This window comes from Amycolatopsis pittospori, assembly GCF_013870525.1.
In the GTDB taxonomy this organism is placed as follows: domain Bacteria; phylum Actinomycetota; class Actinomycetes; order Mycobacteriales; family Pseudonocardiaceae; genus Amycolatopsis; species Amycolatopsis pittospori.
Map to the genome: position 1 here is coordinate 57,384 of NZ_JACBXD010000020.1, position 56,523 is coordinate 113,906.

The window sequence follows — 56,523 nt, forward strand, 5'->3', positions numbered from 1 at the left end:
TCACCGGCTGGGTGCAACTCGGCATCTGGGCCGTCGCCCTGCTCGCCGACTACGTCAACGTCTTCCGGACGCGCTCCTCGGACTGGCGGCTGCACCAGCCCGGCCACTTCGCCGAGCGGTTCGGGCTGATCGTGATCATCGCGCTCGGCGAGTCGATCGTGGCGATCGGCATCGGGATCAGCTCGTACCCGATGTCGTGGCCGATCACGGTGGCCGCCGTCTTCGGGCTCGCGCTGGCTTCGGCGATGTGGTGGATGTACTTCTCCGTCGTCGCGCACGTTTCCGAGCACAACCTGAAGCGCGCGGACGGCGTCGAGCGGGTCCGGATCGGGACCGACACCTACACCTTCCTGCACCTCCCCCTGATCGCCGGGATCGTGCTCGTGGCGCTGGGACTGAAGAAGTCACTGCTGTACGTGTCCGACACCGAGCACCACAGCCTGTCGGACGGGCTGCACGGCACGCCGATCTGGGCGCTCACCGGCGGGCTCGCGCTGTACCTGATCGCGTTGAGCGGGATGCGGCGCCGGAACCTCGGCTCGTGGAACGTGCGGCGGCTGGTCCTCGCGGTGGTCCTGCTGGCGGCGACGCCGCTGCTGGAGCTGGTGCCGGCGGTGGTGCTGGTCGGCGTCGTGGCGGTGGCGGCGGTGGGGTTGGTGACGGTTGAGCGAGTCGTGAGTGATTTGGGTCGTTCTAACGACCCAAATCACTCACGAGCGTGACGTTCGCCTCCCCCCTGGTGGCGCATCTCCTCGAAGGGAGTTAACCTACTCACGAGTAGGTAAGCGAGGCAGGGAGACTCACCGTGGGTGCGCCTAGGAAACGAGACGCGATGGGCTTCGGCCTGTCCGCGCTCACCCGGCTGGCCGGGAGCAAGGTCATCGAACGGGCCGGACTGCGCAAGCCCGTGCAGAACCTGGTCAGCGCCGGGACGCGCAACGGCTTCCGGGTCGCCGGGGCGGCGGGACGGACGTTCAAATCCGCCCAGCGGCTCGGCAAACCCGCGCGGCTCGCGCCGGCCGAGGACACGGGGCTGTTCGACCTCACCCCGAGTGAGGACCAGCAGCTCATCGTCGAGACCGTGACGGAGTTCGCGGCCGAACAGCTGCGGCCCGCGGCGGCCGACGCCGACGCGAAGCTCAGCGCGCCCGAAGGCCTGCTGAGCCGCGCCGCCGAACTCGGCATCTCGCTGGTCGGCATCCCCGAGGAGCTGGGCGGTGTCGGCACCGAACGGTCGGTCGTCACGAACGCGCTGGTCGCCGAGGCCCTCGCGCACGGCGACCTCGGGCTGGCTGTCGCGGTGCTCGCGCCGTCGGCGGTCAGCACGGCGCTGGTGTCCTACGGGGACGAGCAGCAGCAGGCGGACTACCTGCCCGCGTTCGTCGGCGAGAACGTCCCGGCCGCGGCGCTGGCGCTGCAGGAGCGCACGGCGCTGTTCGATCCGTTCAAACCCGCCACCAAGGCCCGCCGCACCCCGAAGGGCTACCAGCTCGACGGCGTGAAGTCGCTGGTCCCCCGTGCCGCGGACGCCGAGCTGTTCATCGTGTCGGCCGACCTCGAAGGACGTGGCCCGGCGCTGTTCCTCGTGGAGTCGTCGAACGCGGGCGTCACCATCGAAACCGAACCGGCGATGGGCCTGCGCGGCGCGGCGACCGGGAAGCTGCACCTGGAGAAGGTCGCCCTGCCCGCCGGAGCACTGCTCGGCGGCGGCAAGGCCGAAGTCTTCACCGAGGTCGTCCGGCTCTCGCGGCTCGGCTGGGCCGCACTGGCCGCCGGTACCGCGAAGGCCGTCCTCGACTACGTGGTTCCTTACGTCAACGAGCGCAAGGCGTTCGGCGAGCCGGTGAGCCACCGGCAGGCCGTCGCGTTCTCGGTGGCCGACATCGCCATCGAGCTGGAAGGGCTGCGGCTGGTCACGCTGCGCGCCGCCGCCCGAGCCGAACAGGGCAAGCCGTACGCCCGAGAGGTCGCGCTGGCCCGGAAACTGGCCGCCGACAAGGGAATGCAGATCGGCAGCGCCGGTGTGCAGCTACTCGGCGGGCACGGGTTCGTCAAGGAACACCCCGTCGAACGCTGGTACCGCGACCTCCGCGCGATCGGCGTGATGGAAGGCGCCGTCCTTCTCTAGGCTTTCGAAAGGCGATCATGATCAACCTTGAGGTTCCGAAGAAGGCCGGCACCCTGATCAACCAGGCGTACCAGGCCGCGGCCGAGGTGTTCCGGCCGATCTCGCGCAAGTACGACCGCGCCGAGCACACCTACCCGGCCGAATTGGACATGTTCGCGGCACTGCTGGACGGACTGAACTCCTCCGGTGAGGGCGGCGCGGGCGCGGCGGGTGTCCGCCGGTCCGAGAAGAACGAGAAACCGGGCAACCGCAACGGTTCCAACCTCAACATCGTGCTCGGCACGATCGAGATGTGCTGGGGCGACGTCGGTCTGCTGCTGTCGATGCCGCGCCAGGGTCTCGGCAACGCCGCCATCGGTTCGGTCGCCACGGACGAACAGCTCAAGAAGTTCTCCGGGCTGTGGGCCGCGATGGCGATCACCGAACCGGACTGCGGCTCGGACTCCGCCGCGATCACCGCCACCGCTCGCCTCGACGGCGACGAGTACGTGATCAACGGCGAGAAGATCTTCGTGACCGCCGGCGAGCGCGCCGACGCCGTCGTCGTCTGGGCCACTCTGGACAAGACGAAGGGCCGCGCGGCGATCAAGTCGTTCGTCGTCGAGAAGGGCACTCCCGGCTTCGAGGTGGTGCGCGTCGAGCACAAACTCGGCATCCGCGCCTCCGACACCGCCGTGCTGCGCTTCGAAAACGTCCGCGTGCCCAAGGAAAACCTCCTCGGCACACCGGAAATCGACACCGCCAAGGGTTTCGCCGGGGTCATGCAGACCTTCGACAACACCCGTCCGCTGGTCGCCGCCATGGCCATCGGCGTCGCCCGCGCGGCACTTGAGGAGACCCGGAAGGTCCTCTCCGAGGCGGGCGTCGAGATCGACTACGACAAGCCGGTGCACAGCCAGCACGCGGCCGCCGCGACGTTCCTGCAGCTGGAGGCCGACTACGAATCGGCGTACCTGCTGACCATGGAATCGGCGTGGATGGCCGACAACCGCAAGCCGAACTCGCTGCAGGCTTCGATGGCCAAGGCGAAGGCGGGCCGCTCGGTCGTCGAGATCACGCTTAAGTGTGTCGAGCTGGCCGGAACCTTGGGCTACACCGAGGAATCGCTCCTGGAGAAGTGGAGCCGGGACGCGAAGATCCTCGACATCTTCGAAGGCACGCAACAGATCCAGCAGCTGATCGTGGCCCGTCGGATTCTGGGCAAGACGTCGGCGGAGCTCAAGTAGGGCGTCGGGCTCGTGAGTGGTAAGGACGGTTAGAACCGTCGTCACCACTCACGAGGCCCGTTTATTTCCACCACTTCGACAACACCTTCGAGGCGGCTCCGAGGTGGCGGCACCGGGGTACTCTCATGGTTTTCCCTGCCAGCCGAGGCCCGGAGTCGCGATGAGGCCCGCCGCTCGAAAGCCGTCCCCCGCGGCACACTGGTGCCTCATCGTCCTCGCCGTCACGGCCTGCTATTTCATCACCGGCCAGATCGGCATCCAATGGGCGATCGTGCGGGAGCAGATCTCGCCACTGTGGCCGGCGGCCGGGGTCGCGTTGGCGGTGCCGATGCTCCTCGGGCCGCGTTACTGGCCGGGGATCGCGCTCGGCGCGCTGCTGACGAACATCGCCCTCGGGCCCTCGCTGCTCGCGGTCCTGGCGATCTCCGCGGGGAACACACTCGGCCCACTGCTGGGCTACTACGTCATGCGACGGCGCGGTTTCCGCACTCGGCTCGACGGGCTCCCGGACGTCGTCCTGCTGGTCGTCGTCGGCGCCATCGGCGGGACGGCTATCAGCGCCGTCGTGGGCACCGGCGCGCTGGTCCTCGAAGGCGCGCTCGTCCCCGGCGAGTTCTGGACGACGGCGCTGGTGTGGTGGACCGGCGACGCGATGGGCGTCCTCACCCTCACACCCTTGTTGCTGCTCGCGCCGAGATTCCGCCTGCCGAACCGGGTTCCGTTCGCTCGCTGGGCCGAAGCGTCCGCGCTCGGCGTCTGCGTGCTCGGCACGTCGCTCCTCGCCAGTACGACGCCGCCCAAACTGTTCATCGTGTTCCCGGTGCTGGTCTGGGCGGCCCTGCGGTTCCGGCAGGCGGGCGCGCTCCTCTGTTCCCTGTGCGTCTGCGCCTTCACGATCTTCGCCGCCGCGCGCGGTCTGGGTCCCTACGGCCCGTACGCCTTGGCCCCCAGGATGCTGCTGGTCCAGGCCTTCGACGCCACCGTCGGGATGACGGCGCTGGTGCTGTCCACGATCGTCCTGCAACGCGACCGCGCCACTGCCGAAATCGCCGACGCCTGGCGTCAGGTCACCGAAATGGTCGACCTGATCGCGCCACGCCAGTCGATGCGCAGCGCGATGACGAACCAGCGCAAAAGCGACGATCGGGCCGGCTGAGGCTCAGGCGACCTGTTCGTCGAGGAACCCGTCGAGGTGACGCCAGGTGGTCCCGCGCGCCTTCCGGCCGGTGAGGACGCCGAGATGCCCGCCGGGCGCGGTCTCGAACCGCACCGACGGCGAGTTGTCCAGCAGGCCGGTGAGCCGTTCGACGGCCGCGCGCGGGGCGATCGTGTCGTTCTGGCCCGCGATGACCAGCGTCGGCACCTTGACCCCGGACAGCGAGATGATCCGGCCGTTGAGGTCGACAGTGCCTTCGGCGAGGTCGTTGGCGCGGAAGAACCGGTGGTAGATCTGGCCGAACGTCCGCCCCGGGTAGGCGATCATGTTGTCCATGAAGTGGTCGACGGCCTCGATCTGCGCGAGATAGTCCCGGTCATCGAGATTCTTCAGGATCGCCAGCGGCTTGGTGATCTCCTTGCTGATCCCGGTCGCGCGGAAGACCCGGCTGACCAAATAGGACGGTGCGCCGCCGAGGACGCGGTAGATCGGGGTCAGCAGGTGCCCGCCGGTGAGGTCCACCAGCGGGCGGAACGGCGCGATCAGCGGGATCGCGGTGAAGTCGAACGGCGACGCGATGGTCGCGACCGATTCGATCGGCAGATCGGGCTGGTCGGCGGCGGTCAGCAGGGAGAAGATCCCGCCGAGGCACCAGGCGATGATGTGCACGCCCTGGCCGCCCGAATCCTCGCTGACCTTGCGGATCGCCCGCGGCAGCACCTCGTCGATCCAATGCTCGATGCCCAGGCGACGGTCGGAGAACGCGACGTTGCCGTAGTCGACCAGGTAGGTGTTGCGGCCGCCGTCGACCAGGTGCTCGGCGAGGCTGCAGCCGCGGCGCAGGTCGAAGCACAGCGCGGGCGCGGCCAGCGGCGGCACCAGCAGCACCGGCGGGCCGTCCACGGGCTTCCCGCTGTTGCGCAGCCGGTACAGCGAACGGTTGGGGCCCTGGTCGATCAGGACGCGCGGGACGGGGCGGAGATCGGCGACACCACCGTGCAGCACCTTCCCGACGACGTTCGACGCGGCGGCGGCGAGCCGTGCCGGGGGTGTTGCCATGAGGTGCCTCCTGGAGGAATGAACGCGGTAATGAGCAATCTTGCCGTTTACCGGCGCACTACTCAACACCGCCACCGGTCCAGGCCGTCCACTTCGGACGGTCATTAGGCCGTCCGAGCTAAGAATCGGCGTCCTTTTCGACCGCCGGGGCACTGCGCGCCGCCCGCGATTCGTACTCCGCGCGAGCACTGGAATGCGTTGCGGAAGAAAGAATCTTGTCGCCGCCGAGGGCGCGAAGCAGCCCTTCGCCGACGCGCCTCGGAAGCAGCCGTGTGATCCTGCCCATGGCGTCCAGCGATGCGGGAACGAAGACGTCGAACTTGGGACGGCGCAACGCATCGGCAATGGCCTGCGCCACATCTTCGGGCCGCACGGACTTGAAGAACTTCGCCTCGCCGAGCCCGCTGGCCAGTTCCGTGCGCACCACGGCGGGCATCACGCAGGAGACCAGGACGCCCGTTCCACGCAATTCCAGATGCACCGATTCCGACAGACCGACGACGGCGTGTTTCGTCGCGCAGTAGGTCGCGGCGCCGGGGAATCCCGCCTTCCCGGCCATCGAGGCGATGTTCACGATGTGTCCGGTGCCACGCGGGCGCATCCGCTTGACCGCCTCACGGGTGCCGTGGATGACCGCGTGCAGGTTGATCTCCAGTAGCCGCCGGGTCGCCGCGTCGTCCTCCTCGTCGAGCGGGGCGAGCGGCATGATCCCGGCGTTGTTGATCAGCACGTCGATCGGGCCGACGCGCCGCTCGACCTCGTCGAGGAACTCCGTGAAGCCCTTCGTGTCGGTGACGTCGAGCGGCAGCGCCTCCGCGCCCAGTTCGGCCGCGGTCTTCTCGGCGAGGACCTGGTCCAGGTCGCCGATGACCACCTTGGCGCCGAGCCGGGACAGCGCCGTCGCGGTGCTCGCCCCGATGCCTTGGGCGGCTCCGGTGATCACGACGACCTTGCCTGCCAGGGAACGTTCACGCTTGGCCATGGGAGCTCCTCTGCGACTTCACTGTCCGGGGCACTGTTGGCAATGTGTCAACTATGGTGCACCCCCAGGCGCCGGATCGCCAGCCCTACGGCCGCTGCTCGAACACCTGCCCGATCCAGCCGTTGACGTCGAACCGCTCGGTCGGCTTGAAGCCTTGGCTCTCGTAGTAGCGCTGCAGGTCGCCGTCGCCGCCGGCCCAGCAGTCGACCCGGACCAGCCCGATCTCGCGTTTCCGGGCCTCGGCCAGCGCGAACTCGACGAGTCGCGAGCCCACCCGGTGCCCGGCGAACCGGCGCGAGGTCAGCAGCAGGCCGAGGTAGATCTCGGGCTCTTCGACCGGCGGGACGTGCGGGAACCGGTCACCGAGGACGATCGCGCCCGCCGCCTCGCCGCCGACCTCGGCGATGTACAGCCCAGGCCCGTCGGCCATCCCCCGGACCCGCTCGATCCGCTTCGGGATCGTGGACCACGGCTCGGTCCCCCACTGACCCTCACTACCGCGCTCGACCAGCCAGGCGACGGCCTCGTCGAACATGTCCAGCAACGCTTGGAAATCCCCAGAACCACCCTCGCGGATGATGAATTCGCTCATCCTTCCGTTCTACAACATCGTGAGGTCGCGCGGGTATTTCGTCGGGTCACCGGGGGTCGTGAGTGGCGATTCGGGTTAGAACCCGAATCGCCACTCACGACCAGCTGTACCGAAGTCTCAGGCGACGCCGAGGTGCCGCGCGATCAGCATCCGCTGCACCTCCGAGGTGCCCTCGCCGATCTCCAGGATCTTCGCGTCGCGGTAGAAGCGGCTCACCGGGAACTCGTTCATGAAGCCGTATCCGCCGAAGATCTGCGTCGCGTCGCGCGAGTTGTCCATGGCGGCGTTCGACGCGACGAGCTTCGCGATCGACGCCTCCTTCTTGAACGGCTCGCCGCGCAGCATCTTCGACGCCGCCGCGTAGTAAGCCAGCCGCGCGGTGTGCGTGCGCACCTCCATGTCGGCGATCTTGAACTGGATCGCCTGGTACTCGCCGATCTTGTGACCGAAGGCCTCGCGTTCCTTCACGTACCGCAGGCATTCGTCGACACAGCCCTGCGCGAGCCCGACGCTCAGCGCGGCGATCGCGACCCGGCCTTCGTCCAAAATGGACAAGAACTGGGCGTAGCCGCGGCCGCGCTCGCCGACCAGGTTCTCCGCCGGGACGCGGACGTCGTCGAACGAAAGCTCGTGCGTGTCCGAGCAGTTCCACCCGACCTTGGAGTACTTCGGCGCGACGGCGAAACCCGGCGTGCCGGACGGGACGATGATCGCCGAGATCTCCTTGCGCCCGTTCTCCTTCACGTCGGTGACGGCGGTGACCGTGACCAGTTTCGTGATGTCGGTGCCGGAGTTGGTGATGAACGACTTGCTGCCGTTGATCACCCAGGTGTCGCCGTCGAGTTTCGCGCGGGTGCGGGTGGCGCCGGCGTCCGAGCCGCCGCCCGGTTCCGTGAGGCCGAAGGCGCCGAGCGCGGTGCCGGCGCACAGCTCCGGGAGCCACTTCTCCTTCTGCTCCTCGGTGCCGAACCGGTAGATCGGCATGGCACCCAGGGACACCCCGGCCTCGACGGTGATCGCGACCGAGGAATCGACGCGCGCCAGCTCCTCCAGAGTCAGGCAGAGCGCGAAGTAGTCGCCGCCCATGCCGCCGTATTCTTCGGGGAACGGCAGACCGAACAGGCCCATCTCGGCCATCTTCGCGACGATCTCGTACGGGAACTCTTCCCGCTCGTACAGGTCGCCGATGACCGGGGCGACCTCGGAGCGCGCGAATTCCTCGACCGTCTTGCGCAGCGCCTCGTACTCGTCATCCAGCCGAAAGTCGATCATTGGCCATCCTTTTGGGGTGTCACAACGGCTACCGTTTCGTCCAGCGCGACCTGTTGGCCCGCCCGGACGGGGAGTTCGCTGACCACGCCGTCGATCGGCGCGGTGATCGTGTGCTCCATCTTCATCGCCTCGACGACCACGAGCGGCGTCCCGGCGCTCACCACGTCGCCCGCGGCGACCTTGACCACCAGCACGGTGCCGGGCATCGGGCTGGTGACCGGTCCGGCCCCGCCCGCGGCGCCGGCGGCCGAGCGCAGCCTTTCCCGCTCGCCGATCGCGAAGCTGTGGCCGTCCCGCGCGAGCCAGACGGTCTTCCCGCGTCCGGCGGCGTGCCGGTAACGGTGGAATCCGCCGGGGTGCCGGACTTCCAGCAGATCGCCCTCGCGCCGCGCGGAAACCCGCACGGGAACACCGCCGTCGACGCTGACGAGAGCGTTCGCCGGGGTTCCCTGCACGCGCACGACGGCTTCGGAACTTCCCGACTTCAAAGCGAAATCGATCCCACCGGACGCGCCGAGCCGCCAGCCGTCGGGAACATCCCACGGGTCGACGACCGATCCCTGCGGCTGCAGGGCGAGCAACCTGTCGAGCGCGGCCGCGACGTAGAACTCCGGCGGCACCTCTTCGGAGACCAAAGTGGACAGTTGCCGGTCGACGAGCCCGGTGTCGAGTTTGCCGTCACGGACGTCGCCGTCGGCCAGGAGGCCGCGCAGGAACGCGATGTTCGTGCCGAGGCCGAGCAACGCGGTGTCGGCGAGCGCCAGATCGAGCCGGTGCAGCGCGGCCGCGCGGTCCGGGCCCCAGGCGATGACCTTGGCCAGCATCGGGTCGTAGTTCGAACCGATGACCGCGCCTTCGCTCATCCACGAGTCGACGCGCACGCCCTCGCCGGACGGCTCGTGGACCGCGAGCACGGTCCCACCCGTCGGGATGAAACCGCGAGCGGGGTCCTCGGCATAGACACGGGCTTCGACGGCGTGGCCGTCCAGCCGGACGTCGTCCTGCGACACGGTCAGCACGTCGCCGGCGGCGATCTTGACCTGCCACTCCACGAGATCGAGTCCGGTCACGAGTTCGGTCACCGGATGTTCGACCTGCAGACGCGTGTTCATCTCCATGAAGAAGAACTCGTCCGGCGCGGTCGCCGAAACGATGAACTCGACCGTTCCCGCACCGACATAGCCGACCGACCGCGCCGCTTCGACGGCGGACGCGCCCATCTTCGCGCGCGTCGCCTCGTCGAGCAGCACCGACGGAGCCTCTTCGATGATCTTCTGGTGCCGCCGCTGCAGACTGCACTCACGCTCACCGAGGTGGATCACGTTGCCGTGCGTGTCGGCGAGCACCTGGATCTCGATATGCCGGGGCGTGGTGACGAACCGCTCCATCAGCAAGGTGTCGTCGCCGAAGGACCCCTTGGCCTCACGGCGGGCGGACTCCACCGCGGCGTCCAGTTCGGACAGTGCGTTCACCAGCCGCATACCCTTGCCGCCGCCACCGGCGGACGGCTTGATCAGCAGCGGGAACCCGACCTTCTCCGCGGCGGCGGCGTAGCCACCCTCGGGAATGTCCACATCGGACGCTCCCGGGACCACCGGGACACCCGCCTTGGACACCGTCGCCTTGGCACGGATCTTGTCGCCCATGGCGTCGATGGCCTCGACCGGCGGGCCGATGAAGATCAGCCCCGCGTCGGCGCAGGCACGCGCGAATTCCGCGTTCTCGGCGAGGAAACCGTAGCCGGGGTGGACGGCCTGCGCGCCCGTGTCCAGCGCCGCCTGGACGATCGCCGGAATGGACAGATAGCTTTTCGCCGCTTCGGCGGGGCCGATGCGGACAGCCGTATGCGCCTCGCGGACGTGCCGGGCGTCGGCGTCCGCGTCGCTGTAGACCGCGACCGATCGGATACCGAGGCCCTGCAGCGAACGGATCACGCGGACGGCGATCTCCCCGCGGTTGGCGACCAGAACCGTGTCGAACATGCTCACATCCGGAAAACGCCGTAGTTGACATCGGACAGGGGCGCGTTGGCCGCCGCGGACAGCGCGAGACCGAGCACCGTGCGGGTGTCCGCCGGGTCGATCACGCCGTCGTCCCAGAGCCGCGCCGTCGAGTAGTACGGGCTTCCCTGCGCCTCGTACTGCTCGCGGATCGGATCCTTGAAGGTCTCTTCGTCCTCTGTGGACCATTCGCCGCCGCGGGCCTCGATGGCGTCACGGCGGACCGTCGAAAGCACCGACGCCGCCTGCTCGCCGCCCATCACCGAGATCCGCGCGTTCGGCCACATCCACAGGAACCGCGGCGAGTACGCACGGCCGCACATCGAATAGTTGCCGGCGCCGAACGAACCGCCGATGACGACGGTCAGCTTCGGGACGCGGGCACAGGCCACCGCGGTGACCATCTTCGCGCCGTGCTTCGCGATACCTCCGGCTTCGTAGGCCTTGCCGACCATGAAGCCGGTGATATTCTGCAAGAACAGCAGGGGGATGGAGCGCTTGTCGCACAGTTCGATGAAGTGCGCGCCCTTCATCGCGGACTCGGCGAACAGGACGCCGTTGTTCGCGACGATGCCGACCGGATGCCCGTGGATCCGGGCGAATCCGGTGACCAGCGTCGAGCCGTACTCCTTCTTGAACTCGCCGAACCGGCTGCCGTCGACGATCCGGGCGATGACCTCGCGGACGTCGTAGGGCACGCGCGGGTCGGTCGGGACGACACCGTACAACTCGTTCGGGTCGGCGACCGGCGCCTCGGTCGGGAGGACGTCCCACGGCCGCGGGGTCCTCGGACCCAAAGTCGACACGATCGAGCGAACTATGCGGAGCGCGTCGGCGTCGTCCTCGGCCAGGTGGTCGGTGACGCCGGACTGGCGCGAGTGCACGTCGCCGCCGCCGAGTTCCTCGGCCGTGACGACCTCGCCGGTCGCGGCCTTCACCAGCGGCGGGCCGCCGAGGAAGATCGTGCCCTGGTTCCGCACGATGACCGCTTCGTCGCTCATCGCCGGGACGTACGCGCCGCCCGCGGTGCAGGAGCCCAGCACCGCCGCGATCTGCGGGATACCGCGCGCGGACATCGTCGCCTGGTTGAAGAAGATCCGGCCGAAGTGCTCACGATCCGGGAAGACCTCGTCCTGCCTCGGCAGGAACGCGCCGCCGGAGTCCACCAGGTAGACGCACGGCAGGTTGTTGTGCAGCGCGACCTCTTGCGCGCGCAGGTGCTTCTTGACGGTCATCGGGTAGTAGGTGCCGCCCTTGACCGTGGCGTCGTTGGCGACGATCACGCATTCGCGGCCCGAGACCCGCCCGATCCCGGTGATGATCCCGGCCGACGGCGCTTCGTCGTCGTACAGTCCGGTGGCGGCCAGCGGGGACAGCTCCAGGAACGGCGAACCCGGGTCGAGGAGGGTGTCGACCCGGTCGCGCGGCAGGAGTTTGCCCCGCTCGACGTGGCGGGTGCGGGATTTCTCCGGGCCCCCGAGCCGGGCCGCGGCGAGGCGCTTGCGCAGGTCCTCGACCAGTTCGGCATGGGAGATGACGCCGCGGGCGTATTCGTCGCTGCCCGGATCGGCCGAAGTGCTCAGTACGGGTGTGTCCATGGCTCCTCGTCGCCAAGTTAGCCGTCGTTAACTCGCCCCCGTAGGTTAACGGCCACTAACCTCGCTTGTCCACCGCACCCCGTAAGTACATGAAGGCCCCCTTCCTTGCGCCCAAGACAAGGAAGGGGGCCTTCATGTACTCGGAGCTAGCCGATGGCCGAGACCAGCGGGTTGTAGTAGCCACCGCGCTGACCGGCGGCCGTCGGGTGGTACGAGTTCACGATCGGCCAGGTGAGGCTGTGCAGGTAGTCGTTGGCCGACGAGCAGATGTTGTGCCCGGTGAAGGCACCGCGCACGTCGACGAACTTGGCGCCGTGCGCGGACGCGCGGGCCGAGAGCACCGAGGCCAGGGCGTCGGAACCCGAGTTGATGGCGGACCGCTTGGTGTCGCTCAGCCCGACCGAGCACGAGCCCGGCACCGTGTAGAAGCGCGGGTAACCGAGGACGACGAGCTTCGCGCCCGGCGCCTTCGACTTGATCGTGCTGTAGACGTTGTTCAGCAGTCCGGGCAGCGTGTTGTTGACGTAGTTCTTGGCGGTGTTGACCCGGTTGATGCAGGTCTGGTCGCTGCCGGTGGTGCAGGTGGTCATGACGTCGGCGAAGCCGGCGTCATTGCCGCCGACCGACACCGTGACCAGCGTGGTGCTGGAGGTGACGTTCGCGGCCTGGCTCAAGACGTCGCCGGTGCGCGCCCCCGAGCACGCGACGAACTTGAACGTGGTCCCGGCGTGGGCGTTGGCCCACAGCTGGGGATAGGCGTTGGTGCTGCGCATGCAGTCGCCCGAGTTCCCGTAGCTGCCGGCACCGACGCCGGAGGAGTACGAGTCGCCGAGGGCGACGTAGTTGGTCGCCGCTTGAGCTGTACCGGCGAGACCGAAGGTGGCAAGGACGGCGACCCCCAGGGCCGCGACTGAACGAGTGAAGGAAAACGCTTTGATCCGAGCAGGGACGGCCATGGGTCACTCCTTCGTGACAAGTTAACGAGACACAGCATTACCAGGTGGTAGCTCCACGCAAAAGGGTCATTTCCCCAGGTAACCCGCTTGGCTCAGGCTGGAAGTACGGCCGCGTGTTAGCGAGCGCTAACCCGCGGCCTTAATATGGCCAGATGCCGGCGAACCCCACCCCACTCGTGAACGGCGAGAAGGCGAACAGGCGCGAACAGATCATGGCCGCCGCCGCCGAACTGTTCGCCCACCACGGGTTCCACGGCGTCGGCATCGACGACATCGGCGCCGCGGTCGGCATCTCCGGCCCGGCGCTGTACCGGCATTTCCGCAGCAAGGACGCCATCCTCGGGGAGATGCTGAACTCGATCAGCCGATACCTCCTCGACGGCGGGACGGCACGGGCGAGCCAGCGGGACGAGCCCGGCGATGTTCTCGAAGCACTGGTGGATTTTCACGTGGACTTCGCGCTCGCGCATCCCGCGTTGATCACCGTCCAGGAGCGCAACCTCGCGAATCTCACGGACAGCGACCGCAAGCAGGTCCGCGCGATGCAACGTCAGTACGTCGAGGTATGGGTGCGTGCGATCAGTGACGCCGTGCCCGGGATCGGCGAGCGGCAGGCCCGGTCGGCCGCGCACGCCGTGTTCGGGTTGATCAACTCGACGCCGTACAACCGCCATCTCGGTGACAGCGAACTGGCCGAAATGCTCTGCCGCCTCGCGCTGGGTGCACTGCACGCCGCCAAGTGACCACGTCCGGGTTTCGGCCTATCGCCACTTTTCCATCCTCTGGTGTTTGATAGGCACGTGGAGCCGGACAGGAGCGAGTACGAGCGGAGGCTCGTCGAGAAGGCGCAGCGCGCGCTCGTGGCGATCAGCCTCGGGGACGACGCTGAGGCCCTCGACGAGCTCACGCCGACGGCTGCCGAGCCCGTGGCCCGCTCCGAGGAGACCAAAGAGCTCGTGATGATGCTCTTCGGTGAATGCAGCGCGATGGTGTCGACTTTGGGCGACGGCGGCAGCGCGCCGGTCAAGGTGCAGGTGTTCGACGAGGACGGCGAAGAGGTGTCCATCGATCAGGCCGACCCACCGGTCCGGACGGCCGTGCGCACGCTGCTGGCCGAAGTGCACGGCAACAGCGAGGCCGCGCAGGAGCAGGTCGAGATCGCCCTCGCCAACGCCGCGCCGGACGAGGTCGACAGCCTGGTCCTGCAGGCGCTGCGCTGGACGATCCGGCTGTCGGCGGAATGCCTCGACCGGGATCTGCCGGTCGCGCCGTGGATTTCGGACGCCGTCGCCGACTAGCCCAGCAGCAGCCGGACCAGTTTCGCGATCTGCTCGGTCTCGATCAGGAACGAGTCGTGTCCGTAGGGCGAGCCGATGACGGCGAATTCCGCGCCCGCGACGGCGTCCGCGATCGCCTGCGATTGGTACAGCGGGTAGAGACGGTCGCTGTCGACCCCGGCGGCGACCGTGCGCGCGGTGATCCGGCCTAGGGCGTTCGCGACACCGCCGCGCCCGCGGCCGACGTCGTGGGTGTTCATCGATTCGGTGAGCACCACGTAGCTGCCGGCGTCGAATCGGCGGGACAGCTTCCCGGCGTGATGGTCCAAATAGGACTCGATGGCGAAACGGCCGCCGCGCAACGGATCCTCGTCATCCTGGTGACGACGGCCGAAGCGTTGCGACAGCTCGGCTTCACTGCGATAGGTGACGTGGGCGATCCGGCGCGCGATGCCGAGACCGGCGTCCGGTCCGCCGCCGGGGACGTCGTGGTAGTCGCCACCGTGCCAGCCCGGATCGGCCCGGATGGCGTGCAGTTGCGGCGCGGCCCAGGCGATCTGGTCGGCCGACGCCTGCGCCGTCGACGCCAGGACGAGCAGCGACGCGACCCGCTCCGGCTCGCTCACCGCCCACTCCAGCGCGCGCATCCCGCCCATGGAGCCGCCGAGCACCGCGGCCCACCGGCCGATGCCGAGCGTGTCGGCGAGGACGACCTCGGCGGCCACCTGATCCCGTACGGTGACGGCGGGAAACCTGCCGCCCCAAGGCCTTCCGTCCGGATGCGAGGACGACGGGCCGGTCGATCCCTGGCAGCCGCCGAGCACATTCGGGACCACGACGAAGAATTCGGTGGTGTCGATCGCCTTGCCCGGGCCGATCAGACCGTCCCACCAGCCGGGGCTGACGTGCCCTTCCTCCGCCGGGCCGACGGCGTGACTGTCGCCTGTCAGCGCGTGCTCGACGAGAATCGCGTTGGAGGCACTGGGATTCAGCGTCCCCCAAGTCTCGTACGCGATGGTGAAAGGCAGTTCCGGCCCGGTTTCGAGCACCTGGGAGCCGGTCACGAACCGGCGCCGCCCAGGCGGATCCCCCTCCCGCCACGCACCGGTGACGGGAGGGGGAACGGGAGCCTGCGTCACAGAGCCGCCTTGGCCGCCCGGAATCCGGCCTCGAGGTCGGCTTTGAGGTCTTCGATGCCTTCCAGCCCGACGGCGAGCCTCACGAGCCCCGGCGTGACACCGCTCGCCAGCTGCTCTTCCGGCGAAAGCTGGCTGTGCGTCGTCGAAGCCGGGTGCACGATCAGGCTGCGGACGTCGCCGATGTTGACCAGCTGGCTGTGCAGTTCCGTACCATCCACAAAGGCCCGTCCGGCGTCGACACCGCCGCGCAGGTCGAAGGAAAGGACCGCGCCCGCCCCCTTCGGCAGGTACTTCTTCGCGGCCGCGTTGTGCGGGCTCGACGGCAGCCCGGCGTAGTACACCTTCTCGACCTCGTCGCGCTGCTCCAGCCATTCGGCCAGCGCCTGCGCGTTGGACACGTGCCGCTCCAGGCGCAACGACAGCGTCTCGATCCCTTGCAAGATCAGGAAACTGTTCAGCGGTGCGATCGCGGCGCCGGTGTCGCGCAGGATCTGCACCCGGGCCTTGGCCGCGTACGCGCCGGGACCGAGCGCTTCCCAGTACTTGAGACCGTGGTAGCTCGGGTCGGCCTCGTTGAAGCCGGGGAAACGCGCGGGGTCCTTGCCGAAGTCGAACGTGCCGCCGTCGACGAGCACGCCGGCGACGGTGGTGCCGTGGCCGCCGAGGTACTTGGTGGCCGAGTGGACGACGACGTCGGCGCCGTGCTCGATCGGGCGTACGAGGTACGGCGTCGGCACGGTGTTGTCCACCACCAGCGGGACACCGGCTTCGTGCGCGGCGTCGGCGACCGCGCGGATGTCGAGCACGTTGCTGCCCGGGTTGGCCAGCGTCTCGGCGAAGAACAGCTTGGTGTTGGGCCGGACCGCGGCCTTCCACTGCTCGATGTCGTCCTGGTCCTCGACGAACGAGACCTCGATGCCGAGCTTCGGCAGCGTGTAGTGGAAGAGGTTGTAGGTACCGCCGTAGAGCGACGGGCTGGAGACGAAGTGGTCACCCGAATTCGCGATGTTGAGGATGGCCGCCGTCGTCGCCGCGGTCCCGGAGGCGAACGCCAGTGCCGCGACACCGCCTTCGAGCGCGGCGAGGCGCTGCTCCAGGACGTCCTGCGTGGGGTTGTTGATCCGGGTGTAGATGTTGCCCGGCTCGGCGAGGCTGAACAGATCGGCGCCGTGCTGGGTGTCGCGGAACACGTACGAAGTGGTCTGGTAGATCGGGGTCGCCCGCGCGCCGGTGGCGGTGTCGGGCGCCGCACCCGCGTGGATCTGCTTGGTCTCGAACGACCATCCGTCCGCGCTCATCGCGATTCTCCTAGCGGTTCAAGGGGTTCGGCTGTTGCCACGAAGCTAGCTCCGCCGAACGGAGCACCCAACCGCTCTCAGGAGGTGGGAAGTGCGTCACCCGTTCGAGCGTTCTTGTAACGCGAATCGGTTGCCCTCGGAGTCGACGAACATCGCCCACCATCCCCACGGCTGCTTCTCCGGACGGGCCGGGAACTCGACACCCTCCGCCGAAAGCTCCTCGTAGGTCCTCTCGATGTCGTCGGCGTAAAAGAAGAAGTCGGCCGTCGGCAGTTCGTCGCGCACCTCGAAACGCTTGAGGTCCTCCGGCGCGGTGCTCAGCACGAGCGCCGTCGCGCCGTCGGCGGAGGTGACCTCGACCCACCGGTTCCCCTTGTCGTCGTAGGGCACGTCCGTGGTGATCGAAAATCCGACGACGTCGGACCAGAACCGCTTCGCCCGCTCCTGGTCGTGCACCCCGAGGACGATCTTGTTGACCCCTTGAATCGCCACTTCCGGCTCCTTTGTATCCATAGTGGATATAACGAGATCGGAGTGTATGCTCCCCGCATGGCCGACGGCAACCCGCAACTCACCCCCGCGGCGTTCCAGACTTTGCTGGCGCTCGCGAAAGGTCGTGCGCACGGCTACGCGATCATGGGTTTCGTCGACGAGGTCAGCGGCGGCACCGCCCAGCTCGGGCCGGGAACGCTGTACCGGACGTTGGCCCGGCTCGCCGCCGACGGCCTGGTCGAGGAGGCGCCCGACGCGAGCGAGGACCAGCCGCACGAGTCGCGCCGCCGCTACTACCGGCTGACCCGGGCCGGCCGCGAGGTCGCCGCCCGCGAGGCGGAATTCCTGAGCAGGCTCGTCGCCGTAGCCGGTCAGGCAGGCTTGCTGAAGCGCGCGGAGTCGGCGTGAACCGGGCGCTCGGCCTGGTGCCGCATCTGTTCGTCAAGGACGTCGACGCGTCACTTTTCTTTTACGGCAAGGCGTTCGGCGCGGTGGAGCTGTTCCGCAACGTGCTGCCGAACGGTGTCGTGCTCTTCGTGGAACTCGCCGTCGGCGACGCGCGGCTGCTGGTGAGCGAAGAGATCCCGCAGCTGGACGCACTGGCTCCCGTCACGCTCGGCGGTACGCCGATGCTGCTGACGCTGGAGACCGAAGACCCGGACGATCTCGTGCGGCGCGCGGTCTTCGCGGGTGCGCGGGTGGAGGCGCCGGTCGAGGAGATGTTCTTCGGGGAGCGGTACGGCCGGATCGTCGATCCCGACGGGCACCGGTGGGCGCTGACCACCAAACGCGAGCAGTTCACCCCCGAGGACATCGATGCCAGGACGCCACCCGAGGTCTGACGTGTGCGCGGCTCCCACCTGCTGGACAATCGCAGGATGGTGTCGGTGCGCAGTGTCGTAGACCGGGTGGGTCCGACGCTGTTGCACGCCCTCCAGGTCCCCGAGGAGTCCCCGGCGGTCGGCGACGTCGTCATCGCCGAACCCGGCACCACCCTCGCGGCGGGCGACCTCGTGCTGGGTGTCGCGATCACCGAGACGTCGGACGCGGCGGAACTCGTCAAGCTCAGCGCGTCGAAAGGCGCCGCCGCCGTCCTGCTGAAACCCCCGCTCGCGGCGAAACCGTCGGTGAAGCGGGCGGCGAAATCGGCGGACATCGCGTTGATCGAAGTGCGCTCGGCGACGTCGTGGGCCCAGCTCGTCTGGCTGCTCCGGACCGTCCTCGACGCCCTCGCCGACGAGTCCGACGCACTGGAAGACGGCGGCGGACCCGGCTCCGGCGACCTGTTCCGCCTCGCGGACGCGGTCGCTTCGGTCGTCGACGCGCCGGTGACCATCGAGGACACGAACTCGCGCGTGCTCGCCTACTCGGCCCGGCAGGACCTGACCGACTCCGCGCGCGTGTCCACGATCATGGGGCGTCGCATCCCCGACGACGTCCTCGCGCGGTTCCGGTCGCGAGGCGTGTTCCGCGAGCTTTCCCGTGGGCGGCAAACGATCTTCGTACCCGCACAGCGCGACGGGACGCTGCCGCGGCTCATCGTGCCGATCCGGATGGGCGGCGAACTGCTCGGTTCGATGTGGGCCGTCGTCGCCGGCCCGGTCTCCGACGAACGCGCGGCCGCGTTCGCCGACGCGGCGCCCGTCGTCGCGCTGCACCTGCTGCGCCGTCGCGCGCACACCGACTCCCAGCGCCGGGTCTCGGCCGAGCTCCTGCGCGCCGTCCTCGAAGGGAAGGCGAGTCCCCGCAAGGCGATCGCGGAACTCGACCTGTCCGAAGAGCCGCACCGCGTCGTCGTCATCGAGGTCTCCGGCGGCGACGGTCGCGACGACGAAGGGCTACGGCTCGCTCTTCTCGAGCGGATTTCGCAAGGTGTCGGACAGCGTCCCGTGGCGACCGAACTCGGCGGCGTGCTCTACGCCGTCGTCCCGGACGGCGACGGCTGGAGCGAACTCCGCGCCGCGCTCGAGGCGCTGCCGGCGTCGCGTCGCGGCGGGACACCGCGCGCGGCGGCGGGGTCAGCCTGCGAAATCGGCGAACTCGCGACGTCGCGCGCGCAGGCCGACGAGGCACTGAGCCTGCTTCGCGCGAAGCTCGTCCCCGGCCGCGTGGTGGTCTTCGACGAAGCGTGGACGGCCCTCTCGCTCCATCGCGGGGCGACGGCGGCGAGTACCGCGAAGGTCGCGGAGCTCGGTCCGCTCGGGTTGCTGCGGACACACGACGAGACCCACGAGACCGGCTACGTCGACACTCTCTACCAGTGGCTCCGGCATCCCGGAGACCCGCGCGCGGCCGCGAAAGAACTCAGAATTCATCCGAACACCCTGCGATACCGGATGCGGCGGCTGCTCGATCTGGTGCCCCTGGATCTGGACGATCCCGACGTCCGGCTCGCGTTGATCACGCAACTCGTTTCGGTCCGGTGGAGCTGACCGGTATTCCACTTCATTCTGTTCGATAACGAACACTTTGTCGTGCGACAGAACCGTGCGCAGACGTCAGGAAAGGGTCTTTCATGACACGCTTTGAAACAGCGTCGCAGTCGTGAAAGACCCTTTCCTGACATCCGGCGGCTAGTGCGCGCTGGCGCGATATCCGTCCTCGATGGTCTGCCGTACCGCGGCGAGCAGATCGGCGCCGGGGTAAAGCGGCAGAAGGACACTGGGGCCACCGTCGACCCGCAGCGCGGCTTCGTAACCATTTCCCGGAGTTTCGACCAGGCCCACGACGACATCGGCCGGATTGCCTTCGGTGTCGACGGTGCGGACGCGCCGCTCCCGACGCCAGTCCTGATTTGTCATGCGCAACAGAATGGCAGCTTACCGGCCAGTAAGATCAACATCTTGACTCGATCGTGCTGCATTTCCCGTTTCGCAGGTTGCAGGCCGCGACCACCCCCAGCGGTCGCGGCCCGCCGGACGACCTCTTTCACCTCGGGATCATCGTGCGGGTAAGAACGAAAACGCGCATCCCCTTTGATCTCGTCGGCGCCGTCCACGTGGGACTTCGACCATCAGACCTCGAGCAGCGTCTTGCCGACCGCGCCCCGTGACTGCATCACCGCATGCGCCTCCGCCGCCCGGTCCAAGGGAAAACGTTGTCCGATCACGGGTTCCAGCCGCCCGGCGGCGGCCTCGGCGAGCGCGGACTCGGTGAAGGCCCGCATCTGGACCGGACCGCCGATCTCCCGGATCACCGTGACCCCGCGGGCGGAGGCGTCCTCTTCGGACACCTCTGTCCACGAGCCACTCGACAGTCCGTAGATCAGCATCCGGCCACCGGGCTTCAGCAACCCGAACGCCGTCGTCCCGATCTCACCGCCGACGCCGTCGAACACGACGTCCACATCGCCGGCCTTGGCCGCCCAGTCCCTCTCTCTGTAGTCGACGGCCAGATCGGCGCCCCGCTCCAGGACGTGCTCGACCTTCGCCGGACCACCGGCCGCGCCGACGACCTCCGCGCCCGCCGCCTTGGCGAGCTGGACGATCAGGCCGCCGACACCCCCGGCGGCCGCCTCGACCAGCACGCGCTCCCCCGGCTGGATCCCCGCGGCCGTCACCAGCGCGGTCGCCGTGCGGCCGTCGGCGAGGATCGCGACAGCCGCGTCGAGCGCCAGACCGTCCGGCACCTCGAAGACGGCATCGGCCGCGACGGCGACGCGCTGCGCGTACGCCCCGGAGCCGCCGGTAGACGTCACGACGCGCTTCCCGATCAGGCCGAGATCGGCCCCGTCGCCGACGGCGCTGATCACGCCGCCGACGCCGTTACCCGGGATCATCGGCAGCTCCGCGCGGAACGGTCCGCCGCCACCCGCCCGGAACTGCGTCTCGACGAACGTGATGTTGGCGAAGGCGACCTCGATCAGCGCCTGGCCAGCGGCGGGGATCGGATCGGGTGCGTCCCCGGCGACGAGCACTTCGGGCCCGCCGAACTCTTTCAACCACACGGCTCTCATGTGACCCAAGGTGCAAGCTCCAGCTGACTGGAGGTCAAGCGATTGTACGGCGAGGACCACGATCGCCCGCCAAGACTGTCGCGGCAGCACGATGACACCGCCGTCCGGGTGCATCACCGTGAGTGGCAGCACCTTGTGCACGCCCGTACATCCGTAGACCGCCGCAGGAGGCACGCAGTGCGTATCGCCGTCCCCCGTGAAATCAAGAAGCACGAATACCGGGTGGCGCTCACCCCGGCGGGCGTGCACGAACTGACCGTGCGCGGCCACGACGTCTTCGTCGAAACCGGCGCGGGCCTCGGCTCGTCCATCACCGACGAGGAGTACGTCGCCGCGGGCGCCAAGGTCCTCGCGACGGCCGACGAGACCTGGTCCGAGGGCGAGCTCGTGCTCAAGGTCAAGGAGCCGATCGCCGAGGAGTACCCGCGGTTGCGCGGCGACCAGGTGCTGTTCACCTACCTGCACATCGCCGCGGACCGGCCGCTGACCGACGCGCTGCTGGCCGCGGGCACCACCGCGATCGCGTACGAGACGGTGCAGACCCCGAACCGCGCACTGCCGCTGCTCGCGCCGATGTCCGAGGTCGCAGGCCGGCTGGCTCCGCAGGTGGGCGCGTACTCCCTGATGAAGCCGAGCGGTGGCCGCGGCGTGCTGCCGGGCGGCATCCCCGGCGTGCACCCGGCGCGGGTGGTCGTCATCGGCGGCGGCGTCGCCGGCATCAACGCGGCCCGCGTCGCGCTCGGCCTCGGCTCGGACGTCGAGATCCTCGACACCAACGTCGACCGCCTCCGTCAGATCGACAACGACTTCGGCGGCCGCATCCGCACGGTGACCTCGAACGCCCTTTCGGTCGAGCAGTCGGTGCTGGAAGCCGACATGGTCATCGGCGCGGTGCTCGTCCCCGGCGCGAAGGCCCCGAAGCTGGTCTCGAACGACCTCGTCTCGCGGATGCGTCCCGGCAGCGTGCTGGTGGACATCGCGATCGACCAGGGCGGCTGCTTCGCCGACTCGCGTCCGACCACGCACGACGAGCCGACCTACCGGGTCCACGAGTCGGTGTTCTACTGCGTCGCGAACATGCCGGGCGCCGTCCCGCGTACGTCGACCTACGGCCTCACCAACGTGACGCTGCCGTACGCCGTCCAGCTGGCGGAGCACGGCTGGCACAAGGCGCTGCAGGCGGACGCTTCGCTGGCGAAGGGCCTCAACACGCACGCGGGTGCCCTGACCAACGCCCCGGTCGCCGCCGCGCACGGGCTGCCCGCCACGGAGCTGGCCGCCGTCCTGGCCTGATCCCCAAGCCACACTCCCACGCGAGGGGCCTTTGCGACCCCCAGTGCAAAGGTCCCTCGCTCCTAAAACACCGAAGGCCCCCTCGACCACGAGGGGGCCTCACCCTTTTTTGGAACCTTCATCGTCTTCGGAACCGAGTCAACCTCGCCACCGCCGCGTACCGCACCGTGGGGTCTGGGGCTCGGGCCCCAGAAGATAACGGCGGCCCGCTCAACCAACCTGGGGGTCATTGGGAGCGGGCCGCCTCCTACATCGTAGGTAATAAGTCGCCGGAGCGCTGCATGGGGTTGCCATGTCTTCGGAAATATTTCTTCACGGACTACCCCCGCAGTCGGTGAACTTCCGCGTTCGAAGGCGCATAACCGGTGTTCAGCGGCCGTTCGGCCCAGTGGCGGCCGCGCTGAGGGACGGAGTCGTCACCGCACCGAACGTGATGAAGGTCGCTTTCGGCGGATTGACCCCTTCCGCAGGTGCGGACTCACCGCGTACGGCAGGATGTCGCGTGATCGGCCTTCGTCAACAAAAGGGGACGGTATGCACGACGGAAGTGGCCGCATCGCGGTGCAGAACCTGAGCAAGCAGTTCGGTGCGGTCAACGCGGTCCAGAACCTGAGCTTCACGGTGGAGCCCGGTTCGGTGACCGGCTTCCTGGGCCCGAACGGGGCCGGGAAGACGACCACGCTGCGGATGCTGCTCGGTCTGGTGACGCCTACGACCGGCACGGCGACCATCAACGGGCGCCCGCACGATCAGCTGGGGAATCCGGCGAGGATCGTCGGTTCGGTGCTGGAGAACGAGGGCTTCCACCCGGCACGCACGGCGCGGAATCACCTGCGCGTGTACTCGGCCGCGATCGGGATGCCGGATCAGCGGGTGGACGAGGTGCTCGGCCTGGTCGGCCTGTCGTCCGCGGCGGACCGGAAGGCGGGCGGTTTCTCGCTCGGTATGCGGCAGCGGCTGGCGCTGGCGACGGCGTTGCTGGGCAACCCGCAGGTCCTGGTGCTGGACGAGCCGACGAACGGTCTCGACCCCGAAGGCATCCTGTGGCTGCGTAACTTCCTCCGCGCCTACGCGCGAGAAGGACGCACGGTCCTGGTTTCGAGCCACCTCCTGAACGAGGTGGAGCAGACGATCGACCAGGTCGTCATCATCAGCCAGGGCATGACGCGGTACAACGGCTCGCTCGACCAGTTGCGCAAGAGCAACCAGTCGCGGGTACTGGTGCAGTCCGCGGACGCGAACGGTCTCGTCTCGGCGCTGCAGGAGGCGGGCATCACGCAGGTCTCGCCGATGCCGGACGGCCGGGTCGCGGTCTCCGGGGCCACGGTCCAGCAGATCGGTGACATCTCCGCGAAGGCGAGCATCGCCGTCTACGGCATGCAGGAGGAGACCGCGGATCTGGAGCGGATGTTCTTCCAGCTGACGCAGGGCCAGTACGCCGCGCCGCAGCCCGGGTTCCAGCAGGGACCGCCGCCGGGCTACCAGGGTCCGCCCCCGGGGTATCAGGGCCCGCCGCCCGGTTATCAGGGGCCGCCTCCGGGCTACGCCCCGCAGAACACGCCGCCGCCCGGGTTCGCTCCGCCGAACACGCCGGCTCCCGGTTTCGCTCCGCCGAACACGCCGGCTCCCGGTTTCGCTCCGCCGCAGCAGCAGTTCCAGCAGGGCCAGCAGCCGCCGCAGCAACAGCAGTACCAGCAGACGCCGCCTCAGCAGCCGGCGCAGCAGCAGGGCCAGAACGAGGGCTGGGGAGGCCAGGGCTGATGGGCAACCTGATCAAGGCGGAGTTCCGCAAGACGCTCACGCTCAAGGCGTGGTGGGCGCTGATGATCCCCGCGGTGGTCTTCGCGTTCGCGTTCGCCCTGTTCTGGGGCATGGTCACCAACGACTTCAGCGACTTCCTCGGGCGCTCGGACACCCGCGAGCTGACCGAGGCGCTGGGGATCTCGACCGGTGAGCTGCCGGTCGGCCTGCTCGCGCTCGGGCACGGCATCAACATCGGCACGATGATCCCGATCATCTTCGGTGTCTTCGCGCTCGCGGGCGAGTACACGAAGAAGACGATCACGACGACGTTCCTCACCGCCCCGAACCGGGTTTCGGCGCTGAGCGCGAAGATGATCACCTACGTCGCCTGGGGCGCCATCTACGGCGTGATCATCGTGGGCGCGGCGAGCCTCGGCACCGTGATCACGGTCGACAGCTCGCGCCTGCCGACGGCGGGTCAGTGGCTGGGTGTGCTCGGCGCGGGCGTGCTCGCGACGATCCTGGCGACCCTGTTCGGCATCGGGGTCGGCGCTGTCTGGCGCAGCGTGATCGGCAGCATCATCACGCTGACGATCTGGATGCTCGTGGTCGAGAACGTCCTGGTCTTCGTCTCGTTCGGCGCCTGGGACATCACCTGGCTCGGCGGGGTCCTGCCGAACGGCACGGTCAACGGCATCGTGGGCGCCATCGGCGCGGAGGCGTTCGGCGCCGCCGGCGTGAAGGTGCCCGGCCTGCAGGACGAGACGGCGTGGGCACTGCAGTACGCGGCCGGTGCCCCCGGCGCCTTCTCGTGGTGGGCGTCCGCGCTCATCTTCTTCGGCTGGACGATGATCTTCTTCCTGGGCGGCTGGGCCGTGAACCAGAAGAAGGACATCACGTAGTCCTTCTCCACGTGTGACATGAAAGGCCCGTTACTTGCAAATTTTGCAAGTAACGGGCCTTTCATGTCACACGGCCGCCCCCAACCGGGCCGGGCTTGTCGGTGTGGCCGCCTAGGCTGGCGGGGTGACTACTGCTCCACCGCGTCCGCGTCAAGCCAGTCCGGCTCGTGAGACGACCCCAGCACCCTCCAGCGGCTGGATCCGCCGCCTGGCCGCTTCGTGCTGGAAACATCCCTGGCTGGTCGTCCTGTCGCTGGGCGCGGCGATCATCGGTGTCGGGCTGCAGGCCGCCGGTCCGCTGCTGATCCGCGAGGCGCTCGACGGCGCCGTCGCCGGCGACACCTCCCGTCTCGGCCTGCTCGCCGCCGTGATGGCGGTGGTGCAGGTGCTGACCTTCGGCAACGCGTTCGCCCGACGGTACGTCGGTGGACGGCTGGCGCTCGACGTCCAGCACGATCTGCGCCGCCAGGTGTTCAACGCGGTCTCCCGGCTCGACGGCGGCAAGCAGGACGCGTTGCGCACCGGCCAGGTCGCCTCGCGCGCGATCTCGGATCTGCAGCTGGTCACGTCGGTCCTGATGCAGGTGCCGCTCTCGGCGGGTTCGGTGATCTTCGCGCTGCTTTCCCTCGGCGCGATGCTCTGGATGTCGCCGACGCTGACCCTGATCGCGATGGTGGTCGCCCCGGCGATCGCGATCATCATGGCCGTGAGCCGCAAACGGCTCTTCCCCGCGACGTGGGCGGCGCAGCAGCGTGCGGCCGATGTGGCGCAGCAGGTCGAGGAGACCGTCACCGGCGTACGCGTCGTGAAGGGCTTCGGCCAGGAAGCGCGCGAAGTCGCGAAGCTTGAGAAGACGGCGAGGAAGCTCTTCGCCGAACGCATGCGCGCGGCACGGCTGTCCTCGTTGCCCACGGCCACGACGGCGGCGCTGCCCGCGGCCGGTCAGGTCGCGGTGCTGGCCGTCGGCGGCGTGCTCGCGCTGAAGGGCGAAGTCAGCCTCGGCACCTTCCTGGCGTTCGCGACCTACCTCTCCATCCTGATCGGCCCGGCCAGGATGATCTCCAGCCTGGTCGTGCAGGCCCAGCTCACCCGCGCGGGCGCGGAACGGGTCAACGAACTGATCGACGCGCAACCGGACGTGGTGGACGGCCCGGACGCGCGGCCGCTGCCCGAAGGCCCGCTCGGCGTCCGTCTGGAGGACGTCTCCTTCGGCTACACGCGATCGGATCCGGTGCTCGACGGCCTCACCCTGGAAGCCCGGCCGGGCGAAACACTCGCCCTGGTCGGTACCGCCGGTTCGGGCAAGTCGACGATCTCCCTGCTGCTGCCCCGGTTCTACGACGTGCACAGTGGTTCGGTGCGGGTCGGCGACCTCGACGTGCGCGATGTCCGTCAACACGACCTGCGCAGCGTGATCGGCGTGGTCTTCGAGGAGGCGTTCCTGTTCTCCTCGTCGGTACGCGACAACATCGCCTACGGCAGGCCGGACGCGAGCGACGAGGAGATCCGCGCGGCCGCGCGCGCGGCGGAAGCGGACGAGTTCATCCAGCGCCTCCCCGACGGTTACGACACGCTCGTCGGCGAACGCGGACTCACGCTCTCGGGCGGGCAGCGGCAACGGCTCGGCCTGGCCAGGGCGCTGATGACCGATCCGCGCGTGCTCGTCCTCGACGACGCGACGTCCGCCATCGACACCGTCACCGAAGCCGCGATCCACGACACCCTGCGCTCGGTCACCGCGAGCCGGACGACGCTGCTGATCGCGCACCGCCGCTCCACACTCGCCCTCGCCGACAGGATCGCCGTCCTGGACAAGGGCCGCGTCGTCGACGTCGGCACGGAGGACGAACTGCTGGCGCGCTGCCCGCTGTTCCGTGAACTCGTCGCGGGACCGGGTGACGACGTCGAAGAGCCGCACCGCTGCGAGGGCCTCGACTGCGATCCCACGGGAATCACCCCCGCGCTGTGGCCGGAGCAGGACAAGGCCGACGAACTGGCGGGCGAGCGGAAAGGTTCCGGCGGCGAATGGGACGTCGACCTTCCGCCGACCGGCGAACTCCTCGAAGGCGTCCGGAAGCTCCCGCCGGCCACGGATACACCGAAGCTCCCCGGCACCGACGTCACCGCGCCCGAACCGAAGTTCCGCCTCGGCCGCCTGCTGAAGCCGGTGCGCGGTCCGCTCGCCGTGGTGATCGGGCTGGTCGCGGCCGACGCGCTGGCGACCATCGCGATGCCGGCGCTGTACCAGTACGGCATCGACAACGGCGTGCGCACCGGGCTGGAAGCGGTGATCTGGCTGGCCGCCGGGATCGGCGCGCTGGTGATCGTCGCGGACTGGCTGGCGATCTACTTCCAGACCAAGATGACCGCGCGGGTCGGCGAAACGGTGCTGTATTCCCTGCGGGTACGCAGTTACGCGCATCTGCAACGGCTCGGGCTCGACTTCTACGAGCGCGAGCTGTCCGGGAAGATCATGACCCGGATGACGACCGACGTCGACGCGCTTTCGACGTTCCTGCAGACCGGCGTCGCGCAGGCCGTGGTGAGCGCGCTGACCCTGGTCGGGATCGCGGCGGCGCTGATGATCACCGACATCGGGCTGGCGGCATACGCGCTGGCGGTCCTGCCGATCCTCATCGTGGCGACGGTGATCTTCCGTCGCGCGTCCTCGAAGGCGTACACCGAGGCACGGGAACGCGTCAGCGTCGTCAACGCGGACATGCAGGAGAACGTGAACGGGCTGCGGGTCGCGCAGGCGTACACGCGCGAAGAGCGCACGGCGGAGAAGTTCGCTTCCCGCAGTGACGAGTACCGGCGTTCACGGTTGCGGGCACAACGTCTCGTCGCGACGTACTTCCCTTTCGCCGCGATGCTTTCCGGACTGGCCGAGGTCGTGGTGCTGATCGTGGGCGCGAACCGCGTCGCGGCGGGAACGCTGTCGGCGGGTGTGCTGGTGGCGTTCCTTCTGTACCTGGGCCAGTTCTTCTCGCCGATCCAGCAACTGTCCTCGGTGTTCGACGGTTACCAGCAGGCGCGGGTCGGCCTGTCGCGCATCGGAGATCTGCTGCGCACGCCGACTTCCGTTCCGGAGGCGGAGAAACCGGTCGCGGTGCCGGAACGACTGCGGGGCGAAGTCTCGTTCAAGGACGTCGATTTCGCTTACACCGCAACGGACGAACCCGCGCTGACCCAGCTCTCACTGGAGGTTCCGGCCGGAGAGACCGTCGCCTTGGTCGGCGCGACCGGCGCCGGGAAGTCGACGGCGGTGAAGCTCGTCGCACGGTTCTACGACGCTACAGGTGGCGTGGTCCGCATCGACGGTGTCGACATCCGCGAGTACGACCTCGCCGCGCTACGCACCCGAATGGGCGTGGTGCCACAGGAAGCGCATCTGTTCTCGGGAACCGTCGCGGACAACGTGCGCTACGGCAGGCCTTCCGCGACGGACGCGGAAGTCGAGGCGGCCGTGCGGTCCGTCGGCGCGCTCGACGGCGTCGCCGCGCTCCCGGCCGGTTTCCACCAGCCCGTCGGCGAACGCGGCCGGTCCCTCTCGGCCGGACAGCGGCAACTCGTCGCGCTCGCCCGAGCCGAACTCGTCGACCCGGACGTCCTCCTGCTCGACGAGGCGACCGCCGCCCTCGACCCGTCCACGGAAGCCGCCGTCCTGCGCGCCACGGAACAACTCGCCCGGCGCCGCACGACCTTCGTCGTCGCGCACCGCCTCGCGACCGCCGCCAAGGCCGACCGGATCGTGGTCCTGGACCACGGCCGGATCATCGAACAGGGCACCCATACGGAACTGCTGGCGGTGGGCGGGCACTACGCGCGGCTGTGGTCCTTGGGCTGAGTCGGTCGTGAGTGTTTTGGGTCGTTCTAACGACACTTTCCACTCACGACCACCGGCACCGACGCTCACCAGCACACAGCTCCCGGGAGCGTTGCGAAAGCCACTTTCGCAACGTTGAAGGTTGCGAAAGTGGCTTTCGCAACGCCGTCCGGGCCTCCGCCGCCGAGCACCGCCCTGGCGGGCAAGGAAATTACGGTCGCGCGCCGACACCCGGACCTGTCACGCTGTACCGCAAATGAAAGAAGAGACACCGGCGTGGCAGATCCGCGCCGTCCACACCGAAACCACGATCCGCGTCTATCAGGCGTATTCGCCGTCCATCGCCGACGCCGCGCTGAAGGCTGGCACGTTCGTGCCGCCGTTCAAACGCGAACGCATGACCTGGATCAAGCCGTCCTTCCTCTGGATGGCGTACCGCTGCGGCTGGGCCGCGAAACCCGGTCAAGAGCGGGTGCTCGCCCTCGACATCACTCGCGAAGGTTTCGCCTGGGCGCTCGAGCACGCTGCGCTCAGCCACTACGACGCGGGCGTCCACGCCGACCAGAAGGCGTGGCGGATAGAGGTCAAGACCAGTCCGGTTCGCATCCAGTGGGATCCGGAACGCAGCATCCGGCTCGGTGCGCTGAAGCACCGTTCGCTCCAGATGGGGCTCAGCGGCGAAGCCGTCGATCGCTATGTCGACAAATGGATCACGGCGGTCACCGACGTCACCCCGGTCATGCGCGAGATCGGCGCCCTGGTCGCGGCGAACCGCATCGAAGACGCCGAAGCGCTGCTACCCGCGGAGCGCCCGTACCCCGGCTAAGGCCGCCACTTGAGGCCGCTCATCCCGGCGACCTCGAGATCCCGCTCCGAGGCCCACCGGAAGGTCCCGGGCCGGACGTGCACCCCGGCCGTCACCGCCCAGTCCGGCTCGTCGGGCTCGACGTGCTCCATCTCCTCGAAGTCGGAGAGCGTCGGCCAGACCGCCTCGCACGAGTCGCACCTCAGCACGACCTTGCCGGACTCGGTGACCAAGGGGCGCACGCGGCCCTCGTCCCAGAACGACGGACATTCATCCAGCCACATCGTCTGCCCCCTCGCGGGTGACCGGCGGCCGGCACGACACCGGCCGCATCCTTCACCCAGCGAAGCCCCCCGACGTGAACTCCAGGCTGTCCGGGCACGACCACCCAGCCAACCTTTACCGACGATTCAGTGACCTGACCTGCACAGACGGTGAAGCGACAGCAAAGGTCCCTTGCTCCCCCGGACGGCCGAGGCAGGGCCCGGCGAGCGGTACGGTTTCGATCTCTTGATCGAGACAGTGACCCATCACCTAGTGCGCCACGCCTCACACAGGCCAGTTCCATCACACGGCCGCCACCGAGGGGGTTAGCCTGGTAGGCGCATCAGCGGTGTTCAAGATCTCGAGACGGATAGAGGCGAGTCCAAGCCGTGTCCAGCAGCAGCCCTGCGTCACAATTCGGCCCCAACGAGTGGGTTGTCGAGGAAATGTACGACCAGTTCCTCGCCGACCCCACCTCAGTCGATGCCGCCTGGCACGACTTCTTCGCGGACTTCAAGCCAACGCAGGCCGCGCAGGACAAGGCTGACGACGCGCGTCAGACCTCCGGGGACCCCGGCAAGGAGGGCCCTGGTTCCAACGGCCAGACCGCCACCGCGCCGTCCGCGCAGACGGTCCGCAACGCCGAGTCCACCGCGAAGCAGACCTCCCCGAAGACCGAGGCGAAGGCCGCAGCACCTGCGAAGCCGGCCCCGAAGACCGAAGCGAAGGCGGCCGCACCCAAGGCTGCCCCCGCGAAGGCTCCCGCCAAGGCCGTCGAGAAGGACGCCGAGCCGGAGTCCAAGCAGCTCCGTGGCGCGGCCGCGGCGATCGCGAAGAACATGGACGCGTCGCTGTCGGTGCCGACGGCCACGAGTGTGCGCGCGGTGCCGGCGAAGCTGATGGCCGACAACCGCATCGTCATCAACAACCACCTCAAGCGCACGCGCGGTGGGAAGATCTCGTTCACGCACCTCATCGGGTACGCGATGGTGCGGGCGCTGAAGAACTTCCCGAACATGAACCGGCACTACCAGCTGATCGACGGGAAGCCGTTCGCGATCACGCCGGAGCACGTGAACTTCGGTCTCGCGATCGACATGAAGGGCAAGGAAGGCTCCCGCACGCTCGTCGTGGCCTCCATCAAGGCCACCGAGAACATGACCTTCATGCAGTTCTGGCAGGCGTACGAGGAGATCGTCAAGAAGGCCCGCAACGGCAAGCTGACGGCCGACGACTTCGCCGGCACCACGATCTCGCTGACCAACCCGGGCGGTATCGGCACCAACCACTCGGTGCCGCGGCTGCAGGCGGGCCAGGGCGCGATCATCGGCGTCGGCGCCATGCAGTATCCGGCGCACTTCGAGGGCACCAGCGAGAAGGCCCTGGTCGATCTCGGCGTCTCGAAGATCATGACGCTGACCTCGACGTATGACCACCGCATCATCCAGGGCGCGGAGTCGGGCGAGTTCCTCAAGCGCATCCACGAGCTGCTGCTGGGCGAGGACGGCTTCTACGACGACGTCTTCACCAGCCTGCGCCTGCCCTACGAGCCGATCCGCTGGGTCGCCGACATCCCGGACGGCCCGGTCGACAAGACCGCGCGCGTGATCGAGCTGATCGACGCCTTCCGCATGCGCGGTCACCTGATGGCCGACACCGACCCGCTGAACTACCGGCAGCGCAGCCACGCCGACCTCGACGTCCTCTCCCACGGCCTGACCCTGTGGGACCTCGACCGCGAGTTCCCGGTCGGCGGCTTCGCCGGCCAGGAGCGGATGAAGCTGCGTGACATCCTCGGTGTCCTGCGCAACTCCTACTGCCGCACCGTCGGTATCGAGTACACGCACATCCTCGACCCCGAGGAACGCCGCTGGATCCAGGACCGCGTCGAGATCCCGCACGAGAAGCCGGACCCCGCGGTCCAGAAGTACGTGCTCTCGAAGCTCAACGCCGCCGAGGCGTTCGAGACGTTCCTGCAGACCAAGTACGTCGGCCAGAAGCGCTTCTCCCTCGAAGGCGGCGAGACCGCGATCCCGCTGCTGGACACGCTGCTGGACAAGGCGGCCGAGCACGAGCTCGACGAGGTCGTCATCGGCATGCCGCACCGCGGCCGCCTGAACGTGCTCGCCAACATCGTCGGCAAGCCGATCGCGCAGATCTTCCAGGAGTTCGAGGGCAACCTCGACCCGGGCCAGGCGCACGGTTCCGGTGACGTGAAGTACCACCTCGGCGCCGAGGGCAAGTACTTCCGCATGTTCGGCGACGGCGAGACCAAGGTGTCGCTGACCGCGAACCCCTCGCACCTGGAGACCGTCGACCCGGTCCTCGAAGGCATCGTCCGCGCGAAGCAGGACCTCCTCGACAAGGGCGGCGAAGGCTTCACCGTCCTCCCGGTCCTGATGCACGGCGACGCGGCCTTCGCGGGCCAGGGTGTCGTGGCCGAGACGCTGAACCTCGCGCTGCTGCGCGGCTACCGCACCGGCGGCACCGTGCACGTCATCGTCAACAACCAGGTCGGCTTCACCACCGCGCCCGAACACTCGCGTTCGAGCCAGTACGCCACCGACGTCGCGAAGATGATCGGCTCGCCGATCTTCCACGTGAACGGCGACGACCCCGAGGCCGCGCACTGGGTGGCCAAGCTGGCCGTCGAATACCGCCAGGCGTTCCACAAGGACGTCGTGATCGACCTGATCTGCTACCGCCGCCGCGGCCACAACGAGGGCGACGACCCCTCGATGACGCAGCCGGCGATGTACGACATCATCGACACGAAGCGTTCGGTCCGGAAGACCTACACCGAATCGCTGATCGGCCGCGGCGACATCTCCGTCGAAGAGGCCGAAGCCGCGTTGCGCGACTTCTCCAGCCAGCTGGAGCACGTGTTCAACGAGGTCCGCGAGCTGGAGAAGCACCCGGCGAAGGCCAGCCCCTCGGTCGAAGAGGAGCAGCAGGTCCCGGCCAAGGTGCCCACCGCCACCACCACCGAGGTCATCGAGCACATCGGTGACGCGTTCCTCAACGTGCCCGAGGGCTTCACCCCGCACCCGCGGGTCAAGCCGGTCATGGAACGCCGCCACAAGATGTCCCGCGAAGGCGGCATCGACTGGGCGTACGGCGAACTGCTCGCCTTCGGCTCGCTGGCCATGGAAGGTCGCCTGGTGCGGCTGTCCGGCCAGGACTCCCGCCGCGGCACCTTCACCCAGCGCCACTCGGTGCTGATCGACCGCAAGACCGGCCAGGAGTACTCCCCGCTGGCCAGCCTGGCCGAGGGCCAGGGCCGCGTCATGATCTACGACTCGGCGCTGTCCGAGTACGCGGCCGTCGGCTTCGAATACGGCTACTCCGTGGCCAACTCCGAAGCGCTGGTCATGTGGGAAGCGCAGTTCGGTGACTTCGTCAACGGCGCGCAGACCGTCATCGACGAGTACATCTCCTCCGGCGAGGCCAAATGGGGCCAGCTCTCCGACGTCGTGCTGCTGCTGCCGCACGGCCACGAAGGCCAGGGCCCCGACCACACCTCCGGCCGCATCGAACGCTTCCTCTCGCTGTGCGCGGAGGGCTCGATGACCGTCTCGGTGCCGTCGACCCCGGCGAACTACTTCCACCTCCTCCGCCGTCACGCCCTCGACGGCGTGAACCGCCCGCTGGTGGTCTTCACCCCCAAGTCGATGCTGCGCAACAAGGCCGCCACCTCGGCGGTCGAGGACTTCACCGGCCAGACGAAGTTCATGTCGGTCATCGACGACGCCGACGTCGACCCGTCGAAGGTGCGCAAGGTCCTGCTGACGTCGGGCAAGCTGTACTGGGAACTGGTGGCCGAGCGGACGAAGCGCGAGGCGAACGACATCGCGATCGTGCGCGTCGAGCAGTACTACCCGCTGCCGAAGAAGAAGCTGCTGGCGGCGCTCGAGCGCTACAACGGCGCTCCCGCGGTCTGGGTCCAGGAGGAGCCGGAGAACCAGGGTGCGTGGCCGTTCTTCGGCCTCAACCTGCCGCGGAAGCTGCCGGAGGTGTTCTCCAGCCTGGACGTCGTTTCGCGGCGCCCGATGGCCGCGCCGTCGGCCGGTTCGTCCAAGGTGCACGAGGTCGAGCAGAAGGCGCTGATCGCGCGGGCCTTCGACTGATCGCCTGACCGTCCGTGAAGGCCTCCTTCCCTACTCTCAAAGTAGGGAAGGAGGCCTTCACGGCGTTCGGGTGTCGAAACCGGTGGAGCCCGTTCGTATAGGGGTAAACGAACCGAAGGAGACACCATGAAGACCCTGCTCGACGGCCTCAAGCTCCCCGAATCCGCCCGCTGGCACGACGGCCGTCTCTGGCTGGCGAACTGGGGAACCGGGCAGATCCTCGCCGTCACCCCCGGCGGCGAGAGCGAGGTCATCGCGAACGTGCCGTCCGCGATGCCGCTCACCTTCGACTGGCTCCCCGACGGCCGCCTGCTCATCGTCGACGGCCCGAAGGCCAACCTGCTCAACGCGGATCTGAGCGTCTACGCGGACCTCAGCCCGGTCGCCGGCTTCTGCAACGAGGTCGTGACAGACGGCCGCGGCAACGCCTACGTCAACGGCTCCCACGACCTGCAGGCGCCCGGCGCCATCGCCCTCGTCACCCCGGACGGCGAAGTACGCCAGGTCGCCGGCGACATCCTGTTCGGCAACGGCATGGTCATCACGCCCGACGACTCGACGCTGATCGTCGCCGAGTCGTACGGGAACCGCCTCACCGCGTTCGACATCGCCGAGGACGGTTCGCTGTCCGGACGGCGTGTGTGGGCCGACCTCGGCGGCGATCACCCCGATGGCATCTGCCTCGATGCCGAGGGCGCCGTCTGGTACGCCGACGTGGCGGAAAAACACTGCGTCCGCGTCCGCGAAGGCGGCGAAGTACTGCAGAAGGTCGAAGCCGATCGCGGTTGCTTCGCCTGCACACTCGGCGGCGAGGACGGGCGTTCGCTCTACGTCCTCGCCGCGGAATGGCACGGCTGGGAAAACCCGTTCGGCGACGGGCCGACCGGGCAGGTCCAGGTCACGGAGGTCGGCTAGCCGATCGCCTCGGAGGTCGCCTTCGCGACCTTCAAGGCGTTCTCCTTGCACAGCTCCTGGTCGAGCACGCCGGACGGATCGGAGCCGGTCACGATGATCTCCGCCTCCACGTTGCCCTGCTGGAGCTTGATCTGGCACTGGCTCGTGGAACTGAGCTTCGCGTGCACGGCCTTGGTCGCCTTGGCCATGCCGGGGATGACCACGCCGCCGTCCTTGACGGCGTTCTCGATCCCGGCCTTGGCCCAAGCCTCCCCAGCGCCCGACCCTGGTTCCTTCGACTTCGCCAGGTACATGCTCACCGTGGCCGAAGGCGCGCCTGCCTCACGCCAGCTGCAGGACGAACGCGTGTAGACGATCTCGTTGTTCGAAGTGCTCGCCGGTTCCTCGCCCTTCGGCGTTTCGAGCGGCGGCAGGTTCCTCACGCCGGTCCCGATCTTCTCGCAACCGGGCATGGAGGTGTACTTGTCCGGCGGCCCTGCCTTCTTGGACGGCGCCGCGGACGACGACGATCCGGAGTCGTCGGACAACAGCAGGAAGGCCGCGACCCCGCCACCGCCGAGCAGTACCACCGCACCGATCGCGATCCCGACGATGAGGCCGGTGTTGGACTTCTTGGGCGGCGGCGGACCGTATCCGGGCTGCGGGTATCCGGGATATCCCTGCTGCGGGTACCCCTGGTGCTGATACGGCTGCTGTGGCCCCTGCTGATAGGGCGGTCCGGGCTGCATGCGCAGAGGCTAAAGCCTCACGAAGGTCCTTAGTGGACGAACGCCCCAACTGGGGGCCGAATCACCCCGCCGGATACGCCGAAGGCCCCCTTCCCAGCAGGAGGAAGGGGGCCTTCGGGTATTTCAGGGGTGGATCAGAGGGTCAGCGACCAGCTGTTGAGCGTGCCGGTGTCGACCCGGTACACGTCCTGGACCTTCAGCTTCCAGGCGCCGTTCGCGGCCTCGGTCGAGGCGTTGACGGTGTACGTGGTGTTGATGTTGTCGGACGAGTCGTTGCTCGACCCCTTCAGGCGGTACGAGGAGCCGTCCGGCGCGACCAGGTCGATGACGAGGTCACCGACGTAGGTGTGCGTGATGTTCACCGCGACCTTGGTGGTGGCCGAGGCGTTGCGGGCGCAGTTGGCGACGGTGACCGTGCTGGTCACCGCGGCACCGGCGTCGGGGATGGCGACGGCGCCGCTGCTGGTCTGCGTGCCACAGGGCGTGGGCTCGGGGCCGGGGCCACCGCCGGTACCGGTGTAGAGCAGGACGTTCGGCGAACCGGTGCCCGGGTTGGTCACCTTGTTCTTGGTTCCGGCGTTGACCAGCGCGTCACGAACCTGCGCGGGCGTGGCCGTCGGGTTGGCCGAGGCGTACAGCGCGGCGGCGCCGACGACGTGCGGGGTCGCCATCGAGGTGCCGCTGATGGTGTTGGTGCCGTTGTTCAGCCATGTCGACGTGATGTTGCTGCCCGGCGCGAAGATGTCGAGGCAGGTGCCGATGTTGGAGAAGCTCGACCGCGCGTCCGTGTTCGTCGTCGAGCCGACCGTGATCGCCTCGGGGGTGCGGGCGGGCGAGGTGTTGCACGCGTTGGCACCGGTGTCGTTACCGGCCGCGACACCGTAGGTGACGCCGGCCGCGATCGACCGCTGGACGGCCTGGTCGAGGGTCGCCGAAGCGCCGCCGCCGAGGCTCATGTTCGCGACGGCCGGCTTGACGGCGTTCGCGGTGACCCAGTCGACACCGGCGATGACGCCGGCGGTGGTGCCGGAACCGGAGCAGTTCAGCACGCGGACGGCGACGAGTTTGACGCCCTTGGCCAGACCGTGCGCCGTGCCGCCGATGGTGCCGGCGACGTGGGTGCCGTGGCCCTGGCAGTCCGTCGCGTCGTTGTCGTTGTCGACGGTGTCACGGCCGTGGGTCGCGCGACCGCCGAAATCGGGGTGCGTGGTGAGGATGCCGGTGTCGACGACGTACGCGGTGACGTTGGACGCCGTGGTGCTGTAGCTGTACTTCTGGTCCAGCGGAAGGCTTTGCTGGTCGACCCGGTCCAGGCCCCACGACGGCGGGTTCAGCTGGTCCGTCGAGATCGAGACGGTCTGGTTCTGCTCCACGTAGGCCACCGCGGAGTCGGCGGCGACGCGCTTCGCCTGCTTTTCGGTCAGTGCGCCGGAAAAGCCGCGGACCGACGAGGCGAAGGTCTTCTCGACCGTGCCGCCGTGACGGTTCGTCAGGCTCTTCGCGGTGGCTTCGACCGACGAGCCGTCCTTCAGCACGACGATGTAGCTGTCCTTGATCGCCTTGGCGCTGCCCGCGTTGACGATCGAGCCTTCCGCCGCGGACGCGACGGTGGTGCCGCCGAGCGCGGTCAGCACGGCTACGGCAGCCGCGACACCGAAGGCAGGCAGACGTCTCTTCAGGGTTCCCAGGGAATTGTTCAAGATATTCCTCCCAGGCAGGGTCGACCCATGGGCATGAAGCGGCCCACCGGATCGTTTGGGGTGTTCTCAGAGGTGAAGCGCGTTCCACTTAGGAGCGCAGGCTGAGACTAAGTCGCGGATTCACCCTAAGGAAGACCTTGCATTACGGACATCTCGGTAGTATTGGGCACTCTTCCGACGCAGGTCGGGCACCGTTCAGCCCCCGCCTTTAGTCGCGTTTTGCACCGTACGGCCCACGAAGAATTGGGGATCCGCACATCCGGTGGTCGTTTTCCCGCCCACCGGTCGTTTCCGAGTCGTGCAAGAACACACGGATGGCCGCCTACTAAAGTCGCGACGTCGCGATGCGGAAAACGATTTCCATCCTACCTTCGGATGGACCACACTCGGCCGCATGCTGCTCCGACAGGAAACCCCGGCCGATCGCGAGGCGATCCACGCCGTACATCTGGCCGCGTTCGCGAAACGCAGTGTCCCCGTGGTCGAGGCGAAACTCGTCGACGAACTCCGCGCGGACGGTGATCTGCTCGGTGCACTGTCCATCGTGGCCGAACGCGACGGCGAAGTCGTCGGGCATGTCTGCTGCAGTCCCGCCCGGCTCGGCTCGGACGACAAGGCGACTGTCGGACTCGGCCCGCTCGGCGTCCTGCCCGAGTATCACGCTTCCGGTATCGGCTCGGCTCTCGTGCACGCGGTGCTCGGTGCGGCCGACGCGCTCGGCTACGGCGCCGTGGTCCTGCTGGGCGACCCGAACTACTACTCCCGTTTCGGCTTCGTACTCGCCGGACCGCTCGGGATCACGCCACCGGTCGCGGAATGGGCGCCGCATTTCCAGGTCCGCACCCTGGCCGCCTACTCGGACGACCTTCGAGGCGAGTTCCGCTACTCGCCCGCCTTCGATCGCCTCTGACCCTGTCGGTACCTCGGGTCGTGAGTGGCGATTCGGGTTCTAACCCGAATCGCCACTCACGACCACTTCGGCCAGGCGGTGCTCAGGTGATGGGCGTGACCCGTTGCCGGCGAGGCGTGACTGGATCCTGCCGCCTGACCCGCATCCAGAGGACTAAACGCGTGGGTCAGGAGGGCGCGAGGAGGTTGTTGCGGCGCAGGAACTCCTCGGCGACGTCGAGCGGGTTGCGCTTCTCCTCGCTGAACTGGACGTTCAATTCTGTCAATTGATCGGTGGTGAGCGCCGCCGAAACCCGGTTCAGCGCGTCGACCTCCTTGGGCGAAAGCGTCCCCTTCGCGACCAGGGGCACGATGTTCTGCGCGGGGAACATGTTCTTGTCGTCCCGCAGCGGCACGAACCCGTTCGCGGCGATCGTCGAAGACGTGCTGAACAGGTCGGCCACCTGGATGTCCCCGGACTTCAGCGCGGCGACCGTGACCGGGCCGCCGGTGTCGGTCGTCCGGATCTCCTTGAACTCGCAGCCGTAGAGCGTCTTGATCTTGTCCTTCCAGCGGCTGCTCCACTGGCCGGGACCCCCGAAGACGAGGTCCTTGCAGCGCGCGCCGAGGTCGGAGAAGGTCTTCACGCCGGAATCGGCGAGTTCCTTCCGCACCACCAGGAGGTCCTTGTCCTCCGCCGGCGCCTGTTCGAGCACCTCGAACCCGGATGGCAGCTTCTGCTTCAACTGCGTGTAGACGTCCTGCGGTGTGGTCGCCTGCGTCTCCTTATCGAAGTAGCGCAGCAGGTTCCCGCTGTAGTCCGGAACCACCGAAAGCGACTTGTCCTGCAATGCCTTGACGACGACCTCGCGGCTGCCGACCGGCGGGCGCACGGTGACGTTCTCCGCTCCCGCGTTGCGCAGCGCGCCGGCGTAGATCTGGGCCAGCAGAAGGCTTTCCCCGACGTCGGACGCGCCGATGATGATGTCGCCGGTCGCGCCGCCCTCGGCTCCACCGGCGAGCGGGTTACCGCAGCTCGTTGCCAGCAAAGCGATCCCGGCGAACAGTGCCGCCACCGTCCGCCTCATACTTTCGCCTTCTTCCCGCTCGCGGCCTGCGCCAGCCGTACTCCCTTGGGTACCAGCGCCCGCTGGACGCCTGCCAGGACGAGGTCCAGCACGACGGCGAGCAATGTGGTCAGGACGGCGCCCGCGACCACCTGCGGATAGTCCAAAATGGCCAGTCCGTCGAGCAGGAACCGGCCGAGGCCGCCGAGCCCGACGTACGCCGCCACGGCGGCCGTCGCCACGAGTTGCAGCACCGAGTTCCGCACCCCGCCGAGTACCAGCGGCAGCGAAATGGGCACCTCGACCTTCCACAGGCGTTGCCAGCCGGTCATCCCGATCCCCTGCGCCGCGTCGACGACGCCGTGATCGGTCGCCTGCAGTCCCGCGTACGTCCCGGCGAGGATCGGCGGGATCGCGAGCACCACGAGCCCGATGATCGTCGAAATCTCGCTTTCGGTGAAGAGCAGGAAGAGAAAGGTCACCAGGCCCAGCGTCGGCAGCGCGCGGATCGCGTTGCCGCCGCTCACCAGGAGCACCGCGCCGCGGCCGGTGTGCCCGACGTAGAGCCCGAGCGGGATCGCGATGATCAGCGCGAAGACCAGCGCCAGCAAGGTGTAGCCGAGATGCTGCAGAAGCCGGTTGAGGATGCCGTCCGTGCCCTGCCAATGGGCCGGATCGCCGAACCAGCTCAGGACGTCGCCGATCATTTCGCCCCCGCCGTGGTCGCCACCCGGTCCCAGGGTGTGAGGAGATCACGTAGCCGCACCAGCAAGAGGTCGACGATCAGCGCCAGCAGCAGCGTCGCGACGATGCCGACGACGATCGGCGAGAAGTACTCGCGCTGGAAACCGTCGGTGAAGAGCACGCCGAGCCCGCCAGTGCCGATCAGCGCGCCGACGCTGACCAGGCTGATGTTGCTGACCGAGGCCACCCGGACGCCGGCCGCGAGCACCGGCACGGAAAGCGGCAGTTCCACGGTGAGGAATTTGCGCGCGGGTTTGTAGCCGACGGCGGTCGCCGCCGCGACGACATGCGGCGGGACGGCGTCGAGCGCGTCCAGTACCGGGCGCACCAGCAGGGCGGCGGTGTAGACGGTCAGCGCGACGATGACGTTGACGCTGTCGAGGATCTTCGAGCCGATGATGCCGGGGATCACCACGAACAACGCCAGCGACGGGATCGTGTACAGCAGGTTCGACACCACCAGCAGTACGGAGCGCACCGCGGCGAACCGGTGGCCGAGCCAGCCCGCCAGCACCGCGATCACCAGGCCCAGCACCAGCGGGACCAGGGAAAGGTAGATGTGGTCGAGCAGGTCGCCGAAGAACTGCGAGCGGTTGTTGGCGCTGCCGAGGTAGCGGCCTAGTTCCGCGAAGAAGTCCCCCATCAGGAACCCAGCGGCAGCGCTTCGATCACTTCGAGAACTTGTTTGGCTCTGACCACGCCGAGGACCTTGTTGCCGGAATCGACGACGACGCCGAGACTCGCGGGCGACGACAGCGCCGCGTCGAGCGCGCCGCGGACCGGGGTCCCCTGCACGTACAGCGATCCGCCCGCGACGAGGTCGCTCTCGGCCAGCTCGCCGTCCACAGTGGACTCGGGCCGCAGCCAGCCACGCGGCTGCCCGTCGGCGTTGACGGCGACCCGCCAGGCTTCGGCCGGACCCGTGACGGGCTTGCCGACCTCGACGCGCTCGACGTCCTCGACGACGATTCCGTCCGCCGAAAGGAAAGAGAGGCCGCGGTAGCCGCGGTCCTTGCCCACGAACGACGCCACGAAGTCGTCGACGGGGTGACGCAACACATCCGACGGCGTGCCGTACTGCGCGAGCACACCTCCGACACGGAGGACCGCGATCTTGTCGCCGAGGCGCACGGCCTCGTCGATGTCGTGGGTGACGAACACGATCGTCTTACCCAGCTGCGACTGGAGGCGCAGCAACTCGTCCTGCAGTTCCTCGCGGACGATCGGGTCGACGGCGGAGAACGGCTCGTCCATCAGCAGCACCGGCGAATCCGCGGCGAGCGCCCTGGCGACGCCGACGCGCTGCTGCTGGCCGCCGGAAAGCTGTGCCGGGTACCGCTTGCCGAGTTCCGCGGGCAGGCCGACGGTCTCCAGGAGCTCGGCCGCGCGTTTGCGTGCCTTGCCCTTGTCCCAGCCGGACAGCAGCGGCACGGTGGCGACGTTGTCGAGAACCGTCCTGTGTGGAAAGAGTCCGGCGTGCTGGATGACGTAGCCGATACCGCGGCGCAGCAGCGCCGGGTCCCCTTCGCTGACGTCCTTGCCGTCGAGCAGCACGGCACCCGAAGTCGGCTCGACCATGCGGTTGATCATCCGCAGCGACGTCGTCTTGCCGCAGCCGGACGGCCCGACGAAGACGGTGATCGTGCCGTCCTCCACGGTCAGGTTCAGGTCGTTGACCGCGACCGTCCCGTCCGGATACCGCTTGGTCACGCCACGGAACTCGATAGTCACGTGTCTCTCCCCATGTCTGGTCGAAAAACCGTAGCCCAGATCCTGCCTGTTGGCACGGTGTCTCAGGGAGCGGGTCACTAGGCTGCCCGCTGTGAGCTCTCTCGTCGACGACGTCCTCGCGGCGCACGGTGTCCACGTGCGACCGCTCCATCAGGTGATTTCCCTGCTCCGGACGGATTGGCGTGACCTCGGCGAACTGGTCCGGATCAGCACCGCGCCACGCCGGAGTGTCGAAGACGTCCTGAACGCGCTCGGCGACGACCTCGAGCGGGACGGCTCCCGCCTCCGGTTGGCCCCGGCAGCCCGCGAGAAGTACGCGCGTTTCGAGGCGAAGGACCGGAAAACCGATCCCGACCTGCTGAAGACCATCACGAGTTACGTCGAGAACGTGCCGCCGCCGCTGGCCGCGCTCGACCACGTGCAGGCGACGCCGGAGACCGTGCTGAACCGCGCGCTGTGGCTGGACGAGCGGTACGACCTCGGTACCGCGAAGCTGCTCTTCCTCGGTGACCATGACCTCACATCGCTGGCCGTACGCGCACTACGTCCCGACGCGGACCTCACCGTCGTCGACCTCGACGACCGGGTGCTGGCCTACATCGACGAACTGAGCGAGCGGTCGATCCGCACGCTGCACACGGATCTGCGCGTCGGACTGCCACCCTCGGTGACCGGCCGGATGGATCTCGTGTTCAGTGATCCGCCTTACACCCCCGAAGGAATGGGGCTGTTCGCGGCGCGCGGGGTCCAGGCGCTCACCGAACCCTCGGACGGACGACTGCTGCTCGCCTACGGCTACAGCCCCCGGCATCCCGCGTTGGGCGCACAGGTACAGCGCGCGCTCGCGACGCTCGGGCTGACCTTCGAAGCGATCCTGCCGGACTTCAACCGCTACTTCGGGGCGCAGGCGATCGGGAGCGCGGCGGACCTCTACGTCTGCCAGCCGACCGCGAAGTCGAAGAAGAACCGCGGAGGCAAGGGGAAGTCCGCGATCTACACGCACGGACCGCAGTCCGTGGAATCCGCGGGCGCGGCCAAGCCGTCGCTGCTCGACAAGCTGCACGAGATCGCCACCGAGGGCGGGCTGGCGCTGGAGTCGCGGCCGGTCGACTGGTCCGTGTCCGGACCGGAGGGCGACGCCGTCGCGATGGACCTCTCGGCCGACCCCGGCCCGTGGCTGCTGCGGACACTGCTCGGCACCAACGCCCGGCGGCTGGCACTGCTGGTCCCGAACTCGCATCCGGATCTGACGAACGCCGAGGCGCAGGGCGCGCTCAACCGGCTGGTCGGGGCGAAGTACAAGCTGCGGCTGCTGCGGAGCACCCCGGACAACCGGCACGCGATCGTCGTCGCGGACTCCGTCGAGCATCCCGAGGAGCTGCTGACCAGGGCGCACGCGCGGCTGGCGAACGTCTCCTTGGACGTCCCGTCCGACCTGACGGACGCGCGGCTGATCGACCTGCCGCGACACCGTCTCACCGAACTGCTCGCCTGACCGCACCGCCTCAGGACGTTATGAAAGGTCCGTTCATAACAAGATCTGTTATGAACGGACCTTTCATAACGCGTTCGCGAGCGTGAAAGGGCCGGTCACACCACGCCGTCGGCCTCGGCGGCCTTCGCGACCGCGGCGGCCACCTCGGGCGCGACGCGCGGGTCCAGCGGGCTCGGGACGATGCGGTCCGGGCCCAGGTCGTCCTGCGCGACGGAGAAGATCGCGTCGGCGGCGGCCAGCTTCATGTTCTCGGTGATCGCCCGCGCGCCGGAGTCCAGGGCGCCGCGGAAGACACCGGGGAAGGCCAGCACGTTGTTGATCTGGTTCGGGAAGTCGCTGCGCCCGGTCGCCACGATCTTGGCGTACCGCGACGCCGCGGCCGGGTGAACCTCGGGGTCCGGGTTGGACAGCGCGAACACGATGGCGTCGTCGGCCATCCCGGCCAGCAGGGACTCGTCGATGGTCGCCCCGGACAGGCCCAGGAAGACGTCGGCGCCCTTCAGCGCCTCGCCGAGGCCTCCGCGCAGGCCGGCCGCGTTTGTGGTCTCGGCCAGCTTCTGCTTGATCGGGTTCAGGCCCTCGCGTCCTTCGTGGATGATGCCGCGCGAGTCGAGCACGGTGACGTCCGCGACGCCGGCGTTCCGCAGGATCTTGGCGCAGGCCACACCCGCCGCGCCCGCTCCCGAAACGACCACGCGCTGGCCGGAGATGTCCTTGCCGAGGACCTCGTTCGCACCGCGCAGCGCGGCCAGCGTGACGATCGCAGTGCCGTGCTGGTCGTCGTGCATGACCGGGCAGTCGAGGACCTCCTTCAGGCGGTCCTCCAGCTCGAAGCATCGCGGCGCCGAGATGTCCTCCAGGTTCACCGCGCCGAACGACGGGCGCAGCCGGACCAGGGTCTCGATGATCTCGTCGACGTCGGTGGTGTCGAGCACCAGCGGGATCGAGTCGAGCCCGCCGAAGGTCTTGAACAGGACCGACTTGCCCTCCATGACCGGCAGCGAAGCGCTCGCGCCGATGTCACCGAGACCGAGCACCGCCGTACCGTCGCTGACCACCACGACCAGCCTGTCCGCCCACGTGTACCGCTTCGCCTTGGCCGCGTCCTCGGCGATCGCCAGGCTCACCTTCGCCACCCCAGGCGTGTACGCGACCGAGAGGTCACGGGGCGAGGAGATCGGGCGAGTCGCGGCCACGGAGAGCTTGCCGCCCTCGTGTCCTGCGAAGATCTCGGTGTCCGTCACTGGCGTGGTCATCGTGGTTCCCGTCATTGCTTCCGCCGTATCTGGGGACGGCGAAGTCTCGATTCGTGCGTAGGTCACTGGAATTCTCCTGGGACTGCGAGCGGGGGAACTGGTAGATGGGCAGGCCGAAAAGGGCATGGCCCGGCCACCTGGGGTAACTCGTCCTCCGACACGGCAGCCCAGCGCGGTAGCGCCGGCCTGTCGGCGAAGCGTCCATTCGGCCATCGGTGCCGTGGGTGTGGCGACGGCCGCGGACGCAGCGGTCAGATCATTGTGACAGGACTACGGACCAGTGTGCCCCTCTGGTGCGGTTGATGTCACAAAGAGGCCCTTCTTTCCGCAGCTCAAAAGAGGTTTTGCAAGACGTCCATCCGGTTTGGGAACGCCCGTTAGCATGATGCGCATGCAAGCCAGGCGCCTCAGCATCCCCGATTCCTTCGAGTTCACCCCTCGCGTTTTCCCCGATCACCGCGGCTTGTTCGTGGCTCCGTTCCAGGGGGAGCTCTTCGCCGAGACGGTGGGACATCCGCTTCGCCTGGCGCAGACCAACACCAGCGTTTCCCGGCGCGGGACGATCCGCGGCGTGCACTTCGCGGACACCCCGCCCGGGCAGGCGAAATACGTGTACTGCCCGAGCGGTTCACTGCTCGACGTGATCGTCGACCTGCGCGTCGGTTCGCCGTCGTTCGGTGAATGGACGTCCGTGCTCCTCGACGGCACCGAGTACAAATCGGTCTATCTCGCCGAAGGCCTCGGCCACGCCTTCATCGCGCTCGAAGACGACACGGTGATGGCCTACATCTGCTCGGAGCCGTACAACCCGACAGGCGAACACGGCATCAACCCGATGGACGCCGACCTCGCACTGCCGTGGCCGCAGGACATCGAACCCGTTCTGTCCGAAAAGGACACTGAAGCGCCTGGCCTGAAAGAGGCACTGGAGCAGGGATTGCTGCCTCGGTACGACGAATGCGTCGCGTACTACGAGACGTTGCGGGCGAGGGGCTAGCGCAGGCCGTCTTCCCGCAGCACTCGGTCCACGTTCCGCTCCGCCAGCGCGGTGATCGTCACGAACGGGTTGACCCCGGTACTGCCGGGGATCAGGGAACCGTCGGTCACGTAGAGATTCCGGTAGCCCTTCACCCGGCCGTACAGGTCGGTGGCCTTACCCAGCACCAATCCTCCCAACGGGTGATAGGTGAACCGGTTCTCGAACGACCGGGTGTCGCCGAACAGGTCACTCCGGTAGATCGTGCGATTCGCTCGGTTGACCTTGTCGAACAACGACTTCGCCGCGTCGATCGACGGCTTCCCCTGCGAAGCGGTCCACCGCAGCCTCGCGGAGTCACTGGCGGCGTCGTAGGTGAAGTGACCGCGTTCGGGATTCTTCGTGATCGCCAGGTACAGGCTCAGCCAGGTCTCGATCCCGGCCGGCACCGGCGCGACCTCGGCGAAGACCGGGTTCACCGGGTCGTCCCACGCGTCGATGCCGAGCGCGGGCATCCCCGACTGCAGCGAGCCGCCGAGGTCCCAGGCGTGGTTGGCGCGGCCCAGCATCACGTTGCCGTTGGTCCCCCAGCCCTGTCCGACCTCGTCGTTCAGATCGGGCAACGTCCCGGTCTCCCGGGCCCGCACCAGCAACTCCGTCGAGCCGAGACTGCCGGCGCCGAGGAACAGGTACTTGGCGCCGAGCTGCTTCCTCGCGACGACGGCGCCGTTCTCGGCGGTCTCGTGGACGGTCAGGACGTAGGTGCCATCGGTCTGACGGATGATCCCGCGAACCTGGTGCAGCGTCTTGATCGTCACCTTGCCGGTGCCCAGCGCGGCCGCGAGATAGCTCTTGTCGAGGGACCGCTTGCCGTGGTTGTTGCCGTAGATGACCTCCGAAGCGAGCGCCGACCTCGGTACCGTGCCCGCCTCCTCCTGTTTCAGGTATTCGAAGTCGTAGACGCTGGGCACGAACACCGTCTTGAGGCCCGCCCGCGCCGCCGACTTCCGCGAAACCCTCGCGTACTTGTAGGACCGGCAGGTTTCGAACCAGCGCGGGTCGATGTTGTTGACACCCAGGGCCTGGTTGGCCCGGGGAAAGTACGTTCCGTACATCTCGTCCGCGTCGACCGCGGGCAGGATCTCCTCGAAGTACGAACGTTTCGGTGTCACCGCCATCGCCCCGTTGACCAGCGAACCGCCGCCGACACCCCGTCCGACGTACACGGACATGTCGCCGTAGTTCACCTTGTCGAGGACACCGGGGTACTGCGCGATGTCCCGGTTCGCCAGATCCAGCCAAAGGAAGGACGCGAGCGGTGCCTGCGTGCGGTTCTTGAACCACATCGCGCGCCTGTCCGGCTGGAGCATGTCGCAGAAGACCTTGCCGTCGGAGCCGGCGGTGTTCCACAGCCTGCCCATTTCGAGCATGACCGTGGGGATCCCGGCCTCGCCGAGGCGGAGCGCCGTGACGGCGGCGCCGTAACCGGTGCCGATGACCACGGCGGGCGAGAAACCCGAGGACGATTCGGCCGATTCCGCGGCCTGAGCGGCGGAAATCGTGGTGAGCCCGAGAGCGGCGGCGGAGTTGAGCGCGGTGAACCCGAGGAATTTGCGGCGCGACAGCGAGGACTGTGGGATCAGCGGGGTCAGCGGGGACATGGGCCGATGATCACCCGGCACTTCCAGGACCTTCAAGACCGAATCCGAAGGAGATTCGCGTCAGCTGGGTAAACACCGTTAATGTTCACTCGAACGTGGCGATTTCCGGGATCCCCTGGGTGGCTTCCCCGATGTGACACAGACCGCGACAGACCACTCTTTCCGGTCATGAGACGTCTTCTCGCAGCGGCCGCCGCAGCGTTGTCCGCCGCAGCCATCGTCGCCCTTCCCGTACCCGCCTCGGCGGCGCCGTCCCCCTTGCCGGACTTCGACTTCTCCGCCTGCCCGGCCCCGCCCGCCAACGCCGACCCCGGCACCTGGCGGTGCGAAGCCTTTGTCTCGCAGGGAATCCTGACCATCGGCGGCCGCGAGATCCCACTCGGGGAGATGCGGCTGACATTCTCGGAAGGCAAGGTGAACGGCGAATACGCGCAGGTGTTCGGCGAATTGCGCCACGCGCCCGCCCGAATCCGCGACACCTTCGGCGCGACCCTGCAGCTGAAGTACGGCGGCTACTCCGACTTCCTGTCGAATGATGAGCGCCGCGGCGAACTGGACCTCTACGCGGTGCTGCGGCATCCCTTGCTGCCCAAGGGATGCACGGTCGGCAGCCTCGACGCGCCGCTGCACTCGATCGTCAAGGACGACCCCGCGGTGCCGTTCGAGGTGATCTCGCAGAACCCGACCACCGTGAAGTTCGGCGTCGTCGACACGCGACTCGCCCTGCCTGGCACGTCGGGTTGCGGCCGTCTGGCCCCCGTCGCCGACCACCTGCTCGACCTGCCGTCACCAAGCGGGAAGAACACCTTCACGCAGGTGACCTACGTACAGTTCAAGCCCCTCTGACCTCTCGCGTTCAGTCCTCTGAATGCGGTGATTGCACACACGCAAGGACCGCATTCAGAGGACTAAACGCGCCCGGGGATGCGGGTCCCGGGGGCACGCGCGGGGCGCCCGGCGCCTACCCGCGTTCAGTCCTCTGGTTGCGGTAGTCAGACGTCGAACTACCGCATTCAGAGGACTAAATGCGACAGTGGGCTACTTCTTCTTAGTGACCCAGATGGTGATGGTCGCGGTCACGACGGTCTTCCCGTGCGTGTCCGTGATCGTCACCGGGACCGGGAGCTCGAAGCCCTCGTCGCCGAATTCCGGCAACTCCGGCAGCTCGGCGACGGCACGCAGGCTCGTCTCGGCCTTCGCCACATAGGAAACCGTCATGCCCTTGGGCAGCCAGCGATGCGTCGTCGGGACGGTCGCCTCGGCGAGCATGCCCATGGAGATCTCGGCGAGGTTGCATGCCGCGATCGCGTGAAAAGTCTTGATGTGGTTGTAAACACCCCACCACTTCGGGGACGTGACCTCGCACCGGCCGGGTCGCAGTTCGCGCACCGACGGCAGCACGGTCCGGAAGTACGGCACACGCAGGCACATCGCCGCGGAGAAGAGCTGTTTCCCGACCGGTTTTCCGGCCAGCCGGGTCCACATCGCGTAGGTCTGGTTCTGCGCCATCACGGTCTCCTCATCATGTTACTCGCCAGTAGCATAACCGGACCGCAGGCTATATTCGCAACCGTGGCTCATCGGCTCTTCCTTCTCCGGCACGGTCAGACCGAGTGGTCCGTCAACGGGCGGCACACCGGACGCACCGACATCCCGCTCACGCCCGCGGGCGAAGGGCAGGCCCGAGCGGCGGGCGGCACCCTGCGCGCCGTCCTCGGCGGCAGCCCCGCACTCGTCCTCTCCAGCCCCCGCACCCGCGCTCAGCGGACGGCCGAACTGGCGGGCCTGCGCGTCGACGAAGTCACCGAAGAGCTGGCCGAATGGGATTACGGCGACTACGAGGGCATCACCACACCGGTGATCCGCGAGACCGTTCCAGGGTGGACGGTCTGGACGCACCCGATCCCCGGCGGTGAAAGCGCGGAAGACGTCAACGCCCGCGCCGACAAGCTGATCGACCGCGTCCGCGAGCCACTGGGCAAGGGGGACGTGATCCTGGTCGGCCACGGGCACTTCAGCCGCGTGCTGGTCGCGCGCTGGATCGGACTGCCGTCCACGGCCGGCGTCCACTTCGGACTCGACCCGGCCGGCGTGGCGGTACTCGGCGACGAACGCGGCGAGCCCCAGATCGAACACCTCAACCTGCTCCCCACCACCGAGGACTGAAATGGCCGACGAACGAATCCGCCGCATCCGCGAGGAAGACGTCGACGCCGTCGTCCGGCTCGTCTACGACCTCGCCGAGTTCGAACGCGCGCCCGACGAATGCCACCTCACCCCCGGACAGCTGCGCACGGCTCTGTTCGGCGAGGCTCCGGCCCTGTTCGGGCACGTCGCCGAGGTCGACGGCGAGATCGTGGGTTACGCGCTCTGGTTCCTCAACTTCTCCACCTGGCGCGGAGTGCACGGCGTCTACCTCGAAGACCTCTACGTCCGCCCCGAACAGCGCGGCTCCGGCCTCGGCAAGGCGCTGCTGGCCACGCTCGCGGCGGTCTGCGTCGAGCGCGGCTACGCCCGCCTCGAATGGTCGGTGCTGAACTGGAACCCGGCCCAAGGCTTCTACAAGTCGCTCGGCGCGGTGCCGATGGACGAATGGACCGTGGACCGCCTCACCGACGAGCCGCTCAAAGCCCTCGCGGCCCAGGTCTAGGAGTCGCGTTCCTCGCGTTCGCGACGCGCCGCCCGGCCGGCGGCACCGTCGCGTTCGGCGGCCTCTTCCTCCGTCTCGCCTTCCTGCAGCCCGAGTGCCCACGCCCGCGACGGGCGGCGGAACAGCAACACGATGACGACTACGCCGATCAGCCCCAGCGGCACGCCCCAGGCGGGCTGCCCCGAGGGGCCGGCGCCGTACCAGCCGACGCCGACCAGGATCAGCGCGACGACGACGCCGGGCGAGCGCGCCCAGGTCTTGCCCATCGCCAATCCGGCGGCACACGCGAGCGTCCCGGCGGCGAGGACGAGGTAGTAGGCGACCTCGGCCACCAGGTTCTCCGGCCCGGCCTGGCCGTTGATCAGCAGGAGAACCGCGAAGACGATGAGGGCGAGCCCCGGCAGCGCGGTGATGAGCCCGGCGAAGCGGACTTCACGGGGCGCGGGCGAGAGCTTGTCGGCGATGGACACGGCGAAACAGCCTTCCAGGCTTCCGGACACGGCTCCGCACCAGGGCGGGTCACCGTACGTGAGCACTTTCGATCGTATGCCACCCGGTCGGCCGGTTTCTCCTGGCCGCCGAGAGGGAAAAATCGAGGTGTCGTCGATGAGCGGGCGGTCGGCCCGGGTGCACTTGTCACGACGCGCGGTAACTCGCCGGTAGTGAGGAGGGACGCCCGTCACAGGGTCATACGGTGCTGCCTCGATGAGGACATCGGCGCTGAGCTTCGCGTCACCTGACGCTCCCCTCTTCGGGCCGAAGTCACCTACCCTGCGGTTGTGCGTGCCATCCTCATCGTGAATCCCCAGGCCACCTCGACCACCGCCGGTGGCCGTGACGTGCTGGCGCATGCACTGGCCAGCCAGGTCAAGCTCGACGTGGTGGAAACCGACTACCGCGGCCACGCGATGGCCGTGGCGCGGTCCGCCGCCCGGGACGGGATCGACCTGGTGGTCGCCCACGGCGGCGACGGCACGGTCAACGAGGTGGTCAACGGCCTGCTCGCGGACGCCGACGGCGATCCCGCGGAAATCGGCGACGTCCCCATGCTCGGCGTGGTGCCGGGCGGCTCGGCGAACGTCTTCGCCCGCGCACTGGGGATCGCGCACGATCCCGTGGAAGCGACGCACCAGCTCCTCAACGCCATCGAGAACGACCGAAGCCGCACTGTCGGCCTCGGACTCGCCGACGGCCATTGGTTCACCTTCAACGCCGGCATGGGCTGGGACGCCGATGTCGTCGGCCGCGTCGCCAAGCGACGGGGCAAGCAGACCACCGCGGGCCTCTATCTGAGGGCGGCCGTCGCGTCGCATATGCGGCCTCCGCTGGGGCGTCCGCCCCTCACGGTCCGGATCCCGGGTGAAGAGCCCACCGAAGTGCTGACCGCTTTCGTGTCGAACACCGATCCATGGAGTTACCTGGGCGACCGTCCCGTCCACCTCAATCCGGGCAGCTCATTCGACACCGGATTGGGCCTATTCGCGTTGAGCGGTCTGCGATTGCCCACCGTGTTCAAGCATGTACGGCAGGCATTGCTCACGAAGAGCAACCAACGCGGACGACGTCTCCTTCGTCACGATGACCTGCCGATGATCCGCATCGACGCTGCTGAACCGGTAAACTTCCAGGTGGACGGCGACCTCGTCGGCCAGCGGAAGCGAGTGGAGTTCTTCAGCGTTCCGGGCGCACTGACAGTAACCGTCTGAGCACCGGACCTCTGATCGCCTGCGGCAAAGTGCAACCTGCCGCTCATCGACGCAGAACCTCCGCTCACCGCATCGGCCTTCCCCTCGGGCGGTCGTTTCGGAACGAAACCGCAGGTCAGGAGCGTCGCTCGGCCGGGTGAGCTGACTCACCGATCTTCAGAAAACCCTTGTCGAAACCGGGTCTTCGTGAAAGCATTCACAAGCACCCAAAAAAACGACCGCCATGACGACTATGGCGCGGAGTACCGCGCCGTTATGAAGGAGCTCAGAAACATGGACTGGCGCCATGACGCGGCCTGCCGAGACGAGGACCCCGAGCTGTTCTTCCCGGTGGGAACCAGCGGTCCTGCTCTGTCGCAGGTAACTCAGGCGAAATCCGTGTGCCACCGTTGCACCGTCGCTTCCGACTGCTTGGCCTGGGCATTGGCCAGTGGACAGGACGCAGGCGTCTGGGGCGGGATGAGCGAGGACGAGCGACGGGCCCTGAAGCGCCGTCGTACGCACATCGGCACGCGTACCTCCGCCTGAGTCTTTCAAGACTCAGCAGCTTCACCACAGCGCAGAGCAAAAAAGCAGAGAACACCCCAAGCTTCGGGAAATCCCGCGGCGCAGTGGCTGTATGGCCGCGCGTCGTGAGGTGATACCTACCCGGCTTGAGTTTAACAAGCGAGGCCGACACGCCCCCGAGCGGGTACGGCTTCACAGGACTTTCAAGTCCTCCCGCGGAACCGTTGCAGGGCCGGCGCCATCTTCTCTTCAGGCGCCGGCCCTTAAACGTGTCCGGGTAAGACTGTCCACAAGGGACGATCACAAGGGACAGTCCACTAGAGACGGCGCGAAAGCGGGATGCGCAACGCCGCCTCGGTTCCCGCCCGGCGGCCGCGGGACTCCTCGGATTCGCCGCGAAGTCCGCGCAGGGACAGGGAACCACGCAGTTCCGACTCCACCAGGGTCCGCACGATCTGCAGTCCGAGACCGTCGCTGCGCTCCAGGGAAAACCCCGAAGGCAGTCCGCGCCCGTTGTCGCGGATGACGACGTCGAGCCAGCGGGCCGACCGTTCCACCTCGAGTTCGACCTTGCCCGGCCGCCCGTCGGGGAACGCGTGCTCGATGGCGTTCTGGACCAGTTCGGCCAGCACCATCACCAGAGGCGTCGCGATCTCGGCGACGACGACGCCGAACGAACCCTTGCGCGAAAGCCCGACCTGAGACTCGGCCGTCGCGACTTCGCCGACCATCGGCAGGACGTTGTCGAGCAGTTTGTCCAGATCGACCCGTTCGTCCACGGAGATGGACAGCGCCTCGTGCACCATCGCGATCGACGAAACCCGGCGCACGGACTCGCCGAGCGCGAGTCGCGCCTCCTCACTGGAGGTCCGGCGCGACTGGAGCCGTAGCAGCGCGGCCACCGTCTGCAGGTTGTTCTTCACTCGATGGTGGATCTCGCGGATGGTCGCGTCCTTCGAAAGGAGGGCGCGGTCGCGGCGCTTCACCTCTGTGACGTCGCGCACGAGCACCAGCGCTCCGGCGGCCTGTCCGGCCGGGCGCAGCGGCAGCGCACGGAACAGCACGACGGCACCGCGCCGCGAATCCGCCTCCGTACGGCTGCTGGGCTTGCCGTCGAGGGCCTCGATGATCCGGTGGGACACCTCGGTCGCGTCGAACGGGTCACGGATGAGCGACCTCGTCAACGGTGCGAGACGCTGCCCGACGAGGTCGGATTCGTGCCCCATCCGGTGATAGGCCGACAACCCGTTCGGGCTGGCGAAGACCACCGTGCCGGTCGGGTCGAGGCGGATGAGCCCGTCGCCGACGCGCGGGCTCGTATGCGTGTCCGTCTGGTTCCCCGGGCTGGGGAACGTACCGTCGACGATCATCTGGCACAGGTCACCGGCGCTGCCGAGGTAGGCGATCTCCAGCGGGCTCGGCACGCGCGAAGCCGCCAGGTTGGTCTCGCGGCTGAGGACGGCGATCACGTTCCCGCCGAACACCACCGGGATGGCCTCGCGGCGCATCGGCAGGTCGCGGTACCAATGGGGGTCCTCTTCGCGGCAGATCCGCACCTCGCGGCTCGCCTTCGCCAGCTGAGGATGCTCGTCCACGGTGAACCGGGAGCCGACGACGTCCTCCGGATGGGCCGTCGGCGCCGTCGTCGGGCGTGCGTGCGCGACACAGACGAAGTCGCCGCCGTCGGGCTGGAGTTCCTCGGAGACCGCGACCCAGAGCAGGAAGTCGGCGAAGGACAGATCGGCCAGCAGCTGCCATTCGGCCACCACGGTCTGGAGGTGGTCCGCGGCTTCGCCGGACAGGCCGGTGTTCTCGGCGAGCAGATCGGAGAGGGTCGACACGTCCCCATCCAAGCAGGCCGGGGGCCGCATGACACACTGGAGAGGTTGACCCTGGCCCAGCGGTGTCGTACCACCCCGCGCGGGCCACCTGGACGAGGAGTGAAACATGTCGAAGCGCGCCCGCAAGCGTCGCGACCGTAAGAAGAACGGCGCGAACCACGGCAAGAAGCCCAACTCCTGATCATCGATCAGACGGCGAAGGCCCCCGCACCGATCCGGTACGGGGGCCTTCGTGTGTCCTGGGGTGACTACTCGAAGCGCTGTTCGATGGTGACCTCGGTGCGCTCGATGGTGATCGCGCCCTTGGTCTGCACGGTCTGCCGGATCGAGGCCCGCAGGCGGGACTTGAGGTCGTCCGGCGCGTGGTCGCCACCGCATTTACGGGCGAGCAGCTGCTTGATGTGCTCGTCGATGCCGTATTCCTCGAGGCACGGCGGGCAGTCCTCGATGTGCTTGCGCAGGGCCGCGTCGCGTTCCGCGCTGCACTCCTTGTCCAGCAGCAGGTAGATGTCGGCGAGGGCCTCTTCGCACTTGACCTTGTCGTCCGCGCCGCTGCAGTAGTCCTCGCTCATCGCCCCGCCACCTCCTGCTGTTTGCCGGCGCGGATGAAGCCCCGTTCGCGGGCGACGTCGGCGAGCAGGTCACGGAGCTGGGCGCGGCCGCGGTGCAGCCGGGACATCACGGTGCCGATGGGCGTGTCCATGATCTCGGCGATCTCCTTGTACGCGAAACCTTCGACATCGGCGAGGTAGACCGCGAGACGGAACTCCTCGGGCAGCTTCTGCAGCGCTTCCTTGACGTCGACGTCCGGCAGATTGTCCATCGCCTCGACCTCGGCCGAGCGCAGCCCGCTGGAGGTGTGGCTCTCCGCCTTGGCGATCTGCCAGTCGGTGATCTCCTCGGTGGGCTGCTGCACCGGCTGCCGCTGACGCTTGCGGTAGCCGTTGATGTAGGTGTTGGTGAGGATGCGATACATCCACGCCTTGAGGTTCGTACCGGCCTTGAAGGAGGCGAAGGCGGCGTACGCCTTCAGGTACGTCTCCTGGACGAGGTCTTCGGCGTCGGCGGGGTTGCGGGTCATCCGCATGGCGGCCGAGTACAACTGGTCGAGCAGGGGCATCGCGTCCCGCTCGAAGCGCTCGGCCCGCGCGGCCGCCTCTTCGGCGTCCGTGCCCGTTTCCGGCGCAGGATTCTGCGTGCTCGGCAAACCGTTCCCTTCCCGATCGGCGTCGATGCGCTTGTGCGCATGAGACGTCGCCGAGTTTACGCGCGGACGGATCACCTGGCCGCCCGGCGTGCGCGGGATCAGGATTCGGGGAGCTTCGAGGGTGGTGGACACGTGCGTTCCAACAGCGGCGACCGGTGATGCATTCCCTCGGGTTCGTACACTCCGCCCATGGCAGGCAAGGGAACCCCGGCGACGGCGCTGCTGGCGAAGCAGAAGGTGACGCATGTTCTGCACGCTTACGACCACGATCCACGAGCCGAGTCGTACGGCCTCGAAGCCGTCGAAGCGCTCGGACTCGACCCCGCCCGGGTGTTCAAGACGCTCGTCGCCGAAGTCGACGGGAAGCTGACCGTCGGCGTGGTCCCCGTCACCGGGCAGCTCGATCTGAAGGCCCTCGCGGCCGCCGCGGGCGGGAAGAAGGCCAAGATGGCCGACCCCGCCGCCGCGCAGCGAGCGACCGGGTACGTCCTCGGCGGTATCTCGCCGCTCGGGCACCGGAGCCGGATCCCGGTGGTGATCGACGCCTCCGCCGAGGCTTTCGAGACCGTGCACTGCTCGGCCGGGCGCCGCGGCCTGGAGGTCGAACTCGCGCCCGCCGATCTGGTGCGGCTCACCGGCGCCGTCGTCGCCCCGATCGCCGCCTGACCCCACCCTTCCCGCGTTTAGTCCTCTGAATGCGGTAGTTGCGCGTGCAAGGACCGCATCCAGAGGACTAAACGCGGCGGGGTTCACTCCCGGGAGGGAGAGGGGTCGGTCCGGAGCGGGAAGATCGAGCGCCGCACCTGCGGGATCGTCTTCGGTAAGCGAAAGACGATCCCTGGGGAGCGACGCGATGACCAACACCCTGCCCGGCGTACCGAAGTGGGCGAACATCGCCGCGCACGCGACGCTGCTGGCGACCTTGCCGTCCGGTCTGTGGCGGGTCGCGATGGGCCTGCAGATCCCGGTCGGGTTCACCGAACAGGGCCTGACCGAATTCGGCATCCCCGGCTGGGGCACGGCGTACGTCTTCGGATTGAGCCTCCTCGCCGAGGCGCTCGCGTTCCTCACCCTGGGGCTCGTCCGGCCGTGGGGCGAGGTGTGGCCGCGCTGGATCCCGGGGCTGAGCGGCCGCCGGATCCCGCCTCTCGCCGCGATCGTCCCGGCCGCCGCGGGCTCGATCGCCCTGACCGCGCTCAGCGTCCAGGCCCTGTTCGGCTGGGCGGAGGCCGGTTCGTCGATGTCGCCGGGGAGCTGGGACGAGTCGCCGGTCTACGGCGTCGTCATGGCGGCCTGCTACGCCCCGCTGCTGCTTTGGGGTCCGCTGCTTGCCGCGGTCACCGTGCACTACGCGCGGCGCC

The 56,523-nt window shown here is 68.3% G+C and carries 53 protein-coding genes (2 of these 53 running past the window's edge); 27 read left to right on the top strand and 26 right to left on the bottom strand.

The genetic code is table 11. The annotated features are described in order from the left end of the window. The 4 genes from H5J31_RS14040 to H5J31_RS14055 form a co-directional block, all read left to right on the top strand. On the top strand, positions 1-722 hold the 3' portion of the coding sequence (locus tag H5J31_RS14040) for a low temperature requirement protein A (protein WP_181772984.1). It extends 496 nt beyond the left edge of the window; only the last 722 of its 1,218 coding nucleotides appear in the window; its start codon lies off the left edge, out of view; it ends in the stop codon at positions 720-722. A 110-nt stretch (positions 723-832) separates the two neighbouring features. Beyond that, positions 833-2,128, top strand: coding sequence for an acyl-CoA dehydrogenase family protein (locus tag H5J31_RS14045; protein WP_181773036.1), 1,296 nt, complete (start codon positions 833-835; stop codon positions 2,126-2,128). 17 nt (positions 2,129-2,145) lie between these two features. After that, positions 2,146-3,354 (top strand): acyl-CoA dehydrogenase family protein, encoded by a 1,209-nt coding sequence (locus H5J31_RS14050; RefSeq protein ID WP_181772985.1) that lies wholly within the window; start codon positions 2,146-2,148, stop codon positions 3,352-3,354. Between the two features lie 160 nt (positions 3,355-3,514). Further along, complete coding sequence (locus tag H5J31_RS14055) at positions 3,515-4,510, top strand: MASE1 domain-containing protein (RefSeq protein ID WP_181772986.1); 996 nt, start codon at positions 3,515-3,517, stop codon at positions 4,508-4,510. A gap of 3 nt (positions 4,511-4,513) precedes the next feature. Here the strand turns inward: H5J31_RS14055 and H5J31_RS14060 are convergent, their stop codons facing one another. From H5J31_RS14060 to H5J31_RS14090, 7 genes are all read right to left on the bottom strand, one after another. Continuing rightward, a complete protein-coding gene (locus tag H5J31_RS14060; RefSeq protein WP_181772987.1) occupies positions 4,514-5,569 on the bottom strand; it encodes an alpha/beta hydrolase in 1,056 nt (351 codons plus the stop codon). A gap of 118 nt (positions 5,570-5,687) precedes the next feature. Then, positions 5,688-6,551 carry an SDR family oxidoreductase gene (locus H5J31_RS14065; RefSeq protein WP_181772988.1) on the bottom strand — a complete coding sequence of 288 codons (864 nt, stop codon included), beginning with the start codon at positions 6,549-6,551 and terminating at the stop codon, positions 5,688-5,690. Positions 6,552-6,636: 85 nt separating this feature from the next. Further along, complete coding sequence (locus tag H5J31_RS14070; protein WP_181772989.1) at positions 6,637-7,143, bottom strand: GNAT family N-acetyltransferase; 507 nt, start codon at positions 7,141-7,143, stop codon at positions 6,637-6,639. 117 nt (positions 7,144-7,260) lie between these two features. Beyond that, a complete protein-coding gene (locus H5J31_RS14075; RefSeq protein ID WP_037306689.1) occupies positions 7,261-8,415 on the bottom strand; it encodes an acyl-CoA dehydrogenase family protein in 1,155 nt (384 codons plus the stop codon). Continuing rightward, positions 8,412-10,397 carry an ATP-binding protein gene (locus H5J31_RS14080; protein WP_181772990.1) on the bottom strand — a complete coding sequence of 662 codons (1,986 nt, stop codon included), beginning with the start codon at positions 10,395-10,397 and terminating at the stop codon, positions 8,412-8,414. Before H5J31_RS14080 ends, H5J31_RS14075 begins: the two co-directional genes overlap by 4 nt. Before the next feature lie 2 nt (positions 10,398-10,399). Further along, positions 10,400-12,013 carry a carboxyl transferase domain-containing protein gene (locus H5J31_RS14085; RefSeq protein ID WP_181772991.1) on the bottom strand — a complete coding sequence of 538 codons (1,614 nt, stop codon included), beginning with the start codon at positions 12,011-12,013 and terminating at the stop codon, positions 10,400-10,402. A gap of 146 nt (positions 12,014-12,159) precedes the next feature. Next, entirely contained in the window at positions 12,160-12,969 is an 810-nt protein-coding gene (locus tag H5J31_RS14090) for an SGNH/GDSL hydrolase family protein (RefSeq protein WP_181772992.1), read from the bottom strand. Between the two features lie 152 nt (positions 12,970-13,121). On the opposite strand from H5J31_RS14090, the gene H5J31_RS14095 reads away from it, so the two are divergent. Continuing rightward, positions 13,122-13,712, top strand: coding sequence for an SACE_7040 family transcriptional regulator (locus tag H5J31_RS14095; protein WP_181772993.1), 591 nt, complete (start codon positions 13,122-13,124; stop codon positions 13,710-13,712). Positions 13,713-13,769: 57 nt separating this feature from the next. After that, positions 13,770-14,267, top strand: coding sequence for a hypothetical protein (locus H5J31_RS14100; protein WP_181772994.1), 498 nt, complete (start codon positions 13,770-13,772; stop codon positions 14,265-14,267). Here H5J31_RS14100 and metX read toward each other — a convergent pair. From metX to H5J31_RS14115, 3 genes are all read right to left on the bottom strand, one after another. Continuing rightward, a complete protein-coding gene (gene metX / locus H5J31_RS14105) occupies positions 14,264-15,385 on the bottom strand; it encodes a homoserine O-acetyltransferase MetX (protein WP_181772995.1) in 1,122 nt (373 codons plus the stop codon). The two genes, H5J31_RS14100 and metX, sit on opposite strands and share 4 nt — an antisense overlap. Next, entirely contained in the window at positions 15,382-16,683 is a 1,302-nt protein-coding gene (locus H5J31_RS14110) for a bifunctional o-acetylhomoserine/o-acetylserine sulfhydrylase (RefSeq protein ID WP_181772996.1), read from the bottom strand. The genes metX and H5J31_RS14110 overlap by 4 nt, the downstream gene beginning before the upstream one ends. A 96-nt stretch (positions 16,684-16,779) precedes the next feature. Beyond that, entirely contained in the window at positions 16,780-17,175 is a 396-nt protein-coding gene (locus H5J31_RS14115) for a glyoxalase superfamily protein (protein WP_181772997.1), read from the bottom strand. A gap of 57 nt (positions 17,176-17,232) precedes the next feature. Between H5J31_RS14115 and H5J31_RS14120 the strand changes: the two genes are divergently transcribed. Genes H5J31_RS14120 through H5J31_RS14130 form a run of 3 tightly spaced genes read left to right on the top strand, consistent with a single transcriptional unit; the run spans position 17,233 to position 19,607 of the window. Continuing rightward, a complete protein-coding gene (locus tag H5J31_RS14120; protein ID WP_181772998.1) occupies positions 17,233-17,583 on the top strand; it encodes a PadR family transcriptional regulator in 351 nt (116 codons plus the stop codon). Beyond that, the gene (locus H5J31_RS14125) at positions 17,580-18,017 is read left to right on the top strand and encodes a VOC family protein (RefSeq protein WP_181772999.1); all 438 of its coding nucleotides are present in this window, start codon (positions 17,580-17,582) and stop codon (positions 18,015-18,017) included. Before H5J31_RS14120 ends, H5J31_RS14125 begins: the two co-directional genes overlap by 4 nt. A 36-nt stretch (positions 18,018-18,053) precedes the next feature. Next, complete coding sequence (locus H5J31_RS14130) at positions 18,054-19,607, top strand: PucR family transcriptional regulator (RefSeq protein ID WP_181773037.1); 1,554 nt, start codon at positions 18,054-18,056, stop codon at positions 19,605-19,607. 141 nt (positions 19,608-19,748) lie between these two features. Here the strand turns inward: H5J31_RS14130 and H5J31_RS14135 are convergent, their stop codons facing one another. Both H5J31_RS14135 and H5J31_RS14140 read right to left on the bottom strand, forming a co-directional pair. After that, complete coding sequence (locus H5J31_RS14135) at positions 19,749-19,976, bottom strand: hypothetical protein (protein ID WP_181773000.1); 228 nt, start codon at positions 19,974-19,976, stop codon at positions 19,749-19,751. Between the two features lie 212 nt (positions 19,977-20,188). Continuing rightward, positions 20,189-21,130, bottom strand: a complete 942-nt coding sequence (locus tag H5J31_RS14140) for a zinc-binding dehydrogenase (RefSeq protein ID WP_181773001.1) — start codon at positions 21,128-21,130, stop codon at positions 20,189-20,191. A gap of 177 nt (positions 21,131-21,307) precedes the next feature. Between H5J31_RS14140 and ald the strand changes: the two genes are divergently transcribed. From ald to H5J31_RS14165, 5 genes are all read left to right on the top strand, one after another. Then, on the top strand, positions 21,308-22,423 hold the full coding sequence (gene ald / locus H5J31_RS14145) for an alanine dehydrogenase (protein ID WP_181773002.1): 1,116 nt from the start codon (positions 21,308-21,310) through the stop codon (positions 22,421-22,423). Positions 22,424-22,957: 534 nt separating this feature from the next. Continuing rightward, on the top strand, positions 22,958-24,184 hold the full coding sequence (locus tag H5J31_RS14150) for an ABC transporter ATP-binding protein (RefSeq protein ID WP_181773003.1): 1,227 nt from the start codon (positions 22,958-22,960) through the stop codon (positions 24,182-24,184). Further along, positions 24,184-25,068 carry an ABC transporter permease subunit gene (locus H5J31_RS14155; RefSeq protein ID WP_181773004.1) on the top strand — a complete coding sequence of 295 codons (885 nt, stop codon included), beginning with the start codon at positions 24,184-24,186 and terminating at the stop codon, positions 25,066-25,068. Before H5J31_RS14150 ends, H5J31_RS14155 begins: the two co-directional genes overlap by 1 nt. Before the next feature lie 124 nt (positions 25,069-25,192). Further along, positions 25,193-28,915, top strand: coding sequence for an ABC transporter ATP-binding protein (locus H5J31_RS14160; protein WP_181773005.1), 3,723 nt, complete (start codon positions 25,193-25,195; stop codon positions 28,913-28,915). Positions 28,916-29,150: 235 nt separating this feature from the next. Further along, complete coding sequence (locus H5J31_RS14165) at positions 29,151-29,720, top strand: DUF4291 domain-containing protein (RefSeq protein ID WP_181773006.1); 570 nt, start codon at positions 29,151-29,153, stop codon at positions 29,718-29,720. On the opposite strand, the gene H5J31_RS14170 is transcribed toward H5J31_RS14165, so the two are convergent. Then, positions 29,717-29,983: a hypothetical protein gene (locus H5J31_RS14170; protein ID WP_181773007.1), complete on the bottom strand. Its 267-nt coding sequence runs from the start codon at positions 29,981-29,983 to the stop codon at positions 29,717-29,719. The genes H5J31_RS14165 and H5J31_RS14170 overlap by 4 nt on opposite strands. Positions 29,984-30,352: 369 nt before the next feature. Here H5J31_RS14170 and H5J31_RS14175 point away from each other — a divergent pair, with 369 nt between their 5' ends. Further along, positions 30,353-34,090: a multifunctional oxoglutarate decarboxylase/oxoglutarate dehydrogenase thiamine pyrophosphate-binding subunit/dihydrolipoyllysine-residue succinyltransferase subunit gene (locus H5J31_RS14175; RefSeq protein WP_181773008.1), complete on the top strand. Its 3,738-nt coding sequence runs from the start codon at positions 30,353-30,355 to the stop codon at positions 34,088-34,090. 126 nt (positions 34,091-34,216) lie between these two features. Further along, a complete protein-coding gene (locus H5J31_RS14180) occupies positions 34,217-35,005 on the top strand; it encodes an SMP-30/gluconolactonase/LRE family protein (protein WP_181773009.1) in 789 nt (262 codons plus the stop codon). On the opposite strand, the gene H5J31_RS14185 is transcribed toward H5J31_RS14180, so the two are convergent. Together H5J31_RS14185 and H5J31_RS14190 are read right to left on the bottom strand one after the other, a co-directional pair. Further along, positions 35,002-35,733, bottom strand: a complete 732-nt coding sequence (locus H5J31_RS14185; RefSeq protein ID WP_181773010.1) for a hypothetical protein — start codon at positions 35,731-35,733, stop codon at positions 35,002-35,004. The genes H5J31_RS14180 and H5J31_RS14185 overlap by 4 nt on opposite strands. 134 nt (positions 35,734-35,867) lie before the next feature. Beyond that, complete coding sequence (locus tag H5J31_RS14190) at positions 35,868-37,433, bottom strand: S8 family peptidase (RefSeq protein WP_181773011.1); 1,566 nt, start codon at positions 37,431-37,433, stop codon at positions 35,868-35,870. A gap of 394 nt (positions 37,434-37,827) precedes the next feature. Between H5J31_RS14190 and H5J31_RS14195 the strand changes: the two genes are divergently transcribed. Continuing rightward, entirely contained in the window at positions 37,828-38,343 is a 516-nt protein-coding gene (locus H5J31_RS14195; RefSeq protein ID WP_181773012.1) for a GNAT family N-acetyltransferase, read from the top strand. Between the two features lie 166 nt (positions 38,344-38,509). On the opposite strand, the gene H5J31_RS14200 is transcribed toward H5J31_RS14195, so the two are convergent. From H5J31_RS14200 to H5J31_RS14215, 4 genes are read right to left on the bottom strand one after another with little or no spacing between them, the layout of a single operon-like run. Further along, on the bottom strand, positions 38,510-39,409 hold the full coding sequence (locus H5J31_RS14200; protein ID WP_181773013.1) for an ABC transporter substrate-binding protein: 900 nt from the start codon (positions 39,407-39,409) through the stop codon (positions 38,510-38,512). Then, on the bottom strand, positions 39,406-40,095 hold the full coding sequence (locus H5J31_RS14205) for an ABC transporter permease (protein ID WP_181773014.1): 690 nt from the start codon (positions 40,093-40,095) through the stop codon (positions 39,406-39,408). The genes H5J31_RS14200 and H5J31_RS14205 overlap by 4 nt, the downstream gene beginning before the upstream one ends. Continuing rightward, positions 40,092-40,775 (bottom strand): ABC transporter permease, encoded by a 684-nt coding sequence (locus tag H5J31_RS14210; RefSeq protein ID WP_181773015.1) that lies wholly within the window; start codon positions 40,773-40,775, stop codon positions 40,092-40,094. The genes H5J31_RS14205 and H5J31_RS14210 overlap by 4 nt, the downstream gene beginning before the upstream one ends. Continuing rightward, complete coding sequence (locus tag H5J31_RS14215; protein WP_181773016.1) at positions 40,775-41,863, bottom strand: ABC transporter ATP-binding protein; 1,089 nt, start codon at positions 41,861-41,863, stop codon at positions 40,775-40,777. Before H5J31_RS14215 ends, H5J31_RS14210 begins: the two co-directional genes overlap by 1 nt. 91 nt (positions 41,864-41,954) lie before the next feature. Here H5J31_RS14215 and H5J31_RS14220 point away from each other — a divergent pair, with 91 nt between their 5' ends. Further along, entirely contained in the window at positions 41,955-43,358 is a 1,404-nt protein-coding gene (locus H5J31_RS14220) for a bis-aminopropyl spermidine synthase family protein (RefSeq protein WP_181773017.1), read from the top strand. A gap of 95 nt (positions 43,359-43,453) precedes the next feature. Here the strand turns inward: H5J31_RS14220 and H5J31_RS14225 are convergent, their stop codons facing one another. Next, a complete protein-coding gene (locus H5J31_RS14225; RefSeq protein ID WP_181773018.1) occupies positions 43,454-44,629 on the bottom strand; it encodes an NAD(P)-dependent malic enzyme in 1,176 nt (391 codons plus the stop codon). Positions 44,630-45,005: 376 nt separating this feature from the next. On the opposite strand from H5J31_RS14225, the gene H5J31_RS14230 reads away from it, so the two are divergent. Continuing rightward, positions 45,006-45,611, top strand: a complete 606-nt coding sequence (locus H5J31_RS14230; protein ID WP_181773019.1) for a dTDP-4-dehydrorhamnose 3,5-epimerase family protein — start codon at positions 45,006-45,008, stop codon at positions 45,609-45,611. On the opposite strand, the gene H5J31_RS14235 is transcribed toward H5J31_RS14230, so the two are convergent. Beyond that, complete coding sequence (locus H5J31_RS14235) at positions 45,608-47,251, bottom strand: GMC oxidoreductase (RefSeq protein WP_181773020.1); 1,644 nt, start codon at positions 47,249-47,251, stop codon at positions 45,608-45,610. The two genes, H5J31_RS14230 and H5J31_RS14235, sit on opposite strands and share 4 nt — an antisense overlap. A gap of 168 nt (positions 47,252-47,419) precedes the next feature. Between H5J31_RS14235 and H5J31_RS14240 the strand changes: the two genes are divergently transcribed. Beyond that, positions 47,420-48,097, top strand: coding sequence for a hypothetical protein (locus H5J31_RS14240; protein ID WP_181773021.1), 678 nt, complete (start codon positions 47,420-47,422; stop codon positions 48,095-48,097). 192 nt (positions 48,098-48,289) lie between these two features. Here the strand turns inward: H5J31_RS14240 and H5J31_RS14245 are convergent, their stop codons facing one another. After that, positions 48,290-48,760 (bottom strand): hotdog fold domain-containing protein, encoded by a 471-nt coding sequence (locus H5J31_RS14245; RefSeq protein ID WP_181773022.1) that lies wholly within the window; start codon positions 48,758-48,760, stop codon positions 48,290-48,292. Between the two features lie 63 nt (positions 48,761-48,823). On the opposite strand from H5J31_RS14245, the gene H5J31_RS14250 reads away from it, so the two are divergent. Together H5J31_RS14250 and H5J31_RS14255 are read left to right on the top strand one after the other, a co-directional pair. Further along, complete coding sequence (locus tag H5J31_RS14250; protein ID WP_181773023.1) at positions 48,824-49,417, top strand: acid phosphatase; 594 nt, start codon at positions 48,824-48,826, stop codon at positions 49,415-49,417. A 1-nt stretch (position 49,418) separates the two neighbouring features. Further along, entirely contained in the window at positions 49,419-49,901 is a 483-nt protein-coding gene (locus H5J31_RS14255; RefSeq protein WP_181773024.1) for a GNAT family N-acetyltransferase, read from the top strand. Here H5J31_RS14255 and H5J31_RS14260 read toward each other — a convergent pair. Further along, on the bottom strand, positions 49,898-50,401 hold the full coding sequence (locus H5J31_RS14260; RefSeq protein WP_328701482.1) for a hypothetical protein: 504 nt from the start codon (positions 50,399-50,401) through the stop codon (positions 49,898-49,900). The two genes, H5J31_RS14255 and H5J31_RS14260, sit on opposite strands and share 4 nt — an antisense overlap. Positions 50,402-50,680: 279 nt before the next feature. Between H5J31_RS14260 and H5J31_RS14265 the strand changes: the two genes are divergently transcribed. Together H5J31_RS14265 and H5J31_RS14270 are read left to right on the top strand one after the other, a co-directional pair. Next, on the top strand, positions 50,681-51,607 hold the full coding sequence (locus H5J31_RS14265) for a diacylglycerol/lipid kinase family protein (protein ID WP_181773026.1): 927 nt from the start codon (positions 50,681-50,683) through the stop codon (positions 51,605-51,607). Positions 51,608-51,880: 273 nt separating this feature from the next. Next, entirely contained in the window at positions 51,881-52,135 is a 255-nt protein-coding gene (locus tag H5J31_RS14270) for a WhiB family transcriptional regulator (RefSeq protein ID WP_026466945.1), read from the top strand. Between the two features lie 296 nt (positions 52,136-52,431). Here the strand turns inward: H5J31_RS14270 and H5J31_RS14275 are convergent, their stop codons facing one another. Next, positions 52,432-53,955: a sensor histidine kinase gene (locus H5J31_RS14275; RefSeq protein WP_181773027.1), complete on the bottom strand. Its 1,524-nt coding sequence runs from the start codon at positions 53,953-53,955 to the stop codon at positions 52,432-52,434. Positions 53,956-54,061: 106 nt separating this feature from the next. Here H5J31_RS14275 and H5J31_RS40555 point away from each other — a divergent pair, with 106 nt between their 5' ends. After that, positions 54,062-54,136: a 50S ribosomal protein bL37 gene (locus tag H5J31_RS40555; protein ID WP_369299112.1), complete on the top strand. Its 75-nt coding sequence runs from the start codon at positions 54,062-54,064 to the stop codon at positions 54,134-54,136. Positions 54,137-54,203: 67 nt separating this feature from the next. On the opposite strand, the gene rsrA is transcribed toward H5J31_RS40555, so the two are convergent. Next, positions 54,204-54,527, bottom strand: coding sequence for a mycothiol system anti-sigma-R factor (gene rsrA / locus H5J31_RS14280; RefSeq protein WP_181773028.1), 324 nt, complete (start codon positions 54,525-54,527; stop codon positions 54,204-54,206). Next, entirely contained in the window at positions 54,524-55,162 is a 639-nt protein-coding gene (locus H5J31_RS14285; protein WP_181773038.1) for a sigma-70 family RNA polymerase sigma factor, read from the bottom strand. The genes rsrA and H5J31_RS14285 overlap by 4 nt, the downstream gene beginning before the upstream one ends. 189 nt (positions 55,163-55,351) lie before the next feature. Between H5J31_RS14285 and ybaK the strand changes: the two genes are divergently transcribed. Both ybaK and H5J31_RS14295 read left to right on the top strand, forming a co-directional pair. Continuing rightward, a complete protein-coding gene (gene ybaK, locus H5J31_RS14290; protein ID WP_181773029.1) occupies positions 55,352-55,828 on the top strand; it encodes a Cys-tRNA(Pro) deacylase in 477 nt (158 codons plus the stop codon). 187 nt (positions 55,829-56,015) lie between these two features. Continuing rightward, positions 56,016-56,523 carry the 5' portion of a hypothetical protein gene (locus H5J31_RS14295; protein WP_181773030.1) on the top strand. It continues 56 nt past the right edge of the window, so the window shows 508 of its 564 coding nt (coding positions 1-508); the start codon lies at positions 56,016-56,018; its stop codon lies off the right edge, out of view.

Bases quoted from the DNA above. Each gene is read 5' to 3' on its own strand.
- H5J31_RS14065 (WP_181772988.1), bottom strand. From the start codon at position 6,551: ATGGCCAAGCGTGAACGTTCCCTGGCAGGCAAGGTCGTCGTGATCACC.
- H5J31_RS14165 (WP_181773006.1), top strand. From the start codon at position 29,151: ATGAAAGAAGAGACACCGGCGTGGCAGATCCGCGCCGTCCACACCGAA.
- H5J31_RS14195 (WP_181773012.1), top strand. From the start codon at position 37,828: ATGCTGCTCCGACAGGAAACCCCGGCCGATCGCGAGGCGATCCACGCC.
- H5J31_RS14180 (WP_181773009.1), top strand. From the start codon at position 34,217: ATGAAGACCCTGCTCGACGGCCTCAAGCTCCCCGAATCCGCCCGCTGG.
- H5J31_RS14070 (WP_181772989.1), bottom strand. From the start codon at position 7,143: ATGAGCGAATTCATCATCCGCGAGGGTGGTTCTGGGGATTTCCAAGCG.
- H5J31_RS14225 (WP_181773018.1), bottom strand. From the start codon at position 44,629: ATGACGGGAACCACGATGACCACGCCAGTGACGGACACCGAGATCTTC.
- H5J31_RS14150 (WP_181773003.1), top strand. From the start codon at position 22,958: ATGCACGACGGAAGTGGCCGCATCGCGGTGCAGAACCTGAGCAAGCAG.
- H5J31_RS14075 (WP_037306689.1), bottom strand. From the start codon at position 8,415: ATGATCGACTTTCGGCTGGATGACGAGTACGAGGCGCTGCGCAAGACG.
- H5J31_RS14050 (WP_181772985.1), top strand. From the start codon at position 2,146: ATGATCAACCTTGAGGTTCCGAAGAAGGCCGGCACCCTGATCAACCAG.
- H5J31_RS14210 (WP_181773015.1), bottom strand. From the start codon at position 40,775: ATGGGGGACTTCTTCGCGGAACTAGGCCGCTACCTCGGCAGCGCCAAC.
- H5J31_RS14185 (WP_181773010.1), bottom strand. From the start codon at position 35,733: ATGCAGCCCGGACCGCCCTATCAGCAGGGGCCACAGCAGCCGTATCAG.
- H5J31_RS14045 (WP_181773036.1), top strand. From the start codon at position 833: ATGGGCTTCGGCCTGTCCGCGCTCACCCGGCTGGCCGGGAGCAAGGTC.
- H5J31_RS14255 (WP_181773024.1), top strand. From the start codon at position 49,419: ATGGCCGACGAACGAATCCGCCGCATCCGCGAGGAAGACGTCGACGCC.
- H5J31_RS14095 (WP_181772993.1), top strand. From the start codon at position 13,122: ATGCCGGCGAACCCCACCCCACTCGTGAACGGCGAGAAGGCGAACAGG.
- H5J31_RS14055 (WP_181772986.1), top strand. From the start codon at position 3,515: ATGAGGCCCGCCGCTCGAAAGCCGTCCCCCGCGGCACACTGGTGCCTC.
- H5J31_RS14140 (WP_181773001.1), bottom strand. From the start codon at position 21,130: ATGAGAGCCGTGTGGTTGAAAGAGTTCGGCGGGCCCGAAGTGCTCGTC.
- H5J31_RS14120 (WP_181772998.1), top strand. From the start codon at position 17,233: ATGGCCGACGGCAACCCGCAACTCACCCCCGCGGCGTTCCAGACTTTG.
- H5J31_RS14270 (WP_026466945.1), top strand. From the start codon at position 51,881: ATGGACTGGCGCCATGACGCGGCCTGCCGAGACGAGGACCCCGAGCTG.
- H5J31_RS14135 (WP_181773000.1), bottom strand. From the start codon at position 19,976: ATGACAAATCAGGACTGGCGTCGGGAGCGGCGCGTCCGCACCGTCGAC.
- H5J31_RS14080 (WP_181772990.1), bottom strand. From the start codon at position 10,397: ATGTTCGACACGGTTCTGGTCGCCAACCGCGGGGAGATCGCCGTCCGC.
- H5J31_RS14155 (WP_181773004.1), top strand. From the start codon at position 24,184: ATGGGCAACCTGATCAAGGCGGAGTTCCGCAAGACGCTCACGCTCAAG.
- rsrA (WP_181773028.1), bottom strand. From the start codon at position 54,527: ATGAGCGAGGACTACTGCAGCGGCGCGGACGACAAGGTCAAGTGCGAA.
- H5J31_RS14090 (WP_181772992.1), bottom strand. From the start codon at position 12,969: ATGGCCGTCCCTGCTCGGATCAAAGCGTTTTCCTTCACTCGTTCAGTC.
- H5J31_RS14085 (WP_181772991.1), bottom strand. From the start codon at position 12,013: ATGGACACACCCGTACTGAGCACTTCGGCCGATCCGGGCAGCGACGAA.
- ybaK (WP_181773029.1), top strand. From the start codon at position 55,352: ATGGCAGGCAAGGGAACCCCGGCGACGGCGCTGCTGGCGAAGCAGAAG.
- H5J31_RS14200 (WP_181773013.1), bottom strand. From the start codon at position 39,409: ATGAGGCGGACGGTGGCGGCACTGTTCGCCGGGATCGCTTTGCTGGCA.
- H5J31_RS14245 (WP_181773022.1), bottom strand. From the start codon at position 48,760: ATGGCGCAGAACCAGACCTACGCGATGTGGACCCGGCTGGCCGGAAAA.
- H5J31_RS14110 (WP_181772996.1), bottom strand. From the start codon at position 16,683: ATGAGCGCGGACGGATGGTCGTTCGAGACCAAGCAGATCCACGCGGGT.
- H5J31_RS14060 (WP_181772987.1), bottom strand. From the start codon at position 5,569: ATGGCAACACCCCCGGCACGGCTCGCCGCCGCCGCGTCGAACGTCGTC.
- H5J31_RS14170 (WP_181773007.1), bottom strand. From the start codon at position 29,983: ATGTGGCTGGATGAATGTCCGTCGTTCTGGGACGAGGGCCGCGTGCGC.
- H5J31_RS14205 (WP_181773014.1), bottom strand. From the start codon at position 40,095: ATGATCGGCGACGTCCTGAGCTGGTTCGGCGATCCGGCCCATTGGCAG.
- H5J31_RS14130 (WP_181773037.1), top strand. From the start codon at position 18,054: ATGGTGTCGGTGCGCAGTGTCGTAGACCGGGTGGGTCCGACGCTGTTG.
- H5J31_RS14230 (WP_181773019.1), top strand. From the start codon at position 45,006: ATGCAAGCCAGGCGCCTCAGCATCCCCGATTCCTTCGAGTTCACCCCT.
- H5J31_RS14240 (WP_181773021.1), top strand. From the start codon at position 47,420: ATGAGACGTCTTCTCGCAGCGGCCGCCGCAGCGTTGTCCGCCGCAGCC.
- H5J31_RS14235 (WP_181773020.1), bottom strand. From the start codon at position 47,251: ATGTCCCCGCTGACCCCGCTGATCCCACAGTCCTCGCTGTCGCGCCGC.